Source organism: Brevundimonas sp. (assembly GCF_027484365.1).
In the GTDB taxonomy this organism is placed as follows: domain Bacteria; phylum Pseudomonadota; class Alphaproteobacteria; order Caulobacterales; family Caulobacteraceae; genus Brevundimonas.
In genome coordinates this window covers 1-44,088 of sequence record NZ_JAIXTC010000014.1, presented here as the reverse complement: position 1 = coordinate 44,088, position 44,088 = coordinate 1, and the positions used below count along the sequence as shown (strand labels likewise).

At 68.0% G+C, this 44,088-nt stretch carries 51 protein-coding genes and 1 other RNA gene; 31 read left to right on the top strand and 21 right to left on the bottom strand.

Annotated features, from left to right (window positions below):
• Nucleotides 1–11: 11 nt before the first annotated feature.
• On the bottom strand, nt 12–1,172 hold the full coding sequence (locus Q0044_RS05615) for an IS30 family transposase (protein WP_298160567.1): 1,161 nt from the start codon (nt 1,170–1,172) through the stop codon (nt 12–14).
• A gap of 222 nt (nt 1,173–1,394) precedes the next feature.
• On the opposite strand from Q0044_RS05615, the gene Q0044_RS05610 reads away from it, so the two are divergent.
• Nucleotides 1,395–2,018: an IPTL-CTERM sorting domain-containing protein gene (locus Q0044_RS05610; protein ID WP_298160565.1), complete on the top strand. Its 624-nt coding sequence runs from the start codon at nt 1,395–1,397 to the stop codon at nt 2,016–2,018.
• Nucleotides 2,019–2,171: 153 nt separating this feature from the next.
• Here Q0044_RS05610 and Q0044_RS05605 read toward each other — a convergent pair whose 3' ends face one another.
• The gene (locus Q0044_RS05605) at nt 2,172–2,714 is read right to left on the bottom strand and encodes a hypothetical protein (protein WP_298160564.1); all 543 of its coding nucleotides are present in this window, start codon (nt 2,712–2,714) and stop codon (nt 2,172–2,174) included.
• A 138-nt stretch (nt 2,715–2,852) separates the two neighbouring features.
• Between Q0044_RS05605 and Q0044_RS05600 the strand changes: the two genes are divergently transcribed.
• The 8 genes from Q0044_RS05600 (at nt 2,853) to Q0044_RS05565 (ending at nt 6,695) form a co-directional block, all read left to right on the top strand.
• On the top strand, nt 2,853–4,079 hold the full coding sequence (locus tag Q0044_RS05600; RefSeq protein ID WP_298160562.1) for a phage major capsid protein: 1,227 nt from the start codon (nt 2,853–2,855) through the stop codon (nt 4,077–4,079).
• A gap of 214 nt (nt 4,080–4,293) precedes the next feature.
• Nucleotides 4,294–4,560, top strand: a complete 267-nt coding sequence (locus Q0044_RS05595) for a head-tail connector protein (RefSeq protein ID WP_298160560.1) — start codon at nt 4,294–4,296, stop codon at nt 4,558–4,560.
• Complete coding sequence (locus Q0044_RS05590; RefSeq protein WP_298160557.1) at nt 4,557–4,859, top strand: phage head completion protein; 303 nt, start codon at nt 4,557–4,559, stop codon at nt 4,857–4,859. The genes Q0044_RS05595 and Q0044_RS05590 overlap by 4 nt, the downstream gene beginning before the upstream one ends.
• Nucleotides 4,856–5,263, top strand: a complete 408-nt coding sequence (gene gp17 / locus Q0044_RS05585; RefSeq protein ID WP_298160555.1) for a DUF3168 domain-containing protein — start codon at nt 4,856–4,858, stop codon at nt 5,261–5,263. Before Q0044_RS05590 ends, gp17 begins: the two co-directional genes overlap by 4 nt.
• A gap of 11 nt (nt 5,264–5,274) precedes the next feature.
• Nucleotides 5,275–5,685 (top strand): phage major tail protein, TP901-1 family, encoded by a 411-nt coding sequence (locus Q0044_RS05580; RefSeq protein WP_298160553.1) that lies wholly within the window; start codon nt 5,275–5,277, stop codon nt 5,683–5,685.
• On the top strand, nt 5,682–5,981 hold the full coding sequence (locus tag Q0044_RS05575; RefSeq protein ID WP_298160551.1) for a GTA-gp10 family protein: 300 nt from the start codon (nt 5,682–5,684) through the stop codon (nt 5,979–5,981). The genes Q0044_RS05580 and Q0044_RS05575 overlap by 4 nt, the downstream gene beginning before the upstream one ends.
• Nucleotides 5,982–6,000: 19 nt before the next feature.
• The gene (locus Q0044_RS05570) at nt 6,001–6,165 is read left to right on the top strand and encodes a phage tail assembly chaperone (protein ID WP_298160572.1); all 165 of its coding nucleotides are present in this window, start codon (nt 6,001–6,003) and stop codon (nt 6,163–6,165) included.
• Entirely contained in the window at nt 6,162–6,695 is a 534-nt protein-coding gene (locus Q0044_RS05565; RefSeq protein ID WP_298160549.1) for a phage tail tape measure protein, read from the top strand. Before Q0044_RS05570 ends, Q0044_RS05565 begins: the two co-directional genes overlap by 4 nt.
• 48 nt (nt 6,696–6,743) lie before the next feature.
• Here Q0044_RS05565 and Q0044_RS05560 read toward each other — a convergent pair whose 3' ends face one another.
• A complete protein-coding gene (locus tag Q0044_RS05560) occupies nt 6,744–7,430 on the bottom strand; it encodes a DUF805 domain-containing protein (RefSeq protein WP_298160547.1) in 687 nt (228 codons plus the stop codon).
• A gap of 97 nt (nt 7,431–7,527) precedes the next feature.
• Here Q0044_RS05560 and Q0044_RS05555 point away from each other — a divergent pair, with 97 nt between their 5' ends.
• The 8 genes from Q0044_RS05555 (at nt 7,528) to Q0044_RS05520 (ending at nt 17,409) form a co-directional block, all read left to right on the top strand.
• Complete coding sequence (locus Q0044_RS05555; RefSeq protein ID WP_298160546.1) at nt 7,528–8,145, top strand: DUF2460 domain-containing protein; 618 nt, start codon at nt 7,528–7,530, stop codon at nt 8,143–8,145.
• 1 nt (nt 8,146) lies between these two features.
• Nucleotides 8,147–8,791, top strand: coding sequence for a phage/gene transfer agent baseplate hub protein (locus Q0044_RS05550; RefSeq protein WP_298160544.1), 645 nt, complete (start codon nt 8,147–8,149; stop codon nt 8,789–8,791).
• A complete protein-coding gene (locus tag Q0044_RS05545; protein WP_298160542.1) occupies nt 8,788–9,246 on the top strand; it encodes an NlpC/P60 family protein in 459 nt (152 codons plus the stop codon). Before Q0044_RS05550 ends, Q0044_RS05545 begins: the two co-directional genes overlap by 4 nt.
• A complete protein-coding gene (locus Q0044_RS05540) occupies nt 9,234–12,977 on the top strand; it encodes a baseplate multidomain protein megatron (protein WP_298160540.1) in 3,744 nt (1,247 codons plus the stop codon). The genes Q0044_RS05545 and Q0044_RS05540 overlap by 13 nt, the downstream gene beginning before the upstream one ends.
• A gap of 100 nt (nt 12,978–13,077) precedes the next feature.
• Nucleotides 13,078–13,992 carry a DnaJ C-terminal domain-containing protein gene (locus Q0044_RS05535; protein WP_298160539.1) on the top strand — a complete coding sequence of 305 codons (915 nt, stop codon included), beginning with the start codon at nt 13,078–13,080 and terminating at the stop codon, nt 13,990–13,992.
• Nucleotides 13,992–15,155, top strand: a complete 1,164-nt coding sequence (locus tag Q0044_RS05530; RefSeq protein ID WP_298160537.1) for a phosphoserine transaminase — start codon at nt 13,992–13,994, stop codon at nt 15,153–15,155. Before Q0044_RS05535 ends, Q0044_RS05530 begins: the two co-directional genes overlap by 1 nt.
• Before the next feature lie 73 nt (nt 15,156–15,228).
• A complete protein-coding gene (locus Q0044_RS05525) occupies nt 15,229–16,524 on the top strand; it encodes an adenylosuccinate synthase (protein WP_298160535.1) in 1,296 nt (431 codons plus the stop codon).
• Between the two features lie 75 nt (nt 16,525–16,599).
• Complete coding sequence (locus tag Q0044_RS05520) at nt 16,600–17,409, top strand: response regulator (protein ID WP_298160534.1); 810 nt, start codon at nt 16,600–16,602, stop codon at nt 17,407–17,409.
• A 74-nt stretch (nt 17,410–17,483) separates the two neighbouring features.
• Here Q0044_RS05520 and rpoH read toward each other — a convergent pair whose 3' ends face one another.
• The 8 genes from rpoH to Q0044_RS05480 all read right to left on the bottom strand — a co-directional run bounded on the left by rpoH (nt 17,484) and on the right by Q0044_RS05480 (nt 25,850).
• On the bottom strand, nt 17,484–18,371 hold the full coding sequence (gene rpoH, locus Q0044_RS05515) for an RNA polymerase sigma factor RpoH (RefSeq protein WP_298160532.1): 888 nt from the start codon (nt 18,369–18,371) through the stop codon (nt 17,484–17,486).
• 224 nt (nt 18,372–18,595) lie between these two features.
• Nucleotides 18,596–18,901, bottom strand: coding sequence for a GNAT family N-acetyltransferase (locus tag Q0044_RS05510; RefSeq protein WP_298160531.1), 306 nt, complete (start codon nt 18,899–18,901; stop codon nt 18,596–18,598).
• Nucleotides 18,902–18,910: 9 nt separating this feature from the next.
• On the bottom strand, nt 18,911–19,921 hold the full coding sequence (locus Q0044_RS05505; protein ID WP_298160570.1) for an RluA family pseudouridine synthase: 1,011 nt from the start codon (nt 19,919–19,921) through the stop codon (nt 18,911–18,913).
• The gene (gene fba, locus Q0044_RS05500) at nt 19,918–21,003 is read right to left on the bottom strand and encodes a class II fructose-bisphosphate aldolase (protein ID WP_298160530.1); all 1,086 of its coding nucleotides are present in this window, start codon (nt 21,001–21,003) and stop codon (nt 19,918–19,920) included. The genes Q0044_RS05505 and fba overlap by 4 nt, the downstream gene beginning before the upstream one ends.
• Nucleotides 21,004–21,078: 75 nt before the next feature.
• Nucleotides 21,079–22,275: a phosphoglycerate kinase gene (locus tag Q0044_RS05495; protein WP_298160529.1), complete on the bottom strand. Its 1,197-nt coding sequence runs from the start codon at nt 22,273–22,275 to the stop codon at nt 21,079–21,081.
• Between the two features lie 189 nt (nt 22,276–22,464).
• Complete coding sequence (gene gap, locus Q0044_RS05490) at nt 22,465–23,472, bottom strand: type I glyceraldehyde-3-phosphate dehydrogenase (RefSeq protein WP_298160528.1); 1,008 nt, start codon at nt 23,470–23,472, stop codon at nt 22,465–22,467.
• Between the two features lie 105 nt (nt 23,473–23,577).
• Nucleotides 23,578–25,131 (bottom strand): ATP-binding protein, encoded by a 1,554-nt coding sequence (locus tag Q0044_RS05485; protein WP_298160527.1) that lies wholly within the window; start codon nt 25,129–25,131, stop codon nt 23,578–23,580.
• Entirely contained in the window at nt 25,128–25,850 is a 723-nt protein-coding gene (locus Q0044_RS05480) for a response regulator (RefSeq protein ID WP_298160526.1), read from the bottom strand. The genes Q0044_RS05485 and Q0044_RS05480 overlap by 4 nt, the downstream gene beginning before the upstream one ends.
• A 129-nt stretch (nt 25,851–25,979) precedes the next feature.
• Here Q0044_RS05480 and Q0044_RS05475 point away from each other — a divergent pair, with 129 nt between their 5' ends.
• Entirely contained in the window at nt 25,980–26,699 is a 720-nt protein-coding gene (locus tag Q0044_RS05475) for an EF-hand domain-containing protein (RefSeq protein WP_298160525.1), read from the top strand.
• A 64-nt stretch (nt 26,700–26,763) separates the two neighbouring features.
• Nucleotides 26,764–28,047: a S41 family peptidase gene (locus tag Q0044_RS05470; protein WP_298160524.1), complete on the top strand. Its 1,284-nt coding sequence runs from the start codon at nt 26,764–26,766 to the stop codon at nt 28,045–28,047.
• Here Q0044_RS05470 and purT read toward each other — a convergent pair.
• From purT to tkt, 4 genes are read right to left on the bottom strand one after another with little or no spacing between them, the layout of a single operon-like run.
• The gene (purT, locus tag Q0044_RS05465) at nt 28,037–29,230 is read right to left on the bottom strand and encodes a formate-dependent phosphoribosylglycinamide formyltransferase (protein ID WP_298160523.1); all 1,194 of its coding nucleotides are present in this window, start codon (nt 29,228–29,230) and stop codon (nt 28,037–28,039) included. The two genes, Q0044_RS05470 and purT, sit on opposite strands and share 11 nt — an antisense overlap.
• Before the next feature lie 10 nt (nt 29,231–29,240).
• Nucleotides 29,241–30,077, bottom strand: coding sequence for a hypothetical protein (locus Q0044_RS05460; RefSeq protein WP_298160522.1), 837 nt, complete (start codon nt 30,075–30,077; stop codon nt 29,241–29,243).
• 12 nt (nt 30,078–30,089) lie between these two features.
• The gene (locus Q0044_RS05455; protein ID WP_298160521.1) at nt 30,090–30,254 is read right to left on the bottom strand and encodes a hypothetical protein; all 165 of its coding nucleotides are present in this window, start codon (nt 30,252–30,254) and stop codon (nt 30,090–30,092) included.
• A complete protein-coding gene (gene tkt / locus Q0044_RS05450; protein WP_298160520.1) occupies nt 30,254–32,203 on the bottom strand; it encodes a transketolase in 1,950 nt (649 codons plus the stop codon). Before tkt ends, Q0044_RS05455 begins: the two co-directional genes overlap by 1 nt.
• A gap of 135 nt (nt 32,204–32,338) precedes the next feature.
• Here tkt and Q0044_RS05445 point away from each other — a divergent pair, with 135 nt between their 5' ends.
• From Q0044_RS05445 to Q0044_RS05410, 8 genes are all read left to right on the top strand, one after another.
• Complete coding sequence (locus tag Q0044_RS05445; RefSeq protein ID WP_298160519.1) at nt 32,339–32,599, top strand: hypothetical protein; 261 nt, start codon at nt 32,339–32,341, stop codon at nt 32,597–32,599.
• Nucleotides 32,599–32,925, top strand: coding sequence for a cell division protein ZapA (locus Q0044_RS05440; protein WP_298160518.1), 327 nt, complete (start codon nt 32,599–32,601; stop codon nt 32,923–32,925). Before Q0044_RS05445 ends, Q0044_RS05440 begins: the two co-directional genes overlap by 1 nt.
• Before the next feature lie 242 nt (nt 32,926–33,167).
• Nucleotides 33,168–33,330, top strand: a non-coding RNA gene (gene ssrS / locus Q0044_RS05435) — 6S RNA.
• Nucleotides 33,331–33,429: 99 nt separating this feature from the next.
• Nucleotides 33,430–33,651 (top strand): hypothetical protein, encoded by a 222-nt coding sequence (locus Q0044_RS05430; protein ID WP_298160517.1) that lies wholly within the window; start codon nt 33,430–33,432, stop codon nt 33,649–33,651.
• Nucleotides 33,648–34,205 (top strand): 5-formyltetrahydrofolate cyclo-ligase, encoded by a 558-nt coding sequence (locus Q0044_RS05425; protein WP_298160568.1) that lies wholly within the window; start codon nt 33,648–33,650, stop codon nt 34,203–34,205. Before Q0044_RS05430 ends, Q0044_RS05425 begins: the two co-directional genes overlap by 4 nt.
• Before the next feature lie 6 nt (nt 34,206–34,211).
• Nucleotides 34,212–35,036 carry a TIGR00282 family metallophosphoesterase gene (locus tag Q0044_RS05420; protein WP_298160516.1) on the top strand — a complete coding sequence of 275 codons (825 nt, stop codon included), beginning with the start codon at nt 34,212–34,214 and terminating at the stop codon, nt 35,034–35,036.
• Nucleotides 35,037–35,108: 72 nt separating this feature from the next.
• Entirely contained in the window at nt 35,109–35,486 is a 378-nt protein-coding gene (locus tag Q0044_RS05415) for a MotA/TolQ/ExbB proton channel family protein (protein ID WP_298160515.1), read from the top strand.
• A 1-nt stretch (nt 35,487) separates the two neighbouring features.
• Nucleotides 35,488–35,799 carry a BlaI/MecI/CopY family transcriptional regulator gene (locus Q0044_RS05410; RefSeq protein WP_298160514.1) on the top strand — a complete coding sequence of 104 codons (312 nt, stop codon included), beginning with the start codon at nt 35,488–35,490 and terminating at the stop codon, nt 35,797–35,799.
• 3 nt (nt 35,800–35,802) lie between these two features.
• On the opposite strand, the gene Q0044_RS05405 is transcribed toward Q0044_RS05410, so the two are convergent.
• Nucleotides 35,803–36,225 carry a DUF305 domain-containing protein gene (locus Q0044_RS05405; RefSeq protein ID WP_298160513.1) on the bottom strand — a complete coding sequence of 141 codons (423 nt, stop codon included), beginning with the start codon at nt 36,223–36,225 and terminating at the stop codon, nt 35,803–35,805.
• A 318-nt stretch (nt 36,226–36,543) separates the two neighbouring features.
• Nucleotides 36,544–38,106 carry an alkaline phosphatase D family protein gene (locus tag Q0044_RS05400; RefSeq protein WP_298160512.1) on the bottom strand — a complete coding sequence of 521 codons (1,563 nt, stop codon included), beginning with the start codon at nt 38,104–38,106 and terminating at the stop codon, nt 36,544–36,546.
• Between the two features lie 147 nt (nt 38,107–38,253).
• Here Q0044_RS05400 and Q0044_RS05395 point away from each other — a divergent pair, with 147 nt between their 5' ends.
• The 3 genes from Q0044_RS05395 (at nt 38,254) to Q0044_RS05385 (ending at nt 39,735) form a co-directional block, all read left to right on the top strand.
• Nucleotides 38,254–38,688 (top strand): peptidase S1, encoded by a 435-nt coding sequence (locus Q0044_RS05395; protein ID WP_298160511.1) that lies wholly within the window; start codon nt 38,254–38,256, stop codon nt 38,686–38,688.
• A gap of 63 nt (nt 38,689–38,751) precedes the next feature.
• The gene (locus Q0044_RS05390; protein ID WP_298160510.1) at nt 38,752–39,213 is read left to right on the top strand and encodes a peptidase S1; all 462 of its coding nucleotides are present in this window, start codon (nt 38,752–38,754) and stop codon (nt 39,211–39,213) included.
• Between the two features lie 93 nt (nt 39,214–39,306).
• Complete coding sequence (locus tag Q0044_RS05385; RefSeq protein ID WP_298160509.1) at nt 39,307–39,735, top strand: peptidase S1; 429 nt, start codon at nt 39,307–39,309, stop codon at nt 39,733–39,735.
• Nucleotides 39,736–39,739: 4 nt separating this feature from the next.
• On the opposite strand, the gene purL is transcribed toward Q0044_RS05385, so the two are convergent.
• Complete coding sequence (purL, locus tag Q0044_RS05380; RefSeq protein WP_298160508.1) at nt 39,740–41,938, bottom strand: phosphoribosylformylglycinamidine synthase subunit PurL; 2,199 nt, start codon at nt 41,936–41,938, stop codon at nt 39,740–39,742.
• Between the two features lie 62 nt (nt 41,939–42,000).
• Complete coding sequence (locus tag Q0044_RS05375) at nt 42,001–42,807, bottom strand: TspO-related membrane protein (protein ID WP_298160507.1); 807 nt, start codon at nt 42,805–42,807, stop codon at nt 42,001–42,003.
• A gap of 96 nt (nt 42,808–42,903) precedes the next feature.
• On the opposite strand from Q0044_RS05375, the gene Q0044_RS05370 reads away from it, so the two are divergent.
• Complete coding sequence (locus tag Q0044_RS05370) at nt 42,904–43,074, top strand: hypothetical protein (RefSeq protein ID WP_298160506.1); 171 nt, start codon at nt 42,904–42,906, stop codon at nt 43,072–43,074.
• Here Q0044_RS05370 and purQ read toward each other — a convergent pair.
• Both purQ and Q0044_RS05360 read right to left on the bottom strand, forming a co-directional pair.
• Nucleotides 43,071–43,733: a phosphoribosylformylglycinamidine synthase subunit PurQ gene (purQ, locus tag Q0044_RS05365; RefSeq protein WP_298160505.1), complete on the bottom strand. Its 663-nt coding sequence runs from the start codon at nt 43,731–43,733 to the stop codon at nt 43,071–43,073. The two genes, Q0044_RS05370 and purQ, sit on opposite strands and share 4 nt — an antisense overlap.
• A 59-nt stretch (nt 43,734–43,792) precedes the next feature.
• Nucleotides 43,793–44,088, bottom strand: a 296-nt coding sequence (locus Q0044_RS05360) for a methyl-accepting chemotaxis protein (protein WP_298160503.1), incomplete at its 5' end; no start/stop codon positions are given.

The window sequence follows — 44,088 nt, the reverse complement described above, 5'->3', positions numbered from 1 at the left end:
GGGTGGTGGGCTCAACTGATCGCTGCAACACACTCGGCGAAGGTCTCCGCTGGTGTCCGATAGAGCAAGGTCTTTCTGGGTCGTTCGTTGAGCTGCCGGGCGATGGAGCTGAGCTGGGCCTGGCTGTGCAGGGACAGGTCGGTCCCGTGGGGCAGGTACTGGCGCAGCAGCCGGTTGGTGTTCTCGTTCGAGCCTCGTTGCCATGGTGACCGGGGATCACAGAAGTAGACCTCGACGTCGGAAGCCATCGCCAGCCGCTTGTGGCCAGAGAGCTCCGGTCCCCGGTCCCAGGTCAGGGATTGATAAAGTTCGCCGGGGAGTTTCTTCGACTGCTTGATCAGGGCTGTGACGACGCTTTCGGTGTCTTTATTGGCGACCTTGACCAGCATCACGTAGCGGGAGTGGCGCTCGACCAGGGTGGCGACGTAGCTGTTGCGAGAGCCGCCGATCAGGTCGCCTTCCCAGTGACCAGGCATGGCGCGGTCCTCGACGCAGGCGGGTCTCTCGCTGATGGAGACGGCGTCCTTGATCTGGCCAAGGCCTTGACGCTTCAGGCTCGCATGCCGGGAACGCCGGATGGTCCGCCGGGCCCTGAGGTGGTCCAGCAGTTCCTTCTTCAGCACCCCTCGGGTCTGGATGAAAAGGCTGCGATAGATGGTTTCGTGCGACACCTGATTGTGCGGCTCCCCAGGCCAGGTGCGCTTGAGCCAGCCGGCGATCTGCTCGGGCGACCAGTTCCGCCGCAGCTTGGTCGATACTGTCCGGGCCAGGGCGGGTCGGCAAGCCAGCTTGCAGCGTTTGGGGCGCCGCGCCCGGTCCCACGCCGCCTGATCAGACCGTGTGGCCCGATACCGCTCAGGCCCGCCGTTGCGGTGGACCTCACGGCTGATCGTGGACGGCGACCGGCCCAGCGAGCGGGCGATCCAGCGCAGCGAGCGACGTGTGCTGAGACCTCGCGATATCTCCTCGCGCTCGCCCAGACTGAGCGCCCGATCCGCCCGCTTGCGGTCCGGCGGCCGGATGCCGCCCGTCGGCGAAAGGACCGAGAACACCGACGAGGACTCCCGATCGAACCGTCGTCCAATCGAACTCATAGACTCGCCGGCCTTCCAGCGATCCCAGATTTCAGCCCGCTGAGCCGCCGAATAGTAGATCCGCCGCCGCTGCTTCATCGCCCACGCTCCATCTCCGAAGAAAAGCTAGCGTGTTGCGTTCACCGGTTGAGCCCGCCACCCATTGGGGACATTGACCGGGTCCGTTCCCCGGGGGGGCAGGAGGCCCCGGTTGTGTGCCCGATGCAGCCATCGACTTGACGCGCGGCTTCCCGGGTCGATAAGCCTGAGCGACTTTCCACATTGGTGCGGACGGTATCGGGGGAAGCTATGCCTAAAGTTATGCGCGCGCTCGCAGGTGTCTGTGCCGCCATTTTTGCGATTGTCGCGGCTCCGTCCGCCTTCGCGCAGAACGTTGTGACCAATGGCGGTTTCGAGGGATCGAACGCATCCTGGACGACGACAGGGTGGGGAAACGGGGTGCCGCAGCGCTCCGGCGCCACTGCCGCGGGCACTGGCTGTGTCGGCGCCACCTGCCTTAACGTGGGCGACCCGGGCGGCCAGATCTATCAGGACGTCGTCACGACACCGGGCACGACTTACACCCTGACCTTCTGGTATCGGATGTCCACTGCCATTGACACACCGGTCGAGTTGCAGGCCCTGCTGTCGAACGGCGTTCCGACCGGCGGCGGTGCCGGAACCTGCACCGGGAGTTGTGTTTTCCAGACCCAGACATCGGTCGGTGCCTACACCCAGGCGACAGCGACCTACGTCGCCACCTCGGCCTCGACGCGCATCACCTTCCTCGGCCGTAACGACCCTGCGGTCGTGTTCATTGATGATGTCAGCTTTGCACCAGCGGCCCCCGTGCCGACGCTTTCGGAATGGGCCATGATCCTGCTGGGCCTGATGCTGGCTGGCGGGGCGGCGTTCTACCTTCAACGTCGTCAGATGATGGCCTGATCCAGCCCATCGTCCGATTGAGGAACGGCCCCGCTGGCGACGGCGGGGCCGTTTTCATGTCCGCTTCCCACACCTCTCAGACATTCCGAAGATCCGCTGTCCGCACTCTGCGGTGACGTTCCGGATGTTGCCCGGCGCGCGGTTTCGGCCGCTCTAGCGCCGACCCATGCAGTCGATCCAGGTCAGGGCGCGGGTGACGCCGCCGAGGGCGAACCAGGCCTCGGCGGGGCCGGTCTCGGACTGGTAGGACCAGCGCATGCCGTTGGAGCGGCGGGCGCCCGAGACGATGGCTGAGACGGTCGCCGCGTCGGTGATCTCGAATGCGTTGGCGCTGTCCCCGACCGGCACCTTGCCGGTCAGGTCGATGGGGCGGCGGCCGAAGGAGACCGACATGGGCTGGCCGTCGCCGGCGTTCATTGGGACGACGGCGACCAGTTCGACCACATAGTCCGCGCCCGGCGAGGGACGGGCGATGCGCAGCTGCTGGGCATAGGCGGTCTGATCGTCGGGAGGCGTGAGGGCCAGGACGACCGAGCAGTAGCCGTCGGGGCGGCAGGCGCCGAGCGCGTTCTGGAAATAGGCGCGGGTCTCGTCGAACCGGGTGTGGGTCGTGGCGCCGCAGCGCTGGGCCGCGGACGCCGCGCCGGCCGAGGCGACGAGCGCGGTCGCGAGGATCGCGGAACGGATCAGAGACATCGGGGCGGGCCTTCCTGGAAGCTTTGCCTTCGGGCGAAGCCGACCATGAGGGCCGGGCCCTGTCAATCGAACGGGGCCTGACGGTTCCGGTCGCGGTTCCGGTCGGGTGAGCCGCCGGATTTTTCAAGCGGAGACACGATGAAAGAGACCAAACAGGCTTCCGCCTCGCCGGAAGCGCGCGCCGCCATGCACGAAATGATGGCGGCGTTCGAGGCTTTCAAAGGGGCGAACGATGCCCGGCTGACCGAGATCGAGAAGAAGGCCTCGGCCGACGCCCTGCTGGAGGAGAAGGTTGCGCGGATCGACCAGGCGGTGGGCGCAGCCCAGGCCCGTCTGGATCGGGCGCTGTCGGAGGCTCGTCGTCCGGCGATCGGGGGCGAGCCGGCGGTGGTCGTTTCGGCCCCCGAGGCCAAGGCGGCCTTCGAGGGCTATGTGAGGACCGGCCGCGAACTGGGGCTTGAGATCAAGGCCGGGCTGTCGTCGGCGTCGAACTCGGGCGGCTATGTCGTGCCGCCGGAGACGGAGCGGGCCATCGAGCGGCGCCTGATGGCGACCAGTCCGATGCGCGAGATCGCCACGGTGCGGACGGTGGCGTCGGGGGTGTTCCGCAAACCCGTGTCGACGGCGGGCATCGCCTCGGGCTGGGTGGCGGAGACGGCGGCGCGGCCGGAGACGGACCCGGCGACCCTGGCCCTGCTGGAGTTCCCGGCGGCCGATCTCTACGCCAATCCGGCGGCGACGCAGAGCCTGCTGGACGATGCCCTGGTCGACCTGGACGAATGGCTGGCCTCGGAGGTCGAGGACGCCTTCGCGGCGCAGGAGACGACGGCGTTCGTCACCGGCGACGGGACGAACAAGCCCAGGGGCTTCCTCGGATACTCGATTGTGGCCGATGCGTCCCACGCCTGGGGCGACATCGGCTATGTCGCGTCAGGCGCGGCGGGCGCCTTCGCGGCCTCCAGTCCAACGGACAGGCTGATCGACCTGATCTATGCGCCCAAGGCCCAGTTCCGGCCGAACGGCCGGTTCGTGATGAACCGCAAGACGGTGTCCGCCGTGCGCAAGTTCAAGGATGCGGACGGGAACTATATCTGGGCGCCGGCGACGCGGCCGGGCGAGACGGCGTCGCTTCTGGGCTATCCCGTGACCGAGATCGAGACGATGCCTGACATAGCGGCGAACAGCCACGCCATCGCCTTCGGCGACTTCCAGCGGGGCTATCTGATCGTGGATCGCGCCGGTGTGCGGGTGCTGAGGGACCCGTACTCGGCCAAGCCCTATGTGCTGTTCTACACGACCAAGCGCGTCGGCGGCGGGGTGCAGAATTTCGACGCCATCAAGGTGATGAAGTTCGCGGCGAGCTGACGTGATTACTCCCTCTCCCCTTGCGGGAGAGGGAGGCCGCGCACGGTCGCGGCAGCGGCCGTTCTGGCGCGGGCGGGTGAGGGGTGACACCCGCGCTCAACCGAGCCGGCGGCGAGACCCCTCACCCTTTCGCGCAAAGCCACTCGCGATGCTCGCGGGCGCTCAAGCCCTCTCCCGCAAGGGGAGAGGGGCAATCTGACATTGGAGGTTTCCCATGACCGCACCCGTGAGCCTCACGGAGGCGAAATTGTTCCTGCGCGTCGAGCACGAGGCCGAGGACGGGCTGATCCAGACATTGATCGATGCGGCCCGGGCGCGGGTCGAGGGTGAGGTGGGGCTGGAACTCACGTCGGAGTCGGCAGCGCCGCTGAGGCTGGCGATCCTGATGCTGGCCTTGCGAGCCTACGAGCGCGGCGAGGTCGAGATGACGATCCGGCCGGTGGAAGCCTGGATCGCGCCATACCGGGTGGTCCGTCTGTGAGGGTCCTGGCGGAACTGCTCGAGCCTGTGGAGGCGGAGACGCCCTATGGCGGACGGGCTGTCAGCTACGAGGCGCTGGGATCGGTCTGGCTGAGGCTGGACGGGCGACGACGACTTGAGCGGACTGAAGCCGGGGTGACCTCGACGGTGGAAACGGCGGCAGCGGAGAGCCGCGCCGATCCGCGCCTGGTCGAAGGTCGCGTAATCCGGTTCGGCGGGGCCGACTGGACGATTGCGGCCATCGACGGTGATCCGGATCGACCCGGCCGCGCGACCCTGAACATCGAGAGGACGCGATGAGTGATCACGAGAATGCGCTGCAGAAGGCTCTGATCGCGCATCTGCGGGCGGACGCGCCGTTGCGGACGCTGCTGGGCGATCCGGCGCGGATCTGGGACGCGGCGCCGAGGGGGGCGGGGTATCCGCACCTGCTGATCGGGCGCTGCGAGAGCCGGCCGGTCGAGGCGGAGGGGTGCGGGGTGGAGCATGTGCTGACCCTGCGCTGCGCATCCCGGTTCGAGGGGACAGAGGAGGCCAAGGCAATCTGCGCGGCCGTGCGGGCGGCGGTGCATGAAGCGCCGTTGGTAGCGGATGGGGTCCGCGCTGTTTCGATCCGCACGACCTTCGCTGACGTGTTCCGCTCCAGCGACCACCGGCGGGTCTGGGGCGTGGTGCGCGTCCGGGCTGTCACCGAAGATATCTGAGGAGAACGACCATGGCCGCACAGCGCGGAAAAGACATCCTGCTCAAGATCGAGAGCGCGCCGGGCGTATTCACGACAGTCGCAGGGCTGAGGGCCCGGACGATTTCGCTCAATGCGAAGACCGTGGATGCGACGGACGCCGACAGTGCCGGACGGTGGCGCGAGCTGCTGGCCGGAGCCGGGGTAAAGTCGGCGGCGGTGTCGGGGCAGGGGATCTTTCGCGATGCGGCGTCAGACGCCCTGATCCGCGAAGCCTTCTTTGACCAGGGTTTGAAGACCTGGCGGCTCGTCGTGCCGGACTTCGGCGTGCTGGAGGGACCGTTCCTGGTCTCGGCTCTGGAGTACGCGGGCGATCACGAAGGCGAGGCGACGTTTGCGATCAGCCTGGCCAGCGCCGGCGCCGTGGTGTTCGCGGCCGCATGAGCGGGGCGAACGGAGCCCGGGGCGAGGCTGTGGCCGTGTTGGCGGGGGGCGAGCGAAGGCTGTGTCTGACGCTGGGCGCATTGGCGGAGATCGAGACGGCGCTGGGCGTGTCCGGCGTCGCGGGTCTGACGGAGCGCATGGGGTCGCTGTCGGCGCGGGACCTGATGGCGGTGCTTGCGGCGCTGTTGCGAGGCGGAGGCGAAGAGGCGCTGGCGGGCGAGCTGGTCCGGGCGGCGATCGATCCGGTCGAAGCGGCCGAGGCTGTGGTGCTGGCATTCGTTGCTGCGCGTGGCTGAGGCGACGCCCTGGGCGGCGATGCTGCGGATTGGCGCGGCTCTGGGCGTGCAACCCGAAGCGTTCTGGCGGCTGTCATTGGCGGAGTGGCGAATGCTGACGGAAACGACGACCGCCGCCGCACCGATGGGACGGTGTGAGTTCGAACGGCTGATGGCGGCCTGGCCGGATGGAGACGGGACATGAGCGACGATGATCGCTCGGATGCGCTGGACGGCGTGCCGGCGCGGGCGGCGGAGGCTGCGGCGGCGCTGGAGGCCCTGAGGGAGCCGGCGGAACGGACCGCAAGCGCGATCGAGGAGGCGTTCGGGCGTGCCGGAGCCAGCCTCACGCGATCGCTGGCGCGGGCGGCAGCGGATGGGGAGGTCAGCCTGGCCGAGCTGGCCCGCGCGGTCCTGGGCGCCGTGGGGGCCGGGCTGGGAGAATCGGGCGGTGGTCTGGGAGCGGCGATCGCGCAGGTGGTGGCGGGCGCTGTCGGGTTCGGCGGGGCGAGGGCGGACGGCGGGCCGGTTCTGGGCGGCGGGGCCTATCTGGTCGGGGAACGCGGGCCGGAGGTGTTCCGGCCGCAGGGGGCGGGAGGGATCGAGACGGGCGGATACGGCGGGGTGACGGTGAACGTCACGGTCGATGGCGGAGCGCCGGCGCTGCTGAGGTCGGAGGCACAGATCGCCCAGATGTTGGCCAGGGCCGCCGCGCTGGGGGCACGACGGCTCTAGACGTTAACTTTGCGGGCTATTGTGCGGTCGCGCTACTTGAGCCCGGGGCTACTCGCCCTTGGGATTGGGGCCGAAGCGATTGTCACCGCGCTGGCTGTCGCTGATGCCAATCCAGAGCAGGAAGATCAGGCCGACCAGACCCATGATCGCGCCGATTCCGAGCATCGGCAGGAAGGTCGCGACGATGACCTCCGGGTCTTCATTCTCGATCGCTTGCCAGTTGAGGAAGACGGACACGCCGACGGTCATGATCATGGCGATGATGCCGACGATGGTGGTGACAACAGGAATGAGAACCAGCCAGCCTGTCCTGCCCATGTCGTGAAGCCGCGTGACCTGGATCGCCGTGTTCGGCCAGATCAGGGCGAGGCCGAGCAGGGGGCCGAGGAACGGGACCAGATTCACGACGAAGCCGGCGACGAGCAGGCAGGCCCAGGCGATCCAGAAATGCGACCTCCGGGTCCGACCCATGAACGAGAGGAAGACGGTCTGGAAGTCAAAGCCGTCGACGGGCACGCCCGGCGTCGCCGATGGAGCGGCGGGAGCGGGCGCCGCAGCCAGGAGCATGACGTTCGTCGCCTCTCCGGCCACGGGGACGAAGTCGACGCGGAGGCCTGCGGTGATGGCGGCCGGCGGTGAAATCGCCTCGCGGCCGAAGGTGTAGCGGATGCCGTCATCGCCCGAGATGAGGCCTGCGCCCGAGGCGTCGTCGAAGCTGAGAATCTGACCGCGCATTGAACCGGGCTCCCCTGTCGGGCGGCCGACGGTGGCCGCGTTCGGCTGCGAGACTGGACGAGCGGTGGTCGCCCGACAAGTGAAACAGGAGACATGAATGGCCTTTCACGAGGTGCGCCTGCCCGCGCGGCTGGCGTTCGGATCGACAGGCGGGGTCGAGCGGCGGACCGACGTCGTGACCCTCGCGTCCGGCTTCGAGCGACGGTCGACCCCGTGGGCGATGGGCCGAAGACGTTACCTGATCGGGGCGAACCTGAGATCGCTGACAGACATGGCCGAGCTGACCGCCTTCTTCGAGGCCAGACGCGGCCGGCTCTACGGGTTCCGGTTTCGCGATTTCGCCGACTATGCGTCGTGCACCCCGGGCGAGACGCCTGCGGCGACCGACCAGGCGCTGGGGATAGGCAACGGGACACGGACGGCGTTCCCGTTGGTGAAGGCCTACGGCGACGTCGTGCGGCCGATCGCCAAACCCGTCGAGGGAACAGTCCGCGTCGAGGTCGGAGGCGTCGAGCTGGCGAGCGAAGCGTTTTCCGTCAACGCCGCGACCGGAATGGTGACCCTGGACGCGGCGGCTGGGGCGGGCATGCCGGTGACGGCGGGCTTTCTGTTCGACACGCCGGTGCGGTTCGACGCGGACCGGCTGGAGGTCACGCTGGAGAGTTTCGGCGCCGGGCGGATGGCGGCGGTTCCGCTGATCGAGCTGCGGGTCTGAGATGCGTGACATTCCTGAGGAGATGGCTGCCCGCATAGAGAGCGGGGCAGCGACGCTTTGTCATGTCTGGATCGTCGAGCGGGCTGACGCGACGCGGATGGGGTTCACCGATCACGATCGGGACCTCGACGTCGACGGAGTCCTCTGTCGCGCGGCGAGCGGCTGGTCGCAGGGGGCGGCGGAGACGGCCGAGGGACTGGCGGCCGGGACCCTGACGGTCGGGGGTGTGCTGGACGACGATCGGATCGTCGACGCTGATGTTGCGGCGGGCCTGTGGGACCGGGCGACGGTGGCGTTGTTGCGGGTGGATTGGGCGCGGCCGGACCTGAAGGTCTTGCTGGGTCGCGGGATCCTGAGCCGGATCCGGCGAGAGGGCGAAGGATTCACGGCGGAGGTTGAAGGGCCGCTGTCGGCGCTGGAGCGGGTTGTGGGCCGAACCTACGGGCGGTCCTGCGACGCGGTGCTGGGCGATGCACGCTGCGGCGTGAATCCGGACGGGCGGACCTGTGACAAGCGCTGGGAGACCTGCGTCGAGACCTTCGGGAACGGCGTCAACTTCCAGGGTTTCCCCGACATTCCGGGCGACGATTTCCTGACCGCCTATCCGGCCGCGGGCGGACAACATGACGGCAGGAGCCGGCGGTGAGCGACCGGGTGGCGGCTGCGCGCAAATGGCTGGGCACCCCCTATCGACATCAGGCCAGCCTGAACGGCGAAGGAGCGGACTGTCTCGGCCTCCTACGTGGTGTTTGGCGAGAGACGGTGGGCGTGGAGCCCGAAGCGATTCCCACATACCGGCCAGACTGGGCCGAGGTAGGCGGGGACGAGACCCTGCTGGAAGCGGCGCAGCGGTGGCTCATCCGGAAACCGGTCGCAGACATGCAGCCCGGGGACATCCTTCTGTTCCGAATGGCCGAGGGGGCGCCTGTCAAACACTGTGCGATCCTGAGCGACGTCGGCGGGCCAGAGCCGCGGATGATCCATGCCTATTGGGGGCGAGCGGTGGTCGAGAGCTGGATGGGGCCGTGGTGGATGCGACGGCTGACGGCCGTGTTCGCCTGGCCTGATGAGGCAAGTGGAGGCGACAGATGGCGCAGGTGATCCTGGGCGGTGTCGGCGGACTGATCGGCGGCGGAGCCGGGCGGGCTCTTGGCGGGGCGCTGGGCGGGGTGGTCGATCGGGGACTGATCGGCGCGTTGTCGCCAGCTCGTCAGCGGGGGCCCAGGCTGGAGACGCTGAGGATCCAGTCTACGGCCGAGGGGGCGCCCATGGCCTGCGTCTTCGGCCGGGCGCGTGTAACGGGACAGATGATCTGGGCCGCACGGTTCCTGGAGCGCCGCAACGAGAGCGGCGGCGGCAAGGGCGGGCCGAGGACGGTCGACTATGCCTATTCGCTGAGCTTCGCGGTGGCGATCAGCGAGGGACCGATCGACGGGATTGGACGGATCTGGGCGGACGGCAAGATTCTGGACCAGGCCGGCGTGGCCTTGCGGGTCTATCGCGGCTCGCAGGATCAGATGCCGGACCCGCTAATTGAAGCGGTTGAGGCGGCCCCGGGGACCGGATCTGCAGGTCGCATCGGTGGGGCGCCCGCCTACCGAGGTACGGCCTATGTGGTGTTCGAGGACTTGCCGCTCGGGTCGTTCGGAGACCGGGTTCCACAGCTGAGTTTCGAAGTGTTCCGTCGGCCGGGCGGCGAGACCCTGGAGGAAAAGCTGGAAGGCGTGTGCCTGATCCCCGGGGCCGGGGAGTTCGTGCTGGCGACCGGGCCGGTCATGAGGCGGGACGGGCTCACGCGGACAGTGCCGGAGAATGTGCACCTGGGTGACGGTCGGCCGGATCTGACCGCCTCGCTGGACCAGCTGCAGGCGCAGTGCCCGAACCTGAAGCGGGTCAGTCTCGTTGTCGGCTGGTTCGGCGACGACCTGAGAGCGTCGCATTGTCGGGTGAAGCCGGGAGTCGAACGGCGGGACAAGCTGACTGAGCCGCAGGAGTGGTCGGTCGCCGGTCTTGGGCGAGAGAATGCGCACCTGATCAGCGAGGTCGATGGATCGCCTGCCTATGGCGGGACGCCATCGGACGACAGTGTGCGACAGGCGGTGGCGGCGTTGAAGGCGCGGGGGTGGGCGGTGACCCTCTATCCCTTCGTGTTCATGGATCTGGCGGCCGACAACGCCTTGCCTGACCCCTATGGGGGCGTTCGGCAGCCGGCCTATCCGTGGCGAGGCCGGATTGTGGGCCGGGACGGCTCGGAGGCAACAGCGGATGTGGCGGCGATTTTCGGCGGAGACTGGGGGTTGCGTCGGCTGGCGTTGCACTATGCCGGACTGGCGGCCGAGACGGGGTGTGACGGTCTTTTGATCGGGTCGGAGATGCGGGGGCTGACCTGGACACGCGACGCGACCGGCGGATACCCGGCTGTGGCGCACTATCGCTCGCTGGCGGCAGACTGCCGGGCTGTCGCGGGGCCGGAAATGGCTCTGTCGTATGCAGCAGACTGGTCGGAGTATTCAGGACACAGGCCCGACGACGGGTCCGGCGATGTGATCTTTCATCTCGACCCGCTTTGGGCGGACGACGCGATCAGCTACGTCGGCATCGACTGGTATCCTCCGCTTGGTGACTGGCGTGACGGGGACGGCGGCATCGATGCAGGGATGTTCGGCGGGCCGGATGATCCTGACTATCTGGCTCGACAGGTCGCCGGCGGCGAAAGATTCGACTGGTACTACGCCGGCGATCCCGACCGGGCGGCGCAGACGAGGACGCCGATCCGCGACACCAGCCACGGCGAGGATTGGGTCTTCCGGGCCAAAGACCTCGTCGGCTGGTGGTCTAACCCGCACCATGACCGACCGGCCGGGGTGAGGCGTGCGACGCCGACGGCCTGGGTTCCAGGGATGAAGCCGATCCGGCTGACCGAGTTTGGTTGCGCAGCGGTTGACCGGGGCGGCAACGCGCCGAACCTGTTCCAGGATCCGAAGTCATCCGAGAGCTTTCTGCCGCCATTCTCTACGGGAGCACGGGACGACCGCTTGCAGCGAAGGGCCCTGGAGGCGGTGCTGACGCATTTTGAGTCGCCCACACACAACCCGATGTCTGCGACCTACGGCGGACCTATGCTGGAGGCGGCAGACGCCTGGTGCTGGGACGCACGGCCCTATCCGGCGTTTCCGGCGCGGGCCGATGTCTGGGCCGATGTCGGAGCCTGGTCGGCCGGGCACTGGCTGAACGGGCGCATGACCGGAGAATCGGGAACGCTTCTTGCCGCCATCCTCAGGCGTGGCGGGGTCGACGATTTCGAGATCGGACCGGCGTCCGGAGCCGTGTCCGGCTACGTGATCGACCGGCCGATGCGGACGCGGGACGCCCTGGAACCTCTGTTGCAAGCCTTCGACATGGCAGCCGCCGAGCGAGGCGGGCGAGTGTCCTTGATCGGAGTAGAGTCCGCGGGCGCAAGGCTGAAGCCGGAGAATCTGGCATTGACGGAAGAAAGCGCCGGCCCGGTGCGGACACGGTCGCTGGAAGCGCTTCCGGGTACGGCGCGGGTACGGTTCATCGATGAGGGCGCGGACTATCAGACCGGCGCGACGGTGGTTCGGGGGGATGGCGACGGCGGCGGAGTGGACGAAGCCCTGCCGGCCGTCTGCGATCCGGGATTGGCAAGGGCGTTGGCGCGACGGCTGCTGAGGGGTGAGGGCGAAGATCGGCTGACGCTCGCCGTCGGTCCCCTCGAAGCACTGCGGCTCGAGGCCGGCGACACGGTGGCGGTTGAGGGCGAACCCGGCGCCTGGCGGGTCGAGCGAATGACGCTGGACGAGATTCCGAAGGCGGTGCTGGCGCGACGCGATGGCGCGGTGGTCGGGACCGAGCCGGTCGGGTGGCGACCGGGATCAGGCACCGATGTCGCGGGCGCGCCGTTTGTGCGGGTCCTCGACCTGCCGCCACTGCCTGGCGCGGAAGCGGAAGATCGGCCGATCGCGATCGTGGCCTGTGAACCGTGGCGGCCGATGACCGTGCATGCCGGTCAGGATGCAGAAACCCTGACGATGAGGGGAACGGTCGCGGCGCCGGCGACGGTCGGACGGCTCACGCAGGCCCTGGTCCCCGGCGTCCTGCACCGTTGGGACGAGACGAACACGTTGGTGGTGAGGCTGGAAGGCGCACCTCCGGCCAGTTTGTCGGAAGGGGCTGTACTGGCAGGCAAAAATCTGGCGGTCGTAGAGACGGCGTCCGGGTGGGAGATCCTGCAGTATCGACACGCGAGCCTGTCGGCCGACGGCGTCTGGCGGCTGAGCGGGCTGTTGCGGGGGCAACAGGGAACAGAAGGCGAGATGTCGTCGGTGGCGACGGAGGGCAGTCTCGTCGTGCTGCTGGACCCCAGGGCGGGGCGCATCGAGACGGCGACCGGTGAACGGGGACTGGCGCGGATCGTGCGTGCCGGTCCGGCCGGGGATGCGCCGGGCGGGCCGAGGTTCGCGGAGACCACTTTCATGATGAGGGGGCTGCACGCGCGGCCGTGGAGCCCGGTCCTGACGATCGTGCAGGAAGCCGGCGGACGGATGTTGCGATGGACGCCCAGGGTCAGGATCGGCGACGTCTGGGATCTGGAGCCTGTGGAGGTCGATCCGCGTCGGTTCAGGGTGCGGGTTCTTGACGGTGCTCTGGAACGGAGGGTGATTGAGGCAGACGCGACATCGGTGTTCTATGGCGACGATGATCTGGCTGCGGACTTTCCGGACGGCGTCGGGCCGGATGCGTTGATCGCCGTATCCCAGTACGGCCTCGGCTTCGGGTGGGGCGTGGAGGCGCAAGTGCCACTGATCGCCTGAAAAACGTTGCACCGCACTCCGCATGCCTTAACTGACGAAGCGAAGGTCGGTCGCGACGCGCGAGCCGGATTCAACCAAGCGTGACGGAGCGGCGAACGGCGTGGCGGGTGATCCCTACAAGGAACTGGGAGTGTCCAGGGGGGCGAGCGCCGCCGATATCAAGGCCGCGTTCCGCAAGCTGGCCAAGGAGTTGCACCCGGACAAGAACCGAGGCGACACCGCGACCGAGGAACGTTTCAAGCGTGTTTCGGCGGCGTTCGACCTTCTGAGCGACCCGGACAAGAAGTCGAAATACGATTCGGGTCAGATCGATGCCGACGGGCAGCCGCAATATCGCGGGTTCGGCGGACAGACCGGCGCAACAGGTGCGGGCGCCGGTGGGTTCGGTTTCAATCCTGCGGGCGGTCCCGGCGGTCGCGCAGCATTCGAGGATCTGGATCTCGACGACATCTTCGGTCGGTTCGGCGGAGGAGGGCGAGGTCGGGCCGCGGGCTTCGGTCGCGGACAGGACGTCCGGGCCACCCTGGAGATCAGCCTGGAGGACTCCATCGGCGGGGCCACGCGGCGAATCCAGTTTTCGGACGGTCGTACCCTCGATGTGACCATCCCGAAGGGCGCGACCAACGGCCAGACCATCCGGTTGCGTGGACAGGGAACGCCGGGACGGACCGAGCCGGGCGATGCCTTGATCGAACTCCGCATCGCGCCCCATCCGGTGTTCAAGGTCGATGGCGCTGACCTGATCATGGATCTGGCGATCTCGGCGCCCGACGCGATCCTGGGCGGCAAGGTCGAATGCCCGACGCCGGATGGAACCGTCTCGGTGACGGTGCCCAAGGGATCGAATTCCGGACAGATCCTGAGGCTGAAGGGGCGTGGCGCCTTTGCTGGTGGGACGCGTGGCGACCTGAAGGCGCGACTTATCGTGACCTTGCCCGAGGTTATCGATCCGATCCTTCAGAGGGTCGCCGAGGATTGGCGCGCCAACCGTCCCTACAAGCCGGGGCGGGTCTGATGATCTCCAAGCCAGATGTGAAGCCGGAGCGACCCTGGTTCTCGGCGGGGCCGACAGCCAAGAGGCCGGGCTGGTCGTCGCAGACCTTGCCCCATGATCTGCTGGGGCGGGGCATCCGTGCGCCGGAGGTTGTCGAGCGGTTTGCCTATGGTCTGCGACTGACGAAGGACGTGCTTGAGATCCCCGAGCACTGGGTGCTGGCCTATCTTCCGGGTTCCGATACCGGGGCGGTCGAAGCGGCCATGTGGAACATGCTGGGGCAGCGGCCCGTGCAGGTCATGGCGTTCGAGAATTTCGGCAAACAATGGGCGGTAGACGCCAAGGATCACCTGAAACTCGACGATCTGGAAATCATCGAGGCGCCCTGGGGCCAGTTTCCCGACGTCACGAAAGTGGATCCTGCGAAGGATCTGGTGTTCCCGTGGAACGGTACCACCTCGGGCGTGAAGACGCCGGGCGTGGACTGGATCGCCGACGACCGGGAAGGGCTCGTGATCTGCGACGCCACCTCGGCCGCCTTCGCCATGCCCATGGATTTCTCCAAGCTCGATGTCGTGACCTTCTCTTTTCAGAAGGCGTTGGGCGGCGAAGCGGGAATCGGCGTGGCGGTGCTGTCGCCGCGCGCCGTGGCCCGACTGGACACCTACGAGCCGCCACGCCCGGTGCCCAAGGTATTGCGCCTGCGTGACGCCAAGGGGTTCGACCGGGGCCTGGCCACCGGCACCATGATCAACACCTTCTCGCTGTGGACGCTGGAGGACTGGATCGACGCGCTGGAGTGGGCGGAAGGGGCGGGAGGACTGGCGGAGCTGATCCGGAGGACGGATGCGAATGCCGCGGCGCTGGGCGACTGGGTCGGCCGGACAGGCTGGGTCGAGTATCTCGCCGAGGACGCAGCGATCCGATCCACCACCTCGGTATGCCTGAAGATCGTCGATCCGCGCGTCACGGCGCTGGACGGTGCCAAACGTCAGGCCTTCGTCAAGCGGATGAAGTCGCTGCTGGAGGCCGAAGGGGCCGCCTTTGACGTCGAGAGCCACCGCAACGCGCCGGCGGGCTTGCGGATCTGGTGCGGCTGCACGGTAGAGACCGATGATATCGTCGCCGCTACGCCATGGCTGGACTGGGCGTTCGAAACGGCCGCAGGCGAACTCCAGAGTTAAATCGTCCCTGCCGGGACGACATCCGGCGATTCCCCCGCTATAGGCTGCGCCCGCATCTGGCGGAGACGAAACCTTGGCGAATGTAGCGGTGGTCGGAGCCCAATGGGGCGACGAGGGCAAGGGCAAGATCGTCGACTGGCTGTCGAACCGTGCCGACATCATCGTGCGGTTCCAGGGCGGTCACAATGCCGGCCACACCCTTGTCGTGGACGGCAAGGTCTACAAGCTGGCCCTGCTGCCCAGCGGCGTGGTGCAGGGCAAGCCGTCGATCATCGGCAACGGGGTCGTTGTCGATCCCTGGCATCTGGTCAGCGAGATCGCCAAGATTGAGGCTCAGGGCGTCACGATCAATCCCTCGATCCTGACCATCGCTGACAACGCCTGTCTGATCCTGCCCATCCACCCCGCGCTGGACGTGGCGCGAGAGGCAGCTGCGAGCGCGCCGGGGGCCAAGATCGGCACCACGGGAAGGGGTATCGGGCCAGCATACGAAGACAAGGTCGGGCGTCGCGCCATCCGGGTCTGCGATCTGGCCAATGAGGACGATCTGAAGGTCAAGATCGAAAGGCTGCGCTCGCACCACGATCCGCTGCGCGCGGGTCTGGGGCTGGAGCCCATCGACCCCGAGGCGCTTCTGGCCCAGTTGCTGGAGATTGCACCGAAGATCCTGCCCTATGTGAAGCCGGCGTGGCGGGTTCTGGACCAGGCCCAGAAGGCTGGCAAACGGGTGCTGTTCGAGGGCGCCCAGGGCGCATTCCTCGATGTCGATCACGGCACCTACCCCTATGTGACCTCGTCCAACACTGTCGCCGGACAGGCGGCCGCGGGTTCCGGCCTCGGCCCGCGCGGTGTCGGCTATGTGCTGGGGATCGTGAAGGCCTACACGACGCGGGTGGGCGAGGGGCCCTTCGCCTGCGAACTGAACGACGCTGTCGGTGAGCATCTGGCGACTGTCGGGCGGGAGGTGGGTGTGAACACCGGCCGTGCCCGGCGCTGTGGCTGGTTCGATGCCGTGCTGGTGCGACAGTCGGTGGCGATCAACGGGATTGATGGCATCGCCCTGACCAAGCTGGATGTGCTGGACGGTCTCGAAACGCTGAAGATCTGCGTCGGCTACAAGGTCGGCGACGAGGTGCTGGATTATCTGCCGTCCAGCCTCAAGGACCAGGCGGCGGCCGAACCGGTATTCGAGGAATTGCCGGGCTGGACCGAGAGCACCAGCGGCGTCCGAAGTTTCAAGGATATCAACGCCAACGCCATCAAATACGTGCGGCGGATCGAGGAGTTGATCGGCGCGCCGGTTGCCCTGTTGTCGACCAGCCCCGAGCGGGACGACACGATCCTGATGCGAGACCCGTTCCAGGGCTGAGAAATTCCGGTTTCGTTCAACGCGACCTTAACCGGCGGCGGTTAGACATAAGGCTGATCTCCCTGGAGTTGCCCAGTGTTCGCAGCCGACGCCAAGACCCTGAACCGCATCGAACCGGTTGTTCGACGGGTCCTGATCGCTGATCCGAACCTGGCGTCGGCGCGACTGCTGCTGGACATCATGAAGAGTCTCGGTGCGCGCGAAGTCGTGACCGAGTCGGATGAACACCGTGTACTCGATCATGCGCGCGAGATGGAGCCGGGACTGATATTCACAGAGCGCTCCGGGCCCCGACTGGACGGTGAACGGCTGGCCAGGAGCATCCGTCGGTCGAACCTTTCGTGCCGCCGGGCCCCGATCATCATGATGACGGCCGACGCGACCGCCTCCTCGATCAAGGGTGCGCGCGATGCGGGCATTCACGAATTTCTCAGGAAGCCCTTCACCTCCGCGGACCTGTTCCGGCGGGTGGAGAATGTGGCGCTGAAGCCTCGCGACTGGATCGAGGCGGTCGGCTACGTCGGCCCGGACCGGCGCCGGTTCAACTCCGGAGAATATGCGGGACCGCAGAAGCGCAAGGCCGACAAGCCGGCGACGGCCGAGGCGGCGGCCCTGGCGGTCAAGGATCAGGCGTTGCGTATTCTGGCTGCCTCGCTGGCCCAGTTCGACAGTGATCCGATGCAGGCCGTCCGCGCGGTCAGTCAACAGGCGGCGACGCTGAAGGCCCTGGCGATGAAGACGTCCGACGCACGATTGGCGGTCGCCGCCGCCGGGCTGGAGGGGACGCTGACGGCCGGTGCGCCGACCCGGGCGGCTCTGACCGGACCTATCGGCGCAGTCCTGGCCCTGGCCGAACCGGGCACGGTGCTGGCGCGGGCCGGCTGATCCTGACACCCCAATAGACAACAGGCGCACGAGGCTCTCGTGCGCCTGTTTCTTTGTGTCGGCCGAGGGCCGCCTTACGCGTCGACTAGGTTCCGTTCCTCGGCGGCGGCGCGCATGGCCTTCTGCAGCTTCTCGAAGGCGCGCACCTCGATCTGGCGCACGCGCTCGCGCGACACGCCGTACTGGCTGGCGAGCTCTTCCAGGGTGACCGGATCGTCCTTCAGACGGCGTTCCGTCAGGATGTGCTTCTCGCGTTCCGTGAGTTCGCCCATGGCCTCCTCGAGCAGGCCCATGCGCAGGGATTTCTCCTCGGAATCGGCCAGCGCCGTTTCCTGGGACACGGCATTGTCGTCTGACAGCCAGTCCTGCCACTCGCTTTCACCGTCCACACGCAGCGGCGCGTTCAGCGAGGCGTCGCCGCCGAGACGGCGGTTCATGTTGGTCACTTCTTCCTCGGACACGCCCAGCTTGGTGGCGATGGCGGCGAGGTGCTCGGGGTGCAGGTCGCCCTCCTCGAAGGCCGAGATCTGGCTCTTGGCCTTGCGCAGGTTGAAGAACAGCTTCTTCTGCGCTGCCGTGGTGCCCATCTTCACAAGCGACCAGCTGCGCAGGATGTATTCCTGGATCGAGGCGCGGATCCACCACATGGCGTAGGTCGCCAGGCGGAAGCCCTTGTCGGGATCGAATTTCTTGACGGCCTGCATCAGGCCGACATTGCCTTCCGAGATCACCTCGCCGATCGGCAGGCCGTAGCCGCGATAGCCCATGGCGATCTTGGCCACGAGGCGAAGGTGGGACGTCACGAGGCGGTGCGCGCTCTCGGAGTCCTGATGCTCGGTCCACCGCTTGGCGAGCATGAACTCCTCGTCCTTGGTGAGCATCGGAAACTTGCGGATTTCCGTCAGATATCGCGACAGTCCCTGTTCAGGCGACATCACCGCGAGTGATTTCAGTGCAGCCATTTGGTCCCTCCGAACCTAGATAAGAGCAGGCTCAGCGCAGACGGCCACCGGATGTGCGCCGTCTCCTCACCCCTCAACCGGACAAGTAGCTACGGGTTGCCGTCTTTGTCAGAGGCGGATCGTCACACAGAAGCGTGACCGTGACCCTGGCGCCACTCGCGCCGATGAGGACGATGTATAGCGGAAGTCAGTCCTTTATCAAGACTTACTATTTGGCGGCATTCTCAGAGCCCAAGAATGTCGCGATACCGTGGGTGGACGACGTCAGCGTACTCAGGGTGTTTCTGCAGATAGGCCGAGAAGAACGGACAGACGGGCAGGATCAGCAGACCGCGGTCCCTCGCGTCCGCGAGGACGTGTTTGGCCAGGCGGCTGGCGATGCCCTGACCTTCGAGCGCCTGGGGCACCAGGGTCTCGGTGATCATCAGATTGGGTTCGGACAGATTGTAGGTGACGATCGCCACCTCATCGCCGACCGGCAACTCGTAGCGGTGCAGTTCGACGTTGTCGCGGATCTCGGCGTCGGTCATGGCGGGCCTCTAGAGGGCGGCGAGAAGGTCTTCCAGCGCCTGCATATCAGGTGGGAGCGCCGTCTCGAACCGCAACGCCCCGCCCGTCACCGGATGGATGAACCCCAATACGGCCGCATGGAGCGCCTGCCGGGTCAGGCCGGCCTCGGCGATGGCATCCTTCACGGACGAAGCCGGGCTGCCCGAGCCATAGACGGCATCCCCCAGAATCGGCGAACCCTTCGACGCCAGATGCACACGGATCTGGTGCGTCCGCCCGGTGTGCAGGGTGCAGGCGACCCGTCCGGCCAGAGGCGCCGCGCCGGCCTTGGCCGGAATGCCGTATCGGGACTGGACGACGTAGTCGGTGATGGCATTGCGTCCGCCGGCCTTCAGCACCGCCATCTTCTTCCGGTCCGACGACGAGCGGCCGATCTGCGTCTCGATCCGGCCCCGCTCGGGCGAGGGCGCGCCGCGCGTCAGGGCGATGTAGGTGCGTTCGATGTCGTGGGCGGCGAACAGTTTCGAAAGGCCGGCATGGGCCCTGTCGGACTTGGCGGCGACCATGACGCCGGAGGTGTCCTTGTCCAGACGATGGACGATGCCCGGTCGCGCGACGCCGCCGATCCCCGACAGCGACGCGCCGCAGTGATGGAGCAGCGCGTTCACCAGCGTCCCGTCCGCCGTGCCCGGCGCCGGGTGGGCGGCCATGCCGGCGGGCTTGTCGATGACAATCAGGTCCGCATCCTCGAACAGGACAGTCAGCGGTATGGCCTCGGGCAGGGGCGTGGCCGAGACCACCGGCGGCACAGCGATACTGTAGGTCCCGGGTGCTGCCTTGGCCGAGCCGTTGGTCAGGACCACGTCGTTCAGGCTGATCGCGCCGTCGGCGATCAGGGTCTGGATCCGGGCGCGCGACAGCCCGGGAACGACATCGGCCAGCGCCTTGTCCAGACGCTGGCCGGGGACCGCCACATGGGCGGTCAGAATCTCGCCGTCGGACGCCTCGTCCGGATCGGCGTCCTCGATCGGATCGTTCAGGACGCGGCCTTCAGCTCGCGACCATAGACCGGGTCCAGGTCGCCCTTGGCGTAGCGCTTGGCCATCTGGGCCGTCGACATCGGACGGATTTTGGAGGCCTGGCCCTCGCAGCCGAACTGCTGGAAGCGCTCGGCGCAGAGTTTGCGCATGGCCTCCTTGGCGGGCTTCAGATAGGCGCGCGGATCGAACTCGCCCGGCTTTTCGGCCAGCACCTTCCGGATCGCACCCGTCATGGCCATGCGGTTGTCGGTGTCGATGTTGATCTTGCGGACGCCGTGCTTGATGCCGCGCTGGATTTCCTCGACCGGCACGCCCCAGGTCTGGGGCATTTCGCCGCCGTACTGGTTGATGATGTCCTGCAGGGCCTGCGGCACGCTCGACGAGCCGTGCATGACCAGGTGGGTGTCGGGCAGACGGCGATGGATCTCCTCGATCACATGCATGGCCAGGACCTCGCCGTCCGGCTTGCGGCTGAACTTGTAGGCCCCGTGCGACGTGCCCATGGCGATGGCCAGGGCGTCGACCTTGGTGCGGCTGACGAAGTCGACAGCCTGATCCGGGTCGGTCAGCAGGGCCGAATGGTCCAGCACGCCCTCGAATCCGTGGCCGTCCTCGGCCTCGCCCATGCCGGTCTCCAGCGAGCCCAGCACGCCCAGCTCGCCCTCGACCGAGACGCCGCAGCTGTGGGCCATCTCGGTGACGCGGCGGGTGACCTCGACATTGTATTCGTAGTCGGCCGGGGTCTTGGCGTCTTCCATCAGGCTGCCGTCCATCATCACCGAGGTGAAGCCGTACTGGATGGCGGTGGCGCAGGTCGCCGGGCCGTTGCCGTGGTCCTGGTGCATGCAGACCGGGATGTGGGGATAGAGTTCGGCCAGGGCGTCGATCAGCTTGGCCAGGACGATGTCGTTGGCGTAGGAGCGCGCGCCGCGGCTGGCCTGGATGATGACCGGCGCGTTGACGGCCTCGGCCGCCTCCATGATCGCCAGACCCTGTTCCATGTTGTTGATATTGTAGGCCGGCAGGCCGTAGTCGTTCTCGGCCGCGTGGTCGAGAAGCTGTCGCAGCGTGATGCGCGCCATGAGAAATACTCCTGAGGTCTCTTTTTTGCCGGTTTAGCCGGGGGACGGCCTCAAGTCACGCCGTGTTACAGCCGATCAGGCGTTGAGCGCCTCAACCCCGGGCAGGGCCTTGCCCTCCATCCATTCCAGGAAGGCGCCGCCGGCGGTTGAGACGAAGGTCATGTCGTCGATGACGCCCGCGTGGTTGAGCGCCGAGACGGTATCGCCGCCCCCGCCGACTGCGACCAGCACGCCCGCCCTGGCCAGGGCCGCCGCATGATGGGCGACCGCGACCGTGGCCGTGTCGAACGGCGGAACCTCGAACACGCCGAGAGGTCCGTTCCAGATCAGGGTCTTCGACGCCGTGATGGCCTCGACCAGACGCGCGACCGTGGCCGGACCGGCGTCCAGGATCTTGTCGTCGCCTGACAGCGTCTCACCCGCCGTCACAGGACGGCTTGCAGCGCCCGGTTTGACCTCGGTCGCGACGACGAAATCGACCGGCAGCAGCAGCTCGCAACCCTTGGCCCTGGCTTCGGCGATGATCTCGAGCGCGGTCTCGGCCATGTCGCGTTCGGCCAGGGAGCCGCCGATGTCGATCCCTTGCGCGAACAGGAAGGTGTTGGCCATGCCGCCGCCGATGGCGAGGCGGTCCAGCTTGCCGACCAGGTTCTTCAGCAGGTCCAGCTTGGTCGAGACCTTGGCCCCGCCGACGATGCCGATGACCGGCTTCTTAGGATTGCCGAGGGCGGCGTCGAGGGCCTCCAGCTCGCGCCGCATCGATTCCCCTGCATAGGCGGGCAGGTGATGCGCCACCCCTTCCGTCGAGGCGTGGGCGCGGTGGGCGGCGGAGAAGGCGTCGTTGACGTAGAGGTCCGCCAGCTCGGCCAGGCTGGTGGCGAACTCCGGGTCGTTGGCCTCCTCGGCGGCGTGGAAGCGGACGTTTTCGAGCAGGACCACGCCGCCGGCGTCCAGATCCTTGATCGCCGCATGGGCCGGGCCGCCGACGCAGTCCTCGGCGAAGCGCACCGGCGCGCCCAGCAGTTCGGACAGGGGCGGGACGACGGGCTTCAGGCTCATCGACGGCACGACCTGACCCTTTGGCCGGTCGAAGTGGGCCAGCAGGGCGACCCTCGCCCCGGCGTCGCGCAGCTTCTGGATCGTCGGCAGGGCGACGCGCAGACGGGTGTCGTCGGTGATCCGGCCGTCCTCCATCGGGACGTTGAAGTCCACGCGGACGAGGGCGGTCTTGCCGACCAGGGAACCGGCGTCGTCGAGGGTGCGGAAGGTCATCATGGTCTCCGTTCCCTCTCCCGGCGGGAGAGGGCTTGAGGTTCGGAGAGCGATAGCGATCCGCTAACCGAAAGGGTGAGGGGCTGGCTTCGCCGGTGAGGGCACGACCCTCACCCTTTCGCGCAAGTCCGATCGCCTGACGGCTCCCGGGCGCTCAAGCCCTCTCCCGACGGGAGAGGGAAGCGTGTGTTAAAGGAACTTCGCCATCACCAGCGCCGTGTCCGCCATGCGCGTCGCGAAGCCCCACTCGTTGTCGTACCAGGTCAGGACGCGGGCCAGCTTGCCGTCGACCACCTGGGTCTGGGGCAGGGCGGCGGTCGAGGACGCGGCGATGTGGTTCAGGTCGGTGGAGACCAGCGGCTCGGTGGTCGTCGCCAGCACGCCCTTCATCGGCCCGTCGGCGGCGGCCTGAAGCGCGGCGTTGATCTCCTCGACCGTGACCTCGCGGCCGGCGACGACCTTCAGGTCGACGACCGAAACATTCGGGGTCGGAACGCGGATCGAGGAGCCGTCCAGCTTGCCCTTCAGTTCCGGCAGGACCAGGCCCAGGGCCTTGGCGGCGCCGGTCGAGGTCGGGATCATCGACAGGGCCGCGGCGCGGGCGCGGTACAGATCCTTGTGCATCGTATCCAGCGTCGGCTGGTCGCCGGTGTAGGAGTGGATCGTCGTCATATAGCCGCGCTCGATGCCGAACAGGTCGTGCAGGACCTTGGCGACGGGGGCCAGGGCGTTGGTGGTGCAGGAGCCGTTCGAGACGATGATGTCGTCGGCCGTCAGGGTCTCGTGGTTGACCTTGTAGACGATGGTCTTGTCGGCGTTGTCGCCGGGGGCCGAGATCAGCACACGCTTGGCGCCGGCCTTCAGATGGGCCTCGGCCTTGTCGCGGGCGGTGAAGATGCCGGTGCACTCGAAGGCGATGTCCACGTTCAGGGCTGCGTGCGGCAGGTTGGCCGGGTCGCGCTCGGCCGTCACCTTGATCTTGCCCAGGCCCACGTCGATCCAGTCGTCGCCGTGTTCGATCGTGCCGGGGAAGCGGCCGTGGACGGAATCGTACTTCAGCAGGTGGGCGTTGGTGGCCACCGGCCCCAGGTCGTTGATCGCCACCACCTCGATATCGCGACGGCCATGTTCGACGATCGAACGAAGGACGAGGCGGCCGATGCGGCCGAAGCCGTTGATGGCGACGCGAACGGTCATGGGGCGAGCTCCTGAAGCGGCGTTTTGTGGTTGGCGCTTCAATGGGACCGGCGGCGCTGAGGATCAACCCCGAGAGCGTCACAAGGCGTGATCGGATGTAACGGCTCAGCTTGCCAGCGGCAGCGACAGCCTGGCCTCAAGCCCGCCTCCGACGCGGTTCGTCAGGGTCACATCCCCGCCCGCCGCGCGCGCCGCCTGACGCGCCACGGCCAGCCCCAGTCCCGCTCCGCCCGTCTCGCGGCTGCGAGAGCGTTCGCCACGGTGGAATGGCTCGAAGACCCGCTCCAGCTCATCGTCGGACAGACCGGGCCCGTCATCGGCGACGGTGATCACGGCAAATGCTCCCTCGGACGCAGCCCTCACCCTCGCGCCGCCACCGTATTTCAGACCATTGTCGATCAGGTTGGCGACCGCGCGACGCAGGGCGGCGGGATCGCCTTCGACCGGCAGGCTCGTCGCGCCCGCGAAGGTCACCGCCGCTCCGGTCTCGGCGAAACCCGACGCGCAGTCCGCCGCCAGGGTCGCGAGGTTCAGCCGTTCGCGGCGCTCGGCCTGGACCTCGCCGCGCACAAAAGCCATGGCCTGGCCGATCAGGGCGTCCATTTCCTCGACATCGCCGGCCATCCGGTCACGAAGGGCCTCGGGCGCCTGCTCGGCCCGGAAGCGCAGCCGGGTCAGGGGCGTGCGCAGATCGTGTGCGATGGCCGCGATGGTCTGGGTGCGCTGGCGCATATGGCCCCGGATCGAGGCCTGCATGTCGTTGAAGGCGGCGATGGCGGTGCGCACCTCCGACGGGCCCGATGGTGTCAGAGGCTCGGCGTCCGGATCGGCGCCCAGCCGTTCGGCGGCCTCCGCGAACTGTCGGATCGGCCGCGTCAGACGCCGCGCCATCAGCCAGACCAGCGGCGCCAGCAACAGGGCCGTGATGCCCAGGGCGATCAGCAGTCGCATCTGCCACGGGTCGATCAGGCCGTGGGGCGGCTCCACCGTGGCCCAGCGCCCGTCCTCCATCCTTACCGAGGCCGAGAAGGGGGCGAAGGTCAGCCGGTCCGCCATGACCGTGATGCGCTGCGGTCCGCCCCCGGCCGTGACGATGTGCACGTCATTCGGGCCCGCCGGCGCGGGTCCGCCCTGACGGGCCAGGGCCTCGCCGACCTCGGCCATCATGGCGTCGTGGTTTGCCTGCGGGTCCTCGCCCGGATCCATTCGCCGGGTGAAGACGAAGCTGGAACTGCTTTGGCTGATCCGGGCGCCGGCGACCAACGGCTCCTGATCCGGCGGACGGGGGCCGCGCGACAGGCCGGATCGCCAGAGGGATTGTTCCGGCGACAGCCACACCCGCACGGCGTCGGGCGGCCGGCCAAGACGCTGGGCCAGGCCCAGGCTGATGGTGCCTTCCACGGGCCCGGCTGCGACCTCGCGCGAGGGCGGCTGGTTCGAAACCCGCCGGACGAGGGCCCGACCGTCGGAGGTCTCGGCGGGCCGTCCGGCCAGGGCATCGGCGGCGGCGGCGATGCTGAACCCCGCCGGGCGCGGCGGCGGCGCGGTCAGCACCACGGCGAAGACCACGGCCTGCGAGGCCACGACCGCGAACACGGCCAGCAGGGCGACCTGGACCAGGACCGACATCGAGGTGAAGGGCGAAAGGCGGGGCTTCATGTGCGGGCGCCGGCCCGGTCCGCGCGCCGAACGCGGGCGTCGAAGCGATAGCCCTCGCCCCGGACAGTGGTGATCAGCTCGCGGCCAGAGCCGTCGTCGAGCTTCTTTCTCAGGCGGCTGATCTGCACGTCCATCGCGCGGTCGAAGACGTCGGTGTCGGCGCCGCGTGCGGCCTCCAGCAGCTGGTCGCGGGTCAGGACCCGTCCCGGTCGCTCGGCGAAGGTGCGCAGCAGGCCGAACTCTCCGGCCGACAGGGTCACGATCTCTCCGCCCGGCTGCGACAGCTCGCGCCGCACGAGGTCCAGCCGCCAGCCGTCGAACATCAGGGCCGCCCCCGCCGGCGCCTCGTCCTCGCGCGGACGACGCAGGACAGCGCGGATCCGGGCCAGCAATTCCCGCGGATTGCAGGGCTTGGCCAGGTAGTCGTCAGCGCCGAGCTCCAGCCCCACGATCCGGTCGGTGTCCTCTCCCATGGCGGACAGCATGACCACGGGCGGCGTCCCCGATAGGCGACGCACGACCGACAGCCCGTCCTCGCCGGGCATCATCAGGTCCAGAACGATCAGATCGGTCGGACCTTCCGCCAGGGCGCGATCCATCTCGGCCGCCGAGGCCGCGCTGCGCGCCTGATAGCCGTGCTGGCCCAGATAGTCGCACAGGACTTCGCGAATGCCGGGGTCGTCGTCGACGACGAGGATGCGAGGGGAGGGATCGCTCATGGCCGACAGCATGCCTTCACAGATCGACCGTAACATTTCACGGCCGAAACAATTGATCCTGAGCCTGAAATACCCCGGCAAGGCCGTCATGGTCCAAGGACGCATCAGAAATCTGAAGGGAAAGTCCTCATGTCCGTCATCGCCATCGCCTTGCTCGCCGCCCTGAACGGCGGCGCCGCCCAGGATCAGCACGGTCCCCGGGTCGAGACCCGCTCCGAAGTCCGTATCGTCAACGTTGGTGGAGACGGTCCCGGTCGGCTTGACGCTGACGACGACGGCGTGGTGACGCGTGAGGAGTTTTCGGCCCCGATGGGTGATGCCTTCGACCGTCTTGACGCAAACGACGACGGCCGCCTGTCGACTGAAGAGCTCGCCGACGGTCATGGCGAAGGCGGCCCCGGTCATCGCATGATGATGATGGGCGGTCCCGGCGGCCCGGGCGTGCAGGTCTTCACATCGGGCCTGAGGCCCGGCGGTCCCGGCGGTCCCGGCGGTCCTGGCGTTCACGTGATCACCCGCCAGGGCGGCGGTCCCGGCGTGATGATGTTCGGCGGTCCCGACGGCCCCGGTGGTCCGGGCGGTGATGTGCAGGTCTTCACCTTCCGCAACGGCGGCCCCGAGGGCGGCCCGCCTCCCATGGGGCCGGAGGGTTCCGGCTCGCCCCAGGTCTTCGTGCACCGTTTCGGCGGGCCCGACGGCCCCGGCGAGATGGACAAGGACGGCGACGGCAAGGTCTCGCAGGACGAGTTCCTGGCCCCGCTGCGCGAAGCGTTCGGCCGCATGGACGCCGACAACGACGGGTTCCTTGAAGAGGGTGAAGGTCGTCCGACGCCTCCCTCCGCCGACTGACCCGTCCCGGACCATCGGTTTCGTGACTTGAGGCGCGGCGGTTCGCCGGTCTAGGCTGGCCGGGATGGTTTTCCCCGCCCGCCGCGCCCTCCTTTCCCTTATTGTCGGCGCCGTGTTCCTTGCGGGGCCGACGCTGGCATCTTCGACGGCCGCCGCCCGGACGGTCGGGACGATCGAGGCGGAATCGACCCCGACCCGCGAGCGGGCCCGCATGAACGGGCGCGTCTTCGACACGGTCTGGAATCTCGTCCGTCGCCAGTACTACGATCCGGACCTGCACGGGCTGGACTGGAACGCCGCCCGCGAGAGGTATCGGCCGCAGGCGATCGCCGCCGCCGACGACCGCGAACTGTACCGGGCGCTCAGCGCCATGCTGGACCTGCTGGACGACGACCACGCCGGCGCCATCTCCCCCGCCGTCGCCCGACGCCAGGACCAGCAGCGGACCCGGCGCGCGGTGATGGGCGTCTCCCTGGCCCGCCAGGACGGCGACCAGTGGCGTATCGAGAGCGTCCGCACCGGATCTCCGGCGGCTGAAGCGGGGCTCCAGCCCGGCTGGGTGCTGCAGACCATCGACGGCCAGTCCTGGGGAGTCGATTTCGACGTGGTGGAAGGTCAGGCCTTGCAGCTCGACCTGACCGACGAGGCCGGCGCCCTGCAGCGCGTGTCGGTGGTTCCGCGCATCATGGACCCGATCCCGGCCTTCAGCGTGGACGCGTCGCGACCCGGCGTGGTCGTCCTCCGGGTCGAAGGGTTCGAGTCCGGCCTCGGGCGCTGGCTGGGTCAGCAACTCGCGGAAATCTCGCCCGAGACCGACGTCGTCATCGACCTGCGCGGCAACCCGGGAGGTCTGTTGCTGGAGGCGGATGCAACCCTGTCCTGCTTCCTTCCGGAGCGACAGGAATGGGCGACACGCGTGTCCCGCAACGGTCGGCCGATGACCCTGGCCATCATGCCCGGTTGCGGAAATCTGACCGGCCCGGTGACCAACGACGTGGCCCTGCTCGTCGATGGATCGAGCCGCAGCGCCGCCGAACTGACCCCTGCCGCCCTGCAGGAGTCCGGCCGGGCCCTCGTCGTCGGCGAACACACGGCCGGGGCCGTGCTGATCTCGCAGGACAGCCCCCTGCCGGACGGGGGGCGTCTGACTCTCAGCCGAGCCGACTACATCACTGCCGGCGGCGTGCGGCTGGAGAAGCGAGGCGTTGAGCCGGATATCGTCGTGGTCCGCACGCACGAGGAACGTCGCGCGGGCCTGGACCCCGCCCTGGACGCCGCGATCGCCGTCCTCGCCCTGGATCCCGAGGAACAGCGGGCCCGGGCGACGGGGCGAACCCCTAGTTTCTGACGGGTCGGACGAGGCTGGCGGACAACGCGGCCCGCTCGCGCGCCTGATCCGTCGTCTCGCCCCGCGCCAGGGCCACGCCCATGCGGCGCCGCTCGAAGGCTTCGGGTTTGCCGAACAGACGCAGATCGGCGGTCGGGACCGACAGGGCCTCGGCGACGCCTTCGAACGCGATTCCCTCCGCGTCCATGCCGCCATAGATGACCGCGCTGGCGCCGACCTCGCGCTGCGAGACATCGACGGGCAAGCCCAGGATGGCGCGGGCGTGCAGGGCGAACTCGCTCATCGTCTGGGTGGCCAGGGTCACCAGGCCGGTGTCGTGCGGACGCGGCGAGACCTCCGAGAACCAGACGTCGTCGCCCTTCACGAACAGCTCCACGCCGAACACGCCCAGCCCGCCCAGGGCCTCCGTCACCTTGCCGGCGATGTCCTGCGCGGCGGCCAGGGAGGCGGCGCTCATCGCCTGGGGCTGCCAGCTCTCGACATAGTCGCCCTTGACCTGACGATGGCCGATGGGGGCGCAGAAGTCGGTGACGACCGCGCCGTCGCGCATCGAGCGGACTGTCAGCAGAGTGATCTCGAAATCGAAGTCGATGCGGCCCTCGACGATGACCCGCGCCGTCTCGACCCGGCCTGACGACTGCGCATAGGCCCAGGCGTTGGCGGCATCCTCATAGGCGTCGATGAAGGACTGGCCCTTGCCCGATGACGACATGACGGGCTTCACGAACACCGGCAGGCCGATCTCGTTCGCAGCCGCCGCCAGTTCCGCCGCAGACCCTGCGAAGGCATAGGGGCTGGTCGGCAGACCCAGGTCCTCGGCGGCCAGACGACGGATGCCCTCGCGGTTCATGGTCAGTTGGGTCGCGCGCGCCGTCGGGATGACCCGCGCGAGTCCCGCCGCCTCGATCTCGGCCAGGACCTCGGTCGCGATGGCCTCGATCTCCGGCACGATGATGTGCGGGGCCTCGGCCAGGATGACGCCGTTCAGCACCTGGGGATCGGTCATCGGGATGACGTGGCTGCGATGCGCCACCTGCATGGCCGGGGCGTTGGCATAGCGATCCACGACGATCACCTCACAGCCGAGCCGCTGCAGCTCGATCGCGACCTCCTTGCCCAGCTCGCCGCCGCCCAGAAGCATGACGCGGACGGCGGTGTCGGAAAGCGGGGTGCCGAGTTTCATCAGTCGATCCTTATGCAGCCGGTTCGGCGTCTTCCTTGGGAGCCCAGTTGCCGGCGGCCTTGGCGGCGGCGAGGGCGTCGATCAGCGCCGCAGGCGCGCCGGCCTCCCGCATCTCGTCTGCGGTCAGATAGACCGCTCCGCCGCAGGCCTGAACCACATGCGCATAGTCGGCGTCGATGGCCACGCCCCCGTGCTCGGCGTCGGCCCAGATGCGGAAGCCCTGACCCAGTTCAGCGTCCGGCACGGGCTTCCAGACGTCCTGGCACTGCTCCCTCCATTCGGCGTCGGTCGCTTCGGCCAACATCTTGCGCTCGTAGAGCGCCTCCAGCCTGGGCGAGCGGACGCTATAGACGTAGTCCGTCGGCATCCCGGGCTCGGGCTGGTCCTGCACCAGGGCCAGTCCCGGCAGCAGGGCGACCCAGTTGACGCGCTCGCCGGTCGACAGGTCCCAGGTGATCGGGGTCTGCGACATCGACGGATAGGCGCCGCCGCAGAAGATTTCGAGATGCTCGCGCAGGGTCAGAAAGGCCGGACCGGTCATCGGCCGCGTGATGCTTCGGGTCCAGCCGTCGCCCTCCTGGCTGTCGGCCATCCGGCCGCATTCGCCCGCATCCGCCACGGCCGTGGCGTCGAGGCGATCCAGTTCGGCGTTCAGTCGAACGATGGCCGGGCTGTCGCCGGACAGTCGGGGCATGGCCTCGATGTCGGCGGACAGCCGGGGCTTGTCGACCAGGGTGGTCGCGCTCGCAGCGGCGGCGACGTCCGCCGTGCCGGCGGTCTTGCCCTGACCGCATGCGCTCAGCCCCAGCATCAGGGCCGCGATGGCCACGCTTGTGATCGTCTTCATGTCAGCCGCCCCTCAGTGTTCCGGTTCGATCAGATCCCGGGCTTTGCCGTACAGATCCTCGAACAACACTACCCTGCCACAGGATTCGCTCCGGGGCGCCTCTCCGAACGTGACCCCCGCGATCAGCCAGGGCGTGCGGTCGCGGACCAGCAGGCTGACCGCGCCGATGCGGCTCATCAGAGCCGGGCCTTCACCGCCGCCACGATGGCGTCCGCAGTGATGCCGAATTCGCGGTAGAGCACCTCCGCCGGAGCCGAGGCGCCGAAGCCGGTCATGCCGATGAAGGCGCCGTCCTCGCCGATGAACCGCTCCCAGCCCTGTTTGATCGCGGCCTCGCAGGCGACGCGCACCGTGCCCCGGCCGATGACCGAGGCCTGATAGGCGGCGTCCTGTTGTTCGAACAGCTCGAAACAGGGGACGGAGACGACCCGCGTCGGCGACCCTTCGGCCTCCAGCGTCTCGGCCGCCTTCAGCGCCAGCGACACCTCTGTGCCCGTTGCGAACAGGGTGACCTTCGCCTCGCCGTTCGCGGCCTTCAGCTCATAGGCGCCGCGCGCAGACAGGTTCTCGTCGGAGGCCGTCAGGCGCACCGCCGCCGTCTTCTGGCGCGACAGGGCCATGGCCGACGGCGTGGCCTTGTGTTGCAGGGCCAGCTGCCAGCATTCGAACGCCTCGACCGTGTCGGCGGGGCGGAAGACCAGCAGGTTCGGGATCGCCCGCAGCGACGCCAGATGCTCGACCGGCTGGTGGGTCGGGCCGTCTTCGCCGAGGCCGATGGAGTCGTGGGTCAGGACGTGGATCACCCGGATCCCCATCAGGGCCGCCATGCGGATGGCGTTGCGGCTGTAGTCCGAGAACACCATGAAGGTGCCGCCGTAGGGGATGATCCCGCCGTGCAGCGCCATCCCGGTCATGGCCGCCGCCATGCCGAACTCGCGGATGCCCCAGTTGACGTAGCGGCCCTCATAGGACGGCGCGTCCAGGATCGGCGTGCCCTTGACGAAGGTGTTGTTCGATCCGGTCAGGTCGGCCGAACCGCCGACCATCTCCGGCACGGCGCCGAACAGGGCTTCCAGCGCGGCGCCCGAGGCCTGACGCGTCGCCTGGGCGGGCTTGTCCTCGACCAGCCGGGCGATACCGGCGTTCAGGGCGTCGAACGCCGCTTCCGGCAGGTCACCCTTCATGGCGCGGGTGAAGTCGGCGGCCTGGGACGAGGCGGCCAGACGCGCTTCCCACGCCTTGCGGTCCTTCGATCCGCGTTTGCCGACCTTCTTCCAGGCCTTGTCGATGGCCTCGGGGATGACGAAGGGCGCGTGGTCCCAGGCCAGTCCCAGACGCGTCGCCGCGATCTCGGCCGCGCCCAGGGCCGCGCCGTGGGTCTTGTGGCTGCCTTCCATGGTGGCGGCGCCCTTGCCGATCTTCGTCTTGCAGGCGATCAGGGTCGGCCTGTCCTGACGGGTCGCCCACTGCAGGGCCGATTTGATCGCCTTCATGTCGTGGCCGTCGACGGCCTTCACGGCCCAGCCCGAGGCCTTGAACCGCGCCTTCTGGTCCACCGCGTCCGACAGGCTGACCTTGCCGTCGATGGTGATCTCGTTGTCGTCCCACAGCACCGTCAGCTTGTTGAGCTTGTAGCGGCCGGCCAGGGCGATCGCCTCCTGCGACACCCCCTCCATCAGGCAGCCGTCCCCGGCGATGACCCAGGTCCGGTGGTCGACGAGGTCGTCGCCGTATTTGGCGGCCAGGTGCCGCTCGGCCATGGCGAAGCCGATCGAATTGGCCAGGCCCTGCCCCAGGGGACCGGTCGTCGTCTCGACGCCTGGCATATGGCCGTACTCAGGGTGTCCCGCCGTCTTCGATCCCCACTGGCGGAAGTTCGACAGCTGTTCGGCCGTCGCGGCCTTGTAGCCCGTCAGATGCAGCAGGGCGTAGATCAGCATCGAGCCGTGACCGGCCGACAGGATGAAGCGGTCGCGGTCGGCCCAGTCGGGGCGGCTCGCATCGAACTTCAGGAATTTCGAGAACAGCACCGTCGCGACGTCGGCCATGCCCATCGGCATGCCGGGGTGGCCGCTGTTGGCCTTTTCCACCCCGTCCATGGCCAGGACGCGAATAGCGTCGGCCATCATCTTCGGAGTCGCTTTTTCGGGTGCGTCTGAGGAGCGGGCCACGAGTGGACCTTTCGTCTTGGTGCGGAAAAGGGAGGCGCGCCGCTTTACCCCGGCGTCGCGGCGGGTTCTATACGAAATCTGGAGGAAACGATGGCCGACGCCTCGACTGCTGCGCGCGACAGGATCGACCGGGCCCTCGCCTTGCTGGAACGCAAGGTGCTGGAGCTGAAGGCGCGTCCCGCCACCGCGCCGCGCGTGGCCGACGACGATCTGTTCGCCATCCCCACGCCCGCCGGACCCGACGAGCACCGCCGCATCGCCGAACTGGAGGCCGCCGGGCGGGACGCCTCGGCCGCCCTCGCCGCGGCCGCCATGGCCGTGCGCGACATCCTCGCCCGGGACGACGTCTGATGGCGACGGTCACCGTCGAGATCAACGGACGCCCCTATGCCGTGGGCTGCGCCGACGGGCAGGAAGAGCGGGTCCGCATCTTGGCCAAGCAATTCGACGTCCATGTGCGCCAGGTCGCCGCCGATGTCGGCCATGTCGGCGACATCCGGCTGTTCCTGATGGCCGCCCTGGTTCTCGCCGACGAACTGCACGAGGTGCGGATGGGCGGCGGGACGGCTGCTGCTGCTCCCGCCGGCGCGACGTCGGCCCCGCCTTCGGACACCGGCGTCGCCGAGGCCCTGAATGCCGTCGCCGCCCGGATCGAGAAGATCGCGTCCCTTCTGTGATCAACGTCTCCTCCCCGTTCGCCGCTTGGCGAATGGGGAGGTGGCGCGGCGCTCCTTCAGCGCCGTGACGGAGGGGGCGAGGCGATATGTGAGGTGAGGCGTCCGGTCGTCGAGATCGTGTCGCCCCCTCCGTCAGCTCGCGAAGGGCTCGCTGCCACCGCCCCATCGGCTTCGCCGACAGGGAGGAGACCCGGCTCCCCATTGCCCCATCCCCGCCCAGCGCCTATCTTCTCCAGCGGCGGGTCATGCTGTGGCTCTCGTCGAAGGCAACATATCCTCGCGGCCTTAATTCACTCGAAGGGATCTGCCCCTGTCCGACCTCGTGGGGTCGGATACGCGGAGCCCACCTGGCTACCCAGGCTCGAGAGGATTCAAACCGTCCTTCACGGCTCTTACGGCGCCGCCAACCTCTCTCTTCATTCGTGCTCTACCGCTCGCTGCTTGAGCGCGGTGCGGTCGAGGCGTAGACACCAGCGCAACAAGCGTCCGCTTGAGGAGCAGGCCATGAAACGCGTCTGGTTTGGACCGAAACGCTTCGGCTGGGGCGCATCTCCCGCCAGCTGGGAAGGCTGGGCTGTGACGGGTGTCTTTATTGTCGCCATGCTTCTGACCGGCAACCTTCTCCGGGACGTGTCCTGGGTCTGGGCCCTGATGCTGGCCGAGATCGCAATCTTCTTCGTCGTGGTCATCCTGACCTACGACAAGAACGCCCGGACCCACGTCTGACCCACCCGGACAAGCCCGCCCTTCGCGCCGAGGCCCGCGCGGCCAGACGCAGGCTCGCCTCGGTGGAGCCGCTCGCGGCCGAACGTGCAGCGTCTCACCTCACTGACCTGCCCTCCGGCGCCCTCGTCGCCGTCTATCGCGCCATCGGTTCGGAGCTCGATCCGGAACCCCTTGCCCGCGCCCTCATCTCGGCCGGAGCACAGGTCTGCCTGCCCGTCGCCCTGGAACGCGACGCCCCGATGATCTTCCGTCGCTGGTCGCCCGGCGAGCCGCTGGAGATGGACGCCGCCGGCTGCCCTGCGCCCCTGCCTCTGGCCGAGGTCGTCGATCCCGACCTGATCGTCACCCCCCTGCTGGCCTTCGACGACTTCGGCGGCCGGCTGGGGCAGGGCGGCGGCTACTATGACCGGACCTTTGCGGCGCGGCCCGACGCCGTCCGCATCGGCTTCGCCTTCGCGGGCCAGCGGGTCGGGCGTCTGCCGATGGACGCCCACGATGTGCGCCTGCATGGCGTTCTGACCGAGGTCGGCTATACCGCCGCCCGAAAGGTCTAATTCCTCATGCGTCTTGCCTTCTTCGGCGACGTGATCGGCAAGTCCGGTCGCGACGGCCTGTCCGACCACCTTCCCGGCCTCAAGCGGGTGCTCAAGCTCGACTTCGTGGTGGTCAATGCGGAGAACGCCGCCGGCGGCTTCGGCATCACCGAGAACACGGCGAAAGAGCTGTTCATGGCCGGTGCCGACTGTCTGACGCTCGGCAACCACTCATGGGACCAGCGCGAGGCCCTGACCTATATCGTGCGCGAGCCCCGGCTGATCCGCCCCGCCAACTATCCGCGGCTGATGGATGCGCCCGGCGCCGGCGCCAACCTGTTCGAGACTCACTCCGGCCGAACCGTTCTGGTGATGAACGTCCTCGGGCGCATCCACATGGACCCTAACGACGACCCGTTCAGCGCCGTGGACCGTGAACTCAACGCCGCCCCCCTCGGCCATGTCGCCGACGCCGTCATCGTCGACATGCACGCCGAGGCGACCTCGGAGAAGATGGCCATGGGCCATTTCTGCGACGGCCGCGCCTCGCTGGTCGTCGGCACCCATACCCATGTCCCGACCGCCGACTGCCAGATCCTGCCCGGCGGCACGGCCTACCAGACCGACGCCGGAGGCTGCTGCGACTACGATTCGGTCATCGGCAACGAGAAGGAAGAGCCCCTGCGGCGCTTCACCACCCGGATCTCGGGCGGTCGCTACAACCCGGCCAGCGGCCCGGCCACCGTCTGCGGCGTCTATGTCGAGACCGACGACAAGACCGGTCTCGCGACCCGCGTCGAGCCCATCCGTGTCGGCGGCCGCCTCAGCCAGCACATCCCGAGCGCCGCCTGAAGCGGGACCATTGACGTAGAAGATTACGAGTGTAATCGTTCTGGCCTACAAACGTAGTCCAAGGAGCCGTCCATGACGCCTGTCACCATCTTCCTCGACGCCGCCGTGCCCGTTCAGGCCATCGTCGTCACTCTGATCGTCGCCGCCATCGCCGCCGTCTTCGTGGCGGTACGGAAGGTCGCGTCCGGCCGCCATCTGACCGGCGGTTCCGCCTATCTCTCGGCCCTCCGCCTCGGCGCGCCCCTGCTGGGCCTGCTCGGAGCCTCCTTCAACGGGCTGATGATGTTCGTCGCCCTGGCGAAGTTCGGACCCCAGCCGATCAATGTCCTGGCCCCCGGCCTGGCCGAGGCGACCTTCCTCGTGGTCATGGGCCTGATCGTCGGCGTGGTCGCGGTCATTTGCCACTGGACCGTTGAGGCCCGGGTCGATCGCGCTGTCCTCGGGTCCTGAGGTGACGCGCATCGCCGTCACGGAGGCGGAGAGCGCGATCCTCGCCGCCCTGTGGCGTCACGGCCCCCTGTCGTTCGCCTCCCTGATCGAGGCCGTGAAGGCCGACAACGCCTGGGGCGACGCCACCATCAAGACCCTCCTCGGCCGGCTGATGCGCAAGGGCGCCGTCCGCTCCGAACGCGACGACGGCCGGCAGCGTTACCACGCCGCGATCGAGCGGCGGGACTATCTGGACGGCGAGGTCGACGCCCTTGTCGTCCGTCTGTTCAACGGACGGCGCGACGCCCTCAAGGCCTTCCTCGACGACGCCTGAGGCTCAGGGTGCCGCGGCGGGTCGCCAGGCCTGCATCTCCGCGATCTCGCGCGTCTGGGCGTCGATCACCGCCTGGGCCATCCGGCGCACCTCGGAATCGCGGCTGTCGCGCAGGGCGACCTCGGCCATGGCCACCGCGCCCTGATGGTGGGCGATCATCTTGGCGATATAGGCCTGATCGACTGTCTCGCCTGAGGCGGCGGCCATCAACCGGTGCATCTCCGCCTCGGAAGCGGCGAAGGCCTGATTGCCCGTCGTCCCATGGTCCCCGCCATGAGGCCCCGAGACCTCGCCGGACGTGACCGTCGTGGCCTGGTTGGCGGTCGCGGTTTCACGCATCGCCTGTTGCACCGGGTCCCCGCCGCCGTCGCAGGCCGCGAGCAGCAGGGGGAGGGCGGCCAGAACGATGAGGGGATGACGGATCATGGAGGGCCTTTGCTGGGTTATGTCGTCGTCAGCTTGCTGCAAAAACCCGCCGCCGTCTCGCCTCACGGCGCCGCAGGCGAAACTGGCAAGAGAATAAAATCCTTGCTAGGTCTTGCCGTCCTCGGCTCGCGTCCCCAGGTCGCGTGCAGGTCTTTGAAATCGTCCCATCCAGCCGCTGACGACGCACTCGCCGACCCTGCCAGATTGTCGAATTCCACCACGGTCAAAATCTCAACGCCTTGATTTTGTTCCGGTCGATCTGGACTCAGTGGACTATCCGGACTCTGAATTCGAGAGCCGGGGCATTACGTCGAACCGTCAGGCGTCGTGAAGCCGCGCGCTGCCGCCCTCGACGACCATCGACTTGCGCGTTGTCAGGATGCCGCGACGATCCTGAACCTGGTCCAGCACCTTGAAATCCGTACGCCAGCGGTCCGGCGTCACCTCGCAGACGACATAACCCCGCTGCGAATTGTTGAACTTCAGCTGAGGGTTCGCCGACTGGATCGCCGCCATGTCGGGTCGCTGGTCGACCCCGTCGCCGCCGGAGCTGATCGAGGTGGCCACGAACTCGGTCGCGATCGGCTCGCCTTCCGGATTGCGGCCGTCGACGAACAGCTCGCCCGCATAGTTCTGGTGCTCGTCGCCGGTCAGGACCACGACATTGTCGATTCGCCGGTCCCTGATGTGGTTCAGCAGCCGCGCCCGGGGCACGCGATACCCGGCCCAGCTGTCCGGATTGACGCCGTAGTCGTCGCCGGCGTTCCGATCCAGATCCATCACCATGATCTGCTGCGCCAGGGTGTTCCACTTCGCCCTCGAGCTCTCCAGCCCATTGAATAGCCAGGCCTGCTGCGCCTCGCCCAGGACCTCGGCCTCGCGCGCATTGATCCCTTCGCAACCGGCGTTGAACCGGTCGCCGCAGGGCTGGTCCGAGCGATACTGACGGGTATCGAGCAGGTGCACGTCCAGCAGATCGCCGTAGGTCGCCTTGCGATACAGCTGCATCTGGGAGCCCCGGGGGAAGGAAGACCGCCGCATCGGCATATGCTCATAGAAGGCCTGCATCGCCGCCGCCTTGCGCAGGGCGAAGACCTCCGCCGGCGATCCGTCCTGATCGATGTCCGAGACCCAGTTGTTGTCGATCTCGTGGTCGTCCCAGACCACGAACCAGGCCGCCGACTGGCGCGCGGACTGCAGGTCGGAGTCCATCGTGTACTGGGCGTAGCGCCGCCGGTAGTCGTCGACCGAATAGATCTCTCCGCCCTGGTGGACGCGCAGGTTCTCCTGGGTCGAGGTCCCGCCGTAGATGCGGTTACCGCGTCCCTCGTAGATGTAGTCCCCGTAGAAGAAGACGAAATCCAGGTCCTCGGCCGCCATCTTGCGGTGCGCCGTATAGTAGCCGCTCTCGATGGCCTGGCATCCGGCCACGCCGAACCTCACCTGGGCCGTGGGGGCACCCGCGAGCGGCGCGGTCTTCGCCCTGCCGACGCCGGACCGCTCGGACCCGACGCGGAAACGGTAGAAATAGGGGCGGCCGGGCTCGAGCCCCTCGACCTCGACATGCACCGAGTGTCCCAGTTCCGGGCGGGCGAGCGCCTCGCCCGAGCGGACGATCGTCCCGAAGCCTGCGTCGGCGGCGACCTCCCAGATCACGGCCATCGCCTGGCGCGGCATGCCGTAGCCGGGCTCCATCGGCCGGGGCGCCACCCGCGTCCAGATCACGAACCCGTCGGGCAGGGGATCGCCGGCGGCGACGCCCAGCTGGAAGGGATTCTCGTCGAAGACCGCCTGGGCCAGGCCCTCGCGCGGCAGGCTGACGGCGGCGGTTCCGGCGCCGAGGCCGGTCAGGAGCAGGCGGCGGGACAGAAACAGGGACATGGCGACCTCCAGCTGGGCGCTCTGGATACTCCGTCCATGTGACAGGAGGCGAGGGCGGTCGTCAGAAATAAGAGGGTTGTAAGGTCAAGCTCGAGGAAGGCATGTTACGCACCGGCGGCGGGGGCTGCTCAACAAGGGAGGGGACCCATGAAAACGTTTCTCAGTATCGCCGCGGCCTGTGTCATGGCCGGTCTGGCCACCGGCGCTTCCGCGCAAACCATCTCGCTTTCGGCCGGCTTCCTTCCGGACCCGGTCACGTTCGACACCTATTCTGGCGGCCCGAACCAGGCGTCCGCGATCCCCGGCAGCAGCGGCTGCGTGGGCACCGTCGCGGTTTATGCCGACGTCAAACTGAACTTCAGCTCCAACGGCGGACCGCTGAACATCGGCGTCAGCTCCCAGGCCGACACCAGTCTCATCATCAAGAGCCCGTACGGCTGGGTCTGCGATGACGACACCTACGGCCTGAATCCCGCGCTCGAATGGGATAGCGCTCCGAGCGGCTGGTATGAAATCTGGGTCGGCGCCGTCGGCGAGAGCGCACCCGCGACTGTGGTCATCACCGAGGGCAGCCTGAACTAGCCTCGCCGGGCCACACCCCCCGGGTCCGTGCAATTGCAAGAAACAACCAAAGGAAACCTGCCCATGCGTACCGTGCTTCTCGCCTCGGCCGTGGCCGCCGCCCTCATGTCCTGCGCCGCCACCTCGGCCGCCGCTCAGGACCCCAGCGCCTCTGCCAGCTCGGGCGGCATGCGCGCCCGCGCCGGTTTCACGCCGGATCCCATCCGGGTCAGCATCTATTCCGGCGGCTCGGTCGACGCCTCGCGCCTTGGCGGCGCCTGCGTCGGCATGATCGCCAGCGCCCCGGATTATGAGTTCACCTATACGGCGGGCTCGTTCCCGCTGAGCTTCGGCGTCACCTCCGACGGCGACACCAGCCTGATCATCAACGGCCCGGACGGCCGCTGGTACTGCAATGACGACGCCGAGGGCCTGAACCCGATCCTGACCTGGGGTCGCCCGCCGAGCGGCTCCTACGACATCTGGGTCGGCGCCGTCGGCGGCCGGGCCGCGTCCGCCACCCTCTACATCACTGAGAGCCAGTAAGATCTGAAACGCGCTCAGGCCCCGTCCCCGGCAACGAGGACGGGGCCTGAGCGTCGGCTTCCCTCATACCCCGTTGGAAGGTGCAACGTCATGATGAAACGGTCTCTGGCCCTTGTGGCCGCCTGTGCGATCCCGTGGGCCGCTCCGGCCTCAGCCCAGGAATATGTCGAACTGACCGGCGGTTTTGGACCGGACTCATACAACGTCACAGCCTATGCGGGCGGCGACGTCGACGCCTCGACCATTGCCGGCGGCTGCGTCGGAATGGTCGGGGAGAGCGATTCGGTCACCCTGTCCTTCACGGCCTATGGCGGACCGTTGGTCATCACCGCCTATTCGGAGGCCGACACAAGCCTGGTCGTCAACGGCCCGGACGGCCGCTGGTACTGCAATGACGACACCGAGGGGCTGAACCCGCGGGTCAACTGGAACACGGCGCAAAGCGGCGTCTACAACATCCGCGTCGGTGCGGTCAGTGGCTCCGCCCAAGGCGTTCCGGTGGTCGTCGCCATCATGGAATAGAGGCTTAGCCCTCGATCCACTGCGGCATCCACCCTTCGTGGATTTCCCGCAGATGCTTCAGCGGAATGCTGAACAGGTCGGTCGAGGCGAAGGCGTCGCCCTTCGCGTGACCGACCACCGAGGCGTGCAGACCCGCCTCGCGCGCCGCAGCCAGAACCTCTTGCGGGTTCGGCACAGCGACCAGGTAGCGGGCCTGGTCCTCGCCGAACAGGAAGACGTGGGCGTGGGTCGCGCTGGAGGCGTCCAGCACCACGCCGCAGTCCGACGCCAGGGCCAGATCCGCCGCTGCGCCGATCAGACCGCCGTCGGACAGGTCGTGGACACAGGTCAGCCGCCCGCCCTCGATCTCGCCGCGGATGAAGTCGCCGGTCTTGCGCTCCAGCTTCAGATCCACAGGCGGGGGGGCCCCGTCTTCGCGACCCAGAACCTCGCGCAGATAGATCGAGGCCCCCAGTTCGCCCTTGGTTTCTCCGATCAGGACCAGGGTGTCGCCGGCCTCCATGGTCGAGAAACCGGTCACCACGTCATAGTTGGTCAGCAGGCCCACGGCCCCCACGGTCGGGGTCGGCGGAATCGCGACGCCATTGGTCTCGTTGTACAGCGACACATTCCCGCTCACGACCGGGAAGTCCAGGTCGCGGCAAGCCTCGGCCATGCCGTCGATGGCGCGCACGATCTGGCCCATGATCTCGGGCCGCTGCGGATTGCCGAAGTTCAGATTGTCGGTGATGGCGATGGGCAGGGAGCCGACCGCCGTCAGATTGCGCCAGGCCTCGGCCACACACTGTTTCCCGCCCTCGTAGGGATCGTTCTGCACGTAGCGCGGCGTGCAGTCCGACGTGACCGCCAGACCCTTGTCCGTTCCATGCACCCGCACCACGCCCGCGTCTGCGCCGGTGGCCGAGTCCTGCAGGGTGTCGGCCATGACGTGGCGGTCGTACTGCTCCCAGATCCAGCGTTTGGACGCCATGTCGGGGCAGGCCAGGACCTTCAGCACCGCGTCTTCCCAGACCGTCGGCGCCGGGACCTCGCCGGGCGACAGACGCGGGTGCAGCGCCGGCTGGACCCACGGGCGGTCGTACAGCGGGGCGTCGTCGAACAGAGGCGCCAGCGGCACGTCGCACACGACCTCGCCGTGGTGGTTCAGCACCAGGCGGCCGGTCTCGGTGGTCATGCCGATGACGGCGGCGTCCAGGCCCCATTTCTCGAAGATGCGGTAGCCGTCCTGCTCGCGGCCCGGCTTCAGCACGGCCAGCATCCGCTCCTGGCTTTCCGACAGCATCATCTCATAGGCGGACATGCCGGTTTCGCGCTGGGGCACGGCGTCCATGTTCAGCTCGATGCCGACGCCGCCCTTGCCGGCCATCTCGACCGAGGATGAGGTCAGGCCCGCCGCCCCCATGTCCTGGATCGCCGCCACGGCGCCCGAGGCCATCAGCTCCAGCGTCGCCTCGATCAGCAGTTTCTCGGCGAAGGGATCGCCGACCTGGACCGTAGGCCGCTTCGATTCGGACTCGTCGTCGAACTCGGTCGAGGACATCGTCGCGCCGTGGATCCCGTCACGGCCGGTCTTGGAGCCGAAATAGACCACCGACATGTTCGGTCCCGGGGCGGCCGAGTAGAAGATGGCGTCCGCCTTCGCCAGGCCCACGCACATGGCGTTGACCAGGATGTTTCCGTTGTAGCCGGCATGGAAATTGGTCTCGCCCGCCACCGTCGGCACGCCGACGCAGTTGCCGTAGCCGCCGATGCCCGAGACGACGCCCTTCACCAGCCGCTTGGTCTTCTCGTGCCCGACGTCGCCGAAGCGCAGGGCGTTGAGCAAGGCGACGGGGCGCGCGCCCATGGTGAAGACGTCGCGCATGATCCCGCCCACGCCCGTCGCCGCGCCCTGATAGGGCTCGATGAAGGAGGGGTGGTTGTGGCTCTCCATCTTGAAGATGCAGGCGTCGCCGTCATCGATATCGATCACGCCCGCGTTCTCGCCGGGCCCGCAGATCACGCGCGGTCCCTTGGTCGGGAACTTGCCCAGATGAATCTTCGACGACTTGTAGGAGCAATGCTCGGACCACATCACCGAGAAGACCCCCAGCTCCAGCTGGTTCGGCTCGCGCCCCAGTCGGTCCAGGACGACCTGATATTCAGCGGTGTTCAGGCCGTATTCGGCGGCCAGTTCGGCCATGGTCTTTTCGGATGCGCTCATGGCCGCGCCTCATAGCGGGACTCTGTCCCGAACCCAAGCTTCCGCCTGCATTCGACGCCCGCCTAGCGCACGGCGCGCCTGAGCCCCAGGACGATCACCAGCCCTCCGCCGAGCACCACCAGCGACGCCGTGAGGGCCCCGAAGGCCAGAACCGCATTGCCCCTGGCTTGCTCCGCGACGAAAACACCCAGCAACCCCCAGGCGATCGGCAGGGGATAGGCCAGCAGTCGCGTCCGCCAGGTGACCAGCAGGCCCACGCAGGCCGCCGCGGCGACGGTCAGCAGCGCCCATCCGGTCGGCGGCAGGATGGAGGGCAGGTCGCCGTTGCCCGTCGCGACCGTCAGCAGGTTCACAGGGGCTGCGATGGTCAGCCAGCCCGCGAGGGCGGCGAGCGGCCAGACCGTCATCCAGCGATCCCGGTCGCCCTTCTGCAGCGCGCGGACGGCATCGGCCTTCCTCAGCAGCGGAATGAGCAGCACGATCAGCGACCCGAAGATCAGTATGATCGTGCCGACTTCCTGATCCCATGCCGCGGCCAGGATCCACCAGCCGATCCCCAGCAGAGCGAGGGCCGACGGCCAGCCGAAGGCGCGGAGCATTTCGCTCTCAGGGGTCTTCGGCAGAAACTGGCGCACGGCATAGACGATCAGGCCGATATAGATCGGACCCCAGATCGCGAAGGCCCAGCCGACGACCTTCAGGGTCGCATCGCTGTCGGCGGCGAACTCCGCCGGCGTCTGGCCCAGGTTCGCCAGCTGTTGCAGCTGGCCGATGACCACGGCGAAGACCATGCAGGCGAAGACCGCCAGTCTTCGGGTCTGCCGGGACGGGTCGGCGGGAACGAGAGTCGTGGGGGATGAGGTGCTCATACCCGACACTACGCACATCACGTATCAAAGTTCAGCCGGAACCTGCCGTTCCGGGATACGCTATCGTTGTCACAGCCCCGAACAGGAGAACCGACCATGGTCGATCCCAAAATTCCCGCCGACATGCCCGATCCGGACACCGCAGAGGTCGAGACCAATCTTGCGCTGGAACAGGGTCTTGGGGTGGGCGCGAGAGAACTGGCCTCGATCGGCGAATCCGGTGCTGAGGGCACCCTCGATCGCGATGAGGATACCGAAGAGGCTTAGGCCGCCGCGTAGATCGACCGGAACAGGGTCGCGCCGTCGGCCGAGCCCAGCTCGGCCTCGAAGGCGCGATCCGGATGGGGCATCAGGCCCAGGACATTGCCCCGCGCGTTCTGGATGCCGGCGATATCGGCAACCGAGCCGTTCGGATTGTCGACGTAGCGGAACACGACCTGGCCCTCGCCCTCGATCCGGGCGAGCGTCTCGGCGTCGGCGAAATAGTTTCCGTCGCCGTTGCCCTGGGTCATGACGACCTCGCGCTGGCCCTGATAGCCGGCGGTGAACCGGGTCTGGCCGTTGGTCACTTCAAGCGTGATCGGCTTGCAGACATATTTCAGCCCGGCGTTCCGCAAGAGGGCCCCCGGCAGCATTCCGGCCTCGCACAGGATCTGGAAGCCGTTGCAGATCCCCACCACAGCCACGCCATTGTCAGCGGCCTCTTTAACCGCCCGCATGACCGGCGACTGGACCGCCATGGCCCCGCACCGCAGGTAGTCGCCGTAGGAGAACCCGCCCGGCAGGACGATCAGATCGAGACCGGAAGGCAGTTCGGTCTCCTGGTGCCAGACCATCTCCACCCGCTCGTTGGTCGACCGTTCGATGGCGACCTTGCAGTCCCGGTCACAGTTGGAACCGGGGAAGACGATGACGGCTGCGCTCATGGCGCGGCCCTGTAGCAGGGTTCGTGCGTCCTGTCAGCGCGCCTTGGCAAGAAGGTTGATCAGGCTGCGGTGCGCATCTCCGGATCGCTGTGCGTACGGCCGGTTCGCGTCGACAGCTGGAAACGACCGATCGACTGGCTAAGGATTTCGGTCTCCTGGGCCAGGGAGTGGCTCGCGGCGGTCGACTGTTCGACCATGGCCGCATTCTGCTGGGTCACCTGGTCCATCTGGTTGATGGCGGTGTTGACCTCGGCAAGGCCGGTGGCCTGTTCCTGGGCCGAGGCGGCGATCTCCGACACCAGGCCGTCGATCTCGGCGACACGGCTGACGATGCGCTGCAGGGCCTCGCCGGTCT

Bases quoted from the DNA above. Each gene is read 5' to 3' on its own strand.
- Q0044_RS05615 (WP_298160567.1), bottom strand. From the start codon at position 1,172: ATGAAGCAGCGGCGGCGGATCTACTATTCGGCGGCTCAGCGGGCTGAA.
- Q0044_RS05610 (WP_298160565.1), top strand. From the start codon at position 1,395: ATGCGCGCGCTCGCAGGTGTCTGTGCCGCCATTTTTGCGATTGTCGCG.
- Q0044_RS05605 (WP_298160564.1), bottom strand. From the start codon at position 2,714: ATGTCTCTGATCCGTTCCGCGATCCTCGCGACCGCGCTCGTCGCCTCG.
- Q0044_RS05600 (WP_298160562.1), top strand. From the start codon at position 2,853: ATGAAAGAGACCAAACAGGCTTCCGCCTCGCCGGAAGCGCGCGCCGCC.
- Q0044_RS05595 (WP_298160560.1), top strand. From the start codon at position 4,294: ATGACCGCACCCGTGAGCCTCACGGAGGCGAAATTGTTCCTGCGCGTC.
- gp17 (WP_298160555.1), top strand. From the start codon at position 4,856: ATGAGTGATCACGAGAATGCGCTGCAGAAGGCTCTGATCGCGCATCTG.
- Q0044_RS05580 (WP_298160553.1), top strand. From the start codon at position 5,275: ATGGCCGCACAGCGCGGAAAAGACATCCTGCTCAAGATCGAGAGCGCG.
- Q0044_RS05575 (WP_298160551.1), top strand. From the start codon at position 5,682: ATGAGCGGGGCGAACGGAGCCCGGGGCGAGGCTGTGGCCGTGTTGGCG.
- Q0044_RS05570 (WP_298160572.1), top strand. From the start codon at position 6,001: ATGCTGCGGATTGGCGCGGCTCTGGGCGTGCAACCCGAAGCGTTCTGG.
- Q0044_RS05565 (WP_298160549.1), top strand. From the start codon at position 6,162: ATGAGCGACGATGATCGCTCGGATGCGCTGGACGGCGTGCCGGCGCGG.
- Q0044_RS05560 (WP_298160547.1), bottom strand. From the start codon at position 7,430: ATGCGCGGTCAGATTCTCAGCTTCGACGACGCCTCGGGCGCAGGCCTC.
- Q0044_RS05555 (WP_298160546.1), top strand. From the start codon at position 7,528: ATGGCCTTTCACGAGGTGCGCCTGCCCGCGCGGCTGGCGTTCGGATCG.
- Q0044_RS05550 (WP_298160544.1), top strand. From the start codon at position 8,147: ATGCGTGACATTCCTGAGGAGATGGCTGCCCGCATAGAGAGCGGGGCA.
- Q0044_RS05540 (WP_298160540.1), top strand. From the start codon at position 9,234: ATGGCGCAGGTGATCCTGGGCGGTGTCGGCGGACTGATCGGCGGCGGA.
- Q0044_RS05530 (WP_298160537.1), top strand. From the start codon at position 13,992: ATGATCTCCAAGCCAGATGTGAAGCCGGAGCGACCCTGGTTCTCGGCG.
- rpoH (WP_298160532.1), bottom strand. From the start codon at position 18,371: ATGGCTGCACTGAAATCACTCGCGGTGATGTCGCCTGAACAGGGACTG.
- Q0044_RS05510 (WP_298160531.1), bottom strand. From the start codon at position 18,901: ATGACCGACGCCGAGATCCGCGACAACGTCGAACTGCACCGCTACGAG.
- fba (WP_298160530.1), bottom strand. From the start codon at position 21,003: ATGGCGCGCATCACGCTGCGACAGCTTCTCGACCACGCGGCCGAGAAC.
- Q0044_RS05495 (WP_298160529.1), bottom strand. From the start codon at position 22,275: ATGACCTTCCGCACCCTCGACGACGCCGGTTCCCTGGTCGGCAAGACC.
- gap (WP_298160528.1), bottom strand. From the start codon at position 23,472: ATGACCGTTCGCGTCGCCATCAACGGCTTCGGCCGCATCGGCCGCCTC.
- Q0044_RS05485 (WP_298160527.1), bottom strand. From the start codon at position 25,131: ATGAAGCCCCGCCTTTCGCCCTTCACCTCGATGTCGGTCCTGGTCCAG.
- Q0044_RS05480 (WP_298160526.1), bottom strand. From the start codon at position 25,850: ATGAGCGATCCCTCCCCTCGCATCCTCGTCGTCGACGACGACCCCGGC.
- Q0044_RS05475 (WP_298160525.1), top strand. From the start codon at position 25,980: ATGTCCGTCATCGCCATCGCCTTGCTCGCCGCCCTGAACGGCGGCGCC.
- Q0044_RS05470 (WP_298160524.1), top strand. From the start codon at position 26,764: ATGGTTTTCCCCGCCCGCCGCGCCCTCCTTTCCCTTATTGTCGGCGCC.
- purT (WP_298160523.1), bottom strand. From the start codon at position 29,230: ATGAAACTCGGCACCCCGCTTTCCGACACCGCCGTCCGCGTCATGCTT.
- Q0044_RS05460 (WP_298160522.1), bottom strand. From the start codon at position 30,077: ATGAAGACGATCACAAGCGTGGCCATCGCGGCCCTGATGCTGGGGCTG.
- Q0044_RS05455 (WP_298160521.1), bottom strand. From the start codon at position 30,254: ATGAGCCGCATCGGCGCGGTCAGCCTGCTGGTCCGCGACCGCACGCCC.
- tkt (WP_298160520.1), bottom strand. From the start codon at position 32,203: ATGGCCGACGCTATTCGCGTCCTGGCCATGGACGGGGTGGAAAAGGCC.
- Q0044_RS05445 (WP_298160519.1), top strand. From the start codon at position 32,339: ATGGCCGACGCCTCGACTGCTGCGCGCGACAGGATCGACCGGGCCCTC.
- Q0044_RS05440 (WP_298160518.1), top strand. From the start codon at position 32,599: ATGGCGACGGTCACCGTCGAGATCAACGGACGCCCCTATGCCGTGGGC.
- Q0044_RS05430 (WP_298160517.1), top strand. From the start codon at position 33,430: ATGAAACGCGTCTGGTTTGGACCGAAACGCTTCGGCTGGGGCGCATCT.
- Q0044_RS05420 (WP_298160516.1), top strand. From the start codon at position 34,212: ATGCGTCTTGCCTTCTTCGGCGACGTGATCGGCAAGTCCGGTCGCGAC.
- Q0044_RS05415 (WP_298160515.1), top strand. From the start codon at position 35,109: ATGACGCCTGTCACCATCTTCCTCGACGCCGCCGTGCCCGTTCAGGCC.
- Q0044_RS05405 (WP_298160513.1), bottom strand. From the start codon at position 36,225: ATGATCCGTCATCCCCTCATCGTTCTGGCCGCCCTCCCCCTGCTGCTC.
- Q0044_RS05400 (WP_298160512.1), bottom strand. From the start codon at position 38,106: ATGTCCCTGTTTCTGTCCCGCCGCCTGCTCCTGACCGGCCTCGGCGCC.
- Q0044_RS05395 (WP_298160511.1), top strand. From the start codon at position 38,254: ATGAAAACGTTTCTCAGTATCGCCGCGGCCTGTGTCATGGCCGGTCTG.
- Q0044_RS05390 (WP_298160510.1), top strand. From the start codon at position 38,752: ATGCGTACCGTGCTTCTCGCCTCGGCCGTGGCCGCCGCCCTCATGTCC.
- Q0044_RS05385 (WP_298160509.1), top strand. From the start codon at position 39,307: ATGAAACGGTCTCTGGCCCTTGTGGCCGCCTGTGCGATCCCGTGGGCC.
- purL (WP_298160508.1), bottom strand. From the start codon at position 41,938: ATGAGCGCATCCGAAAAGACCATGGCCGAACTGGCCGCCGAATACGGC.
- Q0044_RS05375 (WP_298160507.1), bottom strand. From the start codon at position 42,807: ATGAGCACCTCATCCCCCACGACTCTCGTTCCCGCCGACCCGTCCCGG.
- Q0044_RS05370 (WP_298160506.1), top strand. From the start codon at position 42,904: ATGGTCGATCCCAAAATTCCCGCCGACATGCCCGATCCGGACACCGCA.
- purQ (WP_298160505.1), bottom strand. From the start codon at position 43,733: ATGAGCGCAGCCGTCATCGTCTTCCCCGGTTCCAACTGTGACCGGGAC.